We start from the raw sequence: 57,671 nt of genomic DNA, 5'->3' as shown, positions 1-57,671 counted from the left end.
GCCCAGATACGCCTGCGGCGCCAGGCACTGGCACGGCATATGTGCCGGGTAGAACGTGCCCTGGCCAGGGAGCTGGCCACCGGTAGCTGCACACAGGCAGGCAGCCAGGCGTGTTAACTGGTAGACTGCGCGGCGTTATTACCTAAGAGGATTGTTTCATGGCCACAAACCGCTCCCGTCGTCTGCGCAAGAAGCTGTGTGTCGACGAGTTTCAGGAATTGGGCTTCGAGCTGAACCTGGAATTCAAGGAAGATCTGGACGACCAGGCAATCGATGCTTTCCTCGACGCGTTCCTGGAAGAAGCCATGGACGCCAATGGCCTGGACTATGTAGGCGGTGACGATTTCGGCCTGGTGTGCTCGGTCAAACGCGGCTCGGTCAGCGAAGAACAGCGTGCAGCCGTTGAAGCCTGGCTCAAAGGCCGTAGCGAACTGACCAAGATCGAGGTCAGCCCGCTGCTGGACGCCTGGTACCCGGAAAAGCCGATCAACAAGGCCGAGTGATACCGGCCCGGCTCGATCGCTGAAAAGGCCACCCTTAGGGGTGGCTTTTTTATTGGGGGTGCTTTTCCGTCGAACGTGGCGCATCGTCGCTGCGCTTGGGGCATAATGCGTATTCTTTCATTCTGGGGCCATCATTCCTTACAGCCCCAATGCCCTTTTCCCTCGCCGTAGGGTATTTATCGATCATGATCAAAACGCTTCGTCCCCTCGTTCTTGCCGGCCTGCTGTTGCCATTCGCCCTGCCCAGCCAGGCCGCCGCCGTCAACACCACGCTGCCTGCCAAAGTGCAACAGGCCCTCAAGGCCAACAAACTGCAAGATTCTGCACTGTCGCTGGTGATGCTGCCGCTGGACGGCCCCGGCACACCGACCGTGTTCAATGCCGATGTCTCGGTCAACCCGGCCTCGACCATGAAACTGGTCACCACCTACGCCGCCCTCGAACTGCTCGGCCCGACCTTCCAGTGGAAAACCGAGTTCTACACCGACGGCGCCCTGAGCAACGGCGTACTCAACGGTAACCTCTACCTCAAAGGTGGCGGCGACCCGAAACTGAACATGGAAAAGCTGTGGTTGCTGATGCGTGACCTGCGCGCCAATGGCGTGCGCACCATCACCGGCGACCTGGTGCTGGACCGCAGCCACTTCGTGCAGCCGAACCTGCCGCAGTTCAACGATGACGGCGGCGATGAGAACAAGCCTTTCCTGGTCAAGCCCGACTCGCTGCTGGTCAACCTCAAAGCCCTGCGTTTCGTGGCCCGCAACGATGGCGGCAAGGTCACCATCGCGGTCGAACCGCCGATTGCCAGCATCCGTATCGACAACCAGGTCAAGGCGGTAGCCTCCAAACAGTGTTCGGGTGATGTGCGCTACAACCCCGTGCAGCAAGCCGACGGCATCAGCGTAACGGTCAGCGGCCAGCTGGGTGACGGCTGCAACTCGCAGACCTACCTGTCGCTGCTCGACCACCCGACCTACGCCGCCGGTGCCGTGCGCGCGATCTGGAACGAGCTGGGTGGCAGCATCCAGGGCGGCGACCGCTTCGAGAACGTGCCCAAGGGCGCTCGCCTGCTGGCCCGTGCCTTCTCGCCAGACCTGGTGGAAGTGATCCGCGACATCAACAAGTACAGCAACAACACCATGGCCCAGCAGCTGTTCCTGAGCCTTGGCGCGCAGTTCCGCACCGATGCCGACGGTGACGACGCTCGCGCCGCCCAGCGCGTGGTGCGCCAGTGGCTGGCGAAGAAGGGTATTACCGCGCCGCACCTGGTGATGGAAAACGGTTCCGGCCTGTCGCGTGCCGAACGGGTCAGCACGCGGGAGATGGCGGCAATGCTGCAGGCGGCCTGGAAGAGCCCTTATGCTGCCGAGTTCATGAGCTCGATGCCGCTGGTGGGTATGGACGGCACCATGCGCAAGCGCCTGAAGCGCACCGCCATGACCGGCGAAGGGCACATCAAGACCGGTACGCTGAACACCGTACGGGCAATTGCCGGCTTCAGCCGTGACAGCAACGGCCATACCTGGGCAGTGGCGGCGATCCTCAACGATCCGAAACCGTGGGGCGCCTCGCAGGTGCTCGACCAGGTGCTGCTGGATTTGTATCGCCAGCCGAAACTGGCCGGCAGCACAGCGGCCAACTGACAGGTAGCCAGTACCGGCCCTTTCGCGGCTAAAGCCGCTCCCACAGGTTCAGCGCAGGGTTCAAGACCTGCAATTTCCCTGTGGGAGCGGCTTCAGCCGCGAAAGGGCCGGCATTGGCAACTGACAGCTGTCAGGCCAACTCCCCCTCCACCCGGTCCCGCCCAGCCTGCTTGGCTGCATACACCCCGGCATCAGCCCGCAACAGCAAGGCATCGGCCCCTTCCCCCGGTCGCCAACCCGCCACACCAAAACTCGCGGTCACCCTGCCCACGCCCTCCACCGGCACATTGCGCACGCCTTGCCACAGCTCCAGTGCCAGCAGCCGCGCCTGCTCGGCATCGCTGCCCGGGCACAGCACCATGAACTCTTCGCCGCCCAGCCGGCAGAACACATCGGTACGCCGCAAACGCTGGCCGATACGCAGGCACAGGCTGCGCAGCACGCGGTCGCCGACGGCATGGCCGAAATGGTCGTTGATGCGCTTGAAGTGATCGATATCGAGCATGATCACCGCCAGCGCCAGGCCATCGCGCTGGGCTCGTTCCAGTTCGAGCTTGAGCCGCTCCTGGAAGTAACGGCGATTATGGATGCCGGTCAGCGAGTCGGTCACCGACAGCGCACGCAACTCTTCCTCCACGCCCTTCAGGTCGGAGATGTCGGTCAGGTAGCCATGCCACAAGGTGCAGCCCTGCTCGCCCACCTCCGGTGTCGCCTCGCCACGCACCCAGCGCAACCCGGCACGCGGCAGGCAGACGCGGTATTCTTCGCGCCAGGGCGACAGGTGTTCGGCCGAGTAACGCACCGAGCGGCGCACGCGCTCCAGGTCGTCCGGGTGGATGCGCTCGAACACCGCGGTGGCGTCCTCGCGCAGCTGCTGCAGGTCGACTTCGTAGATGTCGTACAGGCCCATGCTGGCATACGGAAAGCAGGAGTGGCCGTTGCCATCCAGGCGGTACTGGTAAATGCCGCCCGGCACCTCGGCACTGAGCTTTTCCAGAAGACGGTCACGCGCTGCCAGCGCCTCATGCACCCGACGCCGTTCAGTAACATCGATGCAGATCGCCAGGTAACCGATCCATAACCCCTGTTCATCGAGCATGGCGGTGACCAGCATGTTGGCCACCAGTTGGCTGCCATCGGCACGCAACAAGGTCCACTCCCCCGGTTCGGCGCCATGCTCCTGCGCTGTTTCGGCGAACATGGCCTGGCCACCTTCAATCGGTCGGCCGTAACGCAGGCTCAAGGCATGGGCACGCAGGTTCAACTCTTCGGGCAGCACCAGGTCCTCCAGGCGCAGCTGGCCGATCGCCTCACTGGCCGGGTAACCGAGCATGCGCTCGGCGCCGGCGTTGAAAGTGCTGACCACGCCCTTGAGGTTGGTGGCGATGATCGCCACCTGGGTTGCGGCATCCAGCACGCTGCGCAGCTGGTTGTGGGTACCGCGCAGTGACTGCTCGCTGACACGCAGCTCGGCAGTGCGCTGCTCCACCAGGGCCAATGCGCGCTGGCGCTGGCTGAACAGACTGTAGAGCAACACGCTGAGCAACAGGCTCAACAAGCTGCCCAGCAGGCTCACTGCCAGCACCGCGGAGGAACGGTTGGCGCGCACGAACGCCTGGCTCGGCCGGATACTCAACTGGAAGTGGTGGTCAGCCAGGTGCAATAGCTGGTTGCTGGCCAGCGGCAGGGGTGCGACCGGGTTCTGCGAGTCGAACATCACCTCGGGGCCATGTAGCCCGGTGGGGTCGACGATACGCACCACAAGGTTATCGTCTGCCGTAACCGGGCGCCCGTCGCTGATCAGCTCACGCATGCTCAGCAAGGCCATCACATAACCCACTGCCGCGCCGCGGGGGTTGGCATCGGAAAACACCGGCGCCACCATCAGCAGGCCACGCGCATCCGAGCTGGTATCGAACATGGGCAGTGGCTCGGACACCGCCATGCTGCCCGGCCCAAGCGCCCGCGCCAAGGCCGCCAGGGGCACTTCCTGGCCGGCGAGGTCCAGCCCATAGGGCAGCCCGGGCAATTCACCCGACTGGGTATAGAGTACCGGGAAGTAATGGTCGCGCTGGGGGGATGGGTGCCACTGGCCTTGTTCATCCTGGTCGCGGATCACATAGCCCGGGCCGGAATGCGCACTGGCCTGGCGCTCGAATTCGGCGCGTTGCGCGGCCTCGACACGCGGCGCCCAGGCGTAGGCCAGGGTCCGTTGCAGCAATGGCCGGGCGTAGCCGTCGAACTCGTGCGGGGTGATTTCGTTGGAAAAGCTGAAAAACCGCCGCAGCCCGTCCAGGCGCTGCTGCTGTTCATCAAACCGCTCGGCGATACGGCTGAAACGCTCGCTTGCCAGCAGCTCGAAGCGCTGGCGCAGCTGCTGCTTGTAAAAGGTTTGCGCGGCTAGCGCCAGGACGGCCGTCAACAGGCCGCCCACGACCAGGGCGACCAAGGCTACCGCCCAGGCGGATAATGCCTCTGTGCACAGGCCAAGCAACCGCGCGCACACGCCACCCTTTGACATACACCCATCTCGTCACGTCAGCGTCCTGCGGATTATCTTGCCCTGTCCCCAGTTATAGCTATTGGCCATTAGCCGCGCAATGTACCTCGTCGCCTCAACGAAGCTGCAGGCGCCAGGCGCGATGGATACGGTTGTTGCGGGCGAAGTCCGGGTCCAGGGTCTGGGCCGTGATTTCCTCCACCGCGTAACGCGCCATCAGGTGCTCGTCCAGCTGGAACTTGCGGAAGTTGTTGGAGAAATACAGCACGCCACCCGGCGCCAGGCGGGCCATGGCCAAATCAAGCAGCTGCACGTGGTCACGCTGCACATCGAACACGCCTTCCATGCGCTTGGAGTTGGAGAAGGTCGGCGGGTCGATGAAGATCAGGTCGTAGCTGTCGCGGTTACCCTCCAGCCAGGCCATCACATCGCCCTGCTCCAGGCGGTTGCGATCCGAGAAGCCATTAAGCGCCAGGTTGCGCCGCGCCCAGTCCAGGTAGGTTTTCGACAGGTCGACGCTGGTGGTGCTGCGCGCGCCACCCTTGGCCGCATGCACGCTGGCCGTGGCGGTGTAGCAGAACAGGTTGAGGAAGCGTTTGCCGGCTGCTTCGCGCTGGATGCGCATGCGCATCGGGCGATGGTCGAGGAACAGGCCGGTGTCGAGGTAATCGGTAAGGTTGACCAGCAGCTTGACGCCGCCTTCGTTCACTTCCTGGAAGCGGCCTTCGGTTGCCTGGCGCTCGTACTGGCGCGTGCCGCTCTGCCGCTCGCGACGCTTGAGCACCACACGCTGCGGCGAAATGCCCAAGGCCTGCGGGATGGCTGCCAGCGCGTCGAGCAGGCGTGCCTGAGCCTTGTCCGGGTCGACCGAACGTGGCGCGGCGTATTCCTGCACGTGCACCCAGTCCTGGTACAGGTCGACCGCCAGTGCATATTCGGGCATGTCGGCATCGTACAGGCGGTAGCAATCGACCTGCTCGCGGCGGGCCCACTTGCCCAGCTGCCGGAGGTTTTTCTGCAGGCGGTTGGCGAACATCTGCGCACCTTCCGACAAACGTGCCGGCTCGCTGGCCGGTACTGCCTGCTGGCGGGTTTGCGCACCTTCAGGCTGCGCCTCGCGGCGCTCGCCGGTAACGAACTGGTCGGGCTGCACCTTGAACAGCAGCAGCTTGCACGGCAAGGCGCCGTTCCAGAACGCGTACTGCTTGTGGCTGCGAATACCCATGCGCTTGCCCAGCTGCGGCGCGCCAGTGAATACCGCCGCTTCCCAGCCCATGCAGGCCTGGCGCAGGCGCTCGCCGAGGTTCTGGTAGAGGTACAGCAGGCTGGCTTCGTCACCCAGGCGCTCGCCATAGGGCGGGTTGCTGATGACCAGGCCTTTCTGGTTCTGGTCCGGGCGCGGCTCGAAGGTGCTGACTTCGCCCTGGTAGATCTTGACCCAGTCGCCCAGGCCGGCACGCTCGACGTTGTTGCGGCCCGGCTGGATCAGCCGCGGGTCGGCCTCGTAGCCACGGATCCACAGCGGTGGCTTGGCCAGGCCGGCCTGTGCCCGCGCCTGCGCCTCGTCATGTACCTTGCGCCACAATGCCGGTACGTGGCCAAGCCAGGCACTGAAGCCCCAGCGTTCACGCTTGAGGTTGGGCGCGATATCGGCGGCGATCATTGCCGCTTCGACCAGGAAGGTACCCACACCGCACATCGGGTCGGCCAGCGCGCCACCTTCGGCGGCAATGCGCGGCCAGCCGGCGCGGATAAGCACCGCCGCCGCCAGGTTTTCCTTCAGCGGCGCGGCGCCTTGCTGCAGACGGTAGCCACGCTGGTGCAGGCTGTGCCCGGAAAGGTCAAGGGAGAGAATGGCTTCGCCACGGTCCAGGCGCAGGTGCACGCGCACATCCGGGTCGATCTTTTCCACCGACGGGCGCAAGCCTTCGCGGTTGCGCAGCTTGTCGACGATCGCGTCCTTGACCTTCAGCGCACCGAAGTGGGTGTTGTCGATGCCCGAGCCATGGCCGCTGAACTCCACTGCCAAGGTGCCGTCGGCTGCCAGGTGATCAGCCCAGTCGACCGCGTGCACGCCGTCGTAGAGGTCGTCGGCGTTCTTCATGGAGAAGCGCTTGAGTACCAGCAGCACCCGGTTGGCCAAGCGTGACCACAGGCACAGGCGGTAGGCGGTTTCCATATCGGCGGCGCCGCGAATGGCCGAGGTGTGCTCGCGCACGTCATCCAGGCCGAGGGCCCGGGCCTCTTCGGCAAGCAGGCCTTCCAGGCCTTTGGGGCAGGTGAGGTAAAGTTCGAAACGGTCCGACATGAGTAATCCAGCGCCTTGGGCTATTTGACTGACGGGGCGACGCATCGCCCCGCGATGTTTGCCCGCACACCTTTCCAGCAGGCGTGCGGGTGGCCTTTCGTGGCACGCGAGCGTGCGGTGAAAGGCCGGGCCGCCTGACCGATCTGTGCTTGGCCCAGTGGCAAAGACAGCTTAGATCATCAGGCAGTACGAAAAATTCTGGCGATACCGGGGCCGATGTGACCCTTCGTCGCATTTCAAATTATTTCTGTCATCCGCAAGCCACGCTGGCGAAATGACGTCAATGATCGGCAAACCCTGATCATAGCGGGCTCAACGCTAAACAAGGTTGAGTCGCATTTATTTACTTATCCCCTCACCCTTGGAAAGGTTACGTGCTTATGACAAATCGATCATTCACACCGTGACTCGCATTCGATAGAACTGGTCTCAGGCCGCTTCGCAACGAGGCGGCACTTTCAGCTCGCCACGCCGGCAGCGAGCGCACACCGGCAGAAAGACTCTGCCCGGCCTCGGAGAGGCCGACGGGACATTACAGTCAACAAGTGAGGGCAACACCCTATGAGAAGACTTAAGCGTGATCCGTTGGAAAGAGCATATTCACGTGGCTACCAATACGGGGTCACCGGCAAATCCCGCGAACTTTGCCCCTTCAATCTTCCTTCTGTTCGCCAAGCCTGGATCAACGGCTGGCGTGAAGGTCGCGGTGATAACTGGGACGGAATGACTGGCACCGCTGGCATCCATAGACTCAACGAAAATCACGCCGTTGGCTGAACGAGGACACTGAATTCGATTCACCATGCACGCCCTATCCGGGCGGCGGGCGAAGGCCCAGGGGCCCCTTGATGGGGCCCTTTTTTTGCCTTGGCAAACCTTCCCAACTGCACTGGCCTCTTCGCGGGTAAACCCGCTCCCACAGGTACTTCACTGCTCTCAAGCTTGTGTAGTCCCTGTGGGAGCGGGTTTACCCGCGAAGAGGCCGTGTCAGGTCACCGCGGCATCGCAGCGATAGCATCCACCGCTTCGCGAATCAGCGCCGGCCCCTTGTAAATGAAGCCCGAATAAATCTGCACCAGGCTCGCGCCGGCAGCGATCTTCTCGGCGGCATGGCGGCCTTCGGTAATGCCGCCAGCGGCAATGATCGGCAGCTTGCCGCCCAATTCGCCCGCCAGCACCTTGACGATGTGGGTGCTCTTTTCCAGCACCGGCGCGCCCGACAGGCCGCCCGCCTCGCCACCGTATGGCAGCCCTTCGACACCTTCACGCCCCAGCGTGGTGTTGGTGGCGATCACCGCATCCATGCCCGACTCCATCAGCGCTGCGGCCACCAGGGCAGTTTCTTCGTCGCTCATGTCCGGGGCAATCTTGATTGCCAGAGGTACGCGCTTGCCATGCGTGCCGGCCAGTTGCTCACGGCGCTCGGCCAGGGCATCGAGCAACTGCTTGAGCGAATCGCCAAATTGCAGGCTGCGCAGGCCCGGGGTGTTTGGTGAACTGACGTTGACCGTGATGTAACTGGCCGCGGTGTACACCTTGTCCAGGCAGATCAGGTAGTCATCGACGGCACGCTCCACCGGGGTGTCGAAATTCTTGCCGATGTTGATGCCCAGCACGCCGTTGTAACGCGCAGCCCGCACCCGGCCGAGCAGGTGATCAACACCCAGGTTGTTGAAGCCCATGCGGTTGATGATGGCCGTTGCCTCCGGCAGGCGGAACAGCCGCGGCTTGGGGTTGCCCGGCTGCGGTCGCGGGGTGACGGTGCCGATTTCGACGAAGCCGAAGCCCAGCTGGGCGAAACCGTCGATGGCCGCACCGTTCTTGTCCAGGCCGGCCGCCAGGCCCACCGGGTTGGCGAAGTTCAAGCCCATGACCGTAACCGGCAAAGCCGCCGGCTGCTTGCACAGCACGCCGTTGAGGCCAAGACGGCCACCGGCGCCGATCAGGTCCAGGGACAGGTCGTGGGAGGTTTCCGGGGAAAGCTTGAACAGCAGCTGGCGGGCCAGGGTATACATGGGCGGGCAAGGCTCGGGGTGAATGAGGGGGCGATTATAGCCAGCGTGGGGCCGGCATGACAGCAAATCGTGGGGCCGGTGAAGCTCTGACAGCCAGTGCAGTACCTGTGGGAGCGGGTTCACCCGCGAACACCGGCGAAGCCGGTGCCATCCACCGAGCTGCCTGCTTCGCGGGTGAACCCACTCCCACAGGGATCGCACAAGCTTTTAGCTTTGCGCAAGACAGTTGCTTTCACGGGGCCGCAATGCGACCCCAGGGCCTTTGGCACATGCGTTGCACCGGAAAAGCCCACAGCCTTATCAGTACGGGCGAGGAACCTTGTGAACACTGTACCCCGAGCAACGCCCCTGGCCTGGGTCAACGGCAGCGACGCGCCGGAAAAGCCCAGCCTGAACATCGGCTACATGGCCCTGACCGACTGCGCCTCGGTGGTAGTCGCCGCCACCCAGGGCTTTGCCCAGCAGCACGGCCTTACCCTCAACCTCAAACGCCAGGGTTCCTGGGCCGGGCTGCGCGACAAGCTGGTCAGCGGCGAACTGGATGCGGCGCACTGCCTGTATGGCCTGGTCTATGCCGTGCACCTGGGCATCGGCGGTGTACCGGCCAGCGAAATGGCCGTGCTCATGGGGCTGAACCAGAACGCCCAAGCCATAAACCTGTCTCCGGCCCTGCAGCGCAAAGGCGTGACCAACCCTGAAGCATTGGCGCGCCTGGCGCACCAGCATGGCGCACGCCTCACCTTTGCCCAGACCTTCCCCACCGGCACCCACGCCATGTGGCTGTATTACTGGCTGGCCAGCCAGGGCATCCACCCATTGCGCGACGTCGACAGCGTGGTGGTGCCACCGGCACAAATGGCCGCGCATATCCAGGCCGGGCGCATCGACGGTTTCTGCGTGGGCGAACCCTGGGCTGCCGATGCAGTGGCCACGGGCCAGGGCTTCACACTGGCCACCAGTCAGTCGATCTGGCCGGACCATCCGGAGAAGGTCCTGGCCTGCGCCCGCGCCTTTGCCGAGCAATACCCCAACAGTGCCCGCGCGCTGATCAAGGCGGTCCTGGCCGCCAGCCGCTTCATCGAGCAAAGCCCGGAAAATCGCCGCAGCACTGCGCAACTGCTCAGCGGCAGCGCCTACCTGGCCACCCCGCTGGCGAGTATCGAACCACGCTTGCTGGGCAGCTACCACGATGGCCTGGGCAACCACTGGCAAGATCCCCATGCACTGCGCCTGCACGACCATGGCCGGGCCAACCTGCCGTACCTGTCCGACGGCATGTGGTTCATGACCCAGTTCCGCCGCTGGGGCCTGCTGCGCGATGATCCCGACTACCTCGGCGTGGCCCGCCAGGTCCAGCAGCTGGCGTTGTATGGCGAGGCGGCACAAAGCCTCGGCGTGGCCTGCCCTGAACCAATGCGCAGCAGCCTGTTGATTGATGGCAGCCGCTGGGACGGCAGCGACCCCTACGGTTATGCCCGCAGTTTCAGCCTGCATGCCATGGGCGACCTGCCCGATGCCCGTGTCGGCGCGTGAGGGGTACCATTCATGTTGCGCATCCTGCTGATCGACGACACCCAGAGCAAACTCGGTCGCCTCAAGGCGGCCTTGAGCGAGGCCGGCTTCGAGGTCATCGAAGCCCCCGGCCTGACCATCGACCTGCCCGCCTGCGTCGAAACGGTGCGCCCGGATGTGGTGCTGATCGATACCGACTCACCGGACCGCGATGTGATGGAACAGGTGGTGCTGGTCAGCCGTGACCAGCCACGCCCCATCGTACTGTTCACCGACGAGCATGACCCCGCCGTGATGCGCCAGGCGATTCAGTCGGGGGTCAGCGCCTACATCGTCGAAGGCATCCATGCGGCGCGGCTGCAGCCGATCCTGGATGTGGCCATGGCCCGCTTCGAAAGTGACCAGGCACTGAAGGCACAATTGTTGGCGCGCGACCAGCAACTGGCTGAGCGCAAGCGCATCGAGCAGGCCAAGGGTTTGCTGATGAAGATGAAGGATTGCAACGAAGAACAGGCCTACACCCTGATGCGCCGCCAGGCCATGAGCCGGCAGCAGAAGCTGATCCAGGTGGCCGAGCAGATCATTGCCATGCATGAAATGCTGGGCTAGCAACCTGCTTCACGCGGTCCCTGTAGGAGCGGCCTTGTGTCGCGATGGGCTGCGCAGCAGCCCCAGGATCTCAGCTTCGCGGCAGAGATTGCCGGGGCTGCTGCGCAGCCCATCGCGACACAAGGCCGCTCCTACAAGGGGACAGCAACTTCTCAGAGTTGGCCCATCTCTTGCTGAACAAATATCACCGGTAGCCAACGGCGGTTGCCCACTTGATCCCGACAAAGACGTCGCTCTCCCCTCCACCCATGTGGAGCGGGTAGCGGCGTCTTTTTCGTTCCGTTGCATTGCCGAGTGAGGTGTTCGATGAGTACCAGCTTCTGGAAATCCGGGCATGTGCCCACGCTGTTCGCCGCGTTCCTGTACTTCGACCTCAGCTTCATGGTCTGGTACCTGCTTGGCCCACTGGCGGTGCAGATTGCCGCCGATCTGCAGCTGAGTGCACAACAACGGGGCCTGATGGTGGCCACACCGATCCTGGCCGGGGCGATATTGCGCTTTGCCATGGGCGTGCTGGTCGACCGCCTGTCGCCCAAGACCGCCGGGCTGATCGGCCAGGTGGTGGTCATCGTCGCCCTCGCCGCTGCCTGGTACCTGGGCGTGCACAGCTATGAACAAGCGCTGCTGCTGGGTGTTTTCCTCGGCTTTGCTGGCGCTTCGTTCGCCGTGTCACTGCCGCTGGCCTCGCAATGGTACCCACCTCAGCATCAAGGCAAAGCCATGGGCATTGCCGGTGCCGGCAACTCCGGCACAGTGTTCGCTGCCCTGTTGGCCCCTGCGCTGGCTGCAGGCTTTGGCTGGAACAATGTGTTCGGCTTCGCGCTGATCCCGCTGTCGCTGGCCCTGTTGGTGTTCGCCCTGCTGGCACGCAATGCCCCGCAGCGCCCCAAGCCAAAAGCCATGGCCGACTACCTCAAGGCCCTGGGCGACCGTGACAGCTGGTGGTTCATGTTCTTCTACAGCGTCACCTTCGGCGGCTTCATCGGCCTGGCCAGCGCCCTGCCCGGCTATTTCAGCGACCAGTATGGCCTGAGCCCGATCACCGCCGGCTACTACACCGCTGCCTGCGTGTTCGCCGGCAGCCTGATGCGCCCACTCGGCGGCGCCCTGGCCGACCGCTTCGGCGGTATCCGCACTTTGCTGGGCATGTACAGCGTGGCGGCCATCTGCATCGCCGCAGTCGGCTTCAACCTGCCTAGCGCAGCCGCTGCACTGGCCCTGTTCGTCAGCGCCATGCTCGGCCTGGGGGCCGGCAATGGCGCAGTGTTCCAGCTGGTGCCGCAACGCTTCCGCCAGGAGATCGGCGTGATGACCGGGCTGATCGGCATGGCCGGCGGCATCGGAGGCTTCCTGCTGGCCGCCGGGCTTGGCACCATCAAGCAGCACACCGGAGACTACCAACTGGGGCTGTGGCTGTTCGCCAGCCTGGGCTTGCTGGCCTGGTTCGGCCTGCACGGCGTGAAACAGCGCTGGCGCACCACCTGGGGCTCGGCTGCGGTTACTGCGGCGCGAGTCTGAGGCACAGCCATGAGCCTGCAACTTAAGTTTGCCCAGGCCAGCGCCACCGGGCCGCGCGAGGAAAACCAGGACGCTCTGCGCCTGGTTACCCCGGCGCCGGAGCTGGCTGCCAGCAAGGGCTACCTGTTCGCCCTCGCCGACGGCGTCAGCCAATGTGCCGATGGTGGCCTGGCAGCCCGTGCCAGCCTGCAGGCGCTGGCTCTGGACTATTACGCCACCCCTGCGACCTGGAGCGTGGCCCAGGCACTCGACCGCCTGCTGCTGGCACAGAACCGCTGGTTGCGCGCCCAAGGCAGCGGCCAGCCACTTTTGACCACCCTCAGCGCGTTGGTGCTGCGTGGCCGGCGCTTTACCTTGGCCCACGTAGGGGACTGTCGCGCGTACCGCTGGCACGCCGGGCGCCTGCAATGCCTGAGCGAAGACCACGTATGGGACCAGCCCGGCATGCAGCATGTGCTGAAGCGCGCGCTGGGCCTGGACCAGCACTTGCTGGTGGATTACCTGGAAGGCGAACTGCAGCCGGGCGAGAGCTTCCTGCTGTTGAGCGATGGCGTATGGGCCAGCCTGGGCGACCAACACATCCAGGCGGTGCTGCGCGAGCAACCCGACCTGCAACTGGCCGTCGACACCCTGGTCGCCAGCGCGCACCTCAACGGCAGCCAGGACAACGCCAGTGCCTTGCTGGTGCAGGTCGAGCAACTGGGCACAGCCAACCTGGGCGACACCTTGGCGCAACTGCAGCAATGGCCTGTGCCCGGCCCGCTGCGTGAAGGCCAGGTAATCGATGGCTGGCAAACCGAAAAGCTGCTTTCGCACAGCCGCCAGTCGCTGCTGTACCGGGTGTGCGATGGCCATGGCCGAGCCTGGCTGCTGAAGACGCTGCCACCCGCGCGCGGGCAGGAGCCTGGCGCAGCGCAAGGGCTGTTGCTGGAAGAATGGTTCCTGCGCCGGGTCGCTGGCCGGCACTTCCCCGAGCTGCACACCGCCAGCCAGCGCCAGCACCTGTACTACGTGATGCGCGAATACCCCGGCCAGAGCCTGGCAGCGCTGCTGGCCGAGCACGGCCCGCTGCCCATGCCGCAGTGGCTGGAGCTGGCCCGGCAACTGCTGCAGGCGGTCGGCGTATTGCACCGGCGTAACCTGCTGCACCGCGACATCAAGCCAGAGAACCTGCACCTGGGCAGCGATGGCCAGCTGCGCCTGCTGGACTTCGGCCTGGCCTACTGCCCGGGCTTGTCCGAAGACCCGCTGCACGAGTTGCCGGGCACGCCGTCATACATTGCCCCGGAAGCATTCGATGGCCAACCGCCCAGCCCACGTCAGGACCTGTATGCCGTGGGCGTGACGCTGTATCACCTGCTGACCGGGCACTACCCCTACGGTGAAGTGGAGGCCTTCCAGCGCCCGCGCTTCGGCCAGCCGGTCAACGCCGCACGCTACCGCCCCGACCTGCCGGAATGGCTGCAGCACAACCTGCAGCAGGCACTGGCAGCCGACCCGGCGCAGCGCTTCGAAACCGCCGAACAATGGCTGCTGCTGCTCGAACGTGGCGACCGCCAGGAACTGCCCAGCCGGCCACGGCCGTTGCTGGAGCGAGAGCCATTGAAGGTATGGCGCACCCTGGCGCTGCTGTCCTTGCTGTTCAACCTGATATTGCTGCTCACCCTGCTCAAGGGCTGAACGCACCTTGCCGATGAGGAAACCCTGATGAATGCGAAAGTCTGGCTGGTTGGCGCTGGCCCTGGCGACCCAGAACTGCTCACCCTCAAGGCTGTACGCGCGTTGCAGCAAGCTGCGGTGGTGATGATCGACGACCTGGTCAACCCGGTGGTGCTGGAGCATTGCCCGCAGGCCCGGGTGATCGCCGTGGGCAAGCGCGGCGGCTGCCGCTCCACGCCACAGGCGTTCATCCAGCGCCTGATGCTGCGCCATGCACGGCAAGGGCGCTGCGTGGTGCGGCTCAAGGGCGGCGACCCATGCATCTTCGGCCGTGGCGGTGAAGAGGCGCTGTGGCTGCAGGGGCATGGCATCGAGGTGGAAGTGGTCAACGGCATCACCGCCGGTCTGGCCGGCGCCACGCAATGCGGGATTTCCCTGACCTCGCGAGGCGTGAGCCGGGGCGTGACGCTGGTCACGGCACATACCCAGGACGACAGCGAACTGAACTGGGCAGCCTTGGCCCAGGGCGGGACGACGCTGGTGGTGTATATGGGTGTTGCCAGGCTGGAGCAGGTGCGCCAAGGGTTGCTGGACGGGGGCATGGCACCGGGGACGCCGGTGGCGATGATCGAAAATGCCTCGTTGCCGCAGCAGCGGGAGTGCAGGAGCGATGTGCGGGGGATGGTTGAGGATGCGCGGGGGTTTGGCTTGCGTAGCCCGGCGATATTGGTGATTGGGGAGGTGGTTGGGGGGCAGGTGGCGCGGGACCTTGTGGCAATTGCTGGATGATAGGGTGCCTGATCTGGCCTCTTCGCGGGTAAACCCGCTCCCACAGGTACTGTACCTCTGCTGAAATCGGTGCAGTACCTGTGGGAGCGGGTTTACCCGCGAAAGGGCCGTCACAAGTGGCACAAATTACGGGCAAAGAAAAACCCGGCCGAGGCCGGGTTTTTCATGAAGCTTCAAACCAATTACTTGGCCTGGGCTTCTACCTGAGCTTCAACGCGACGGTTGACAGCGCGGCCTTCTTCGGTGGCGTTGTCGGCAACCGGACGGGTTTCGCCGTAGCCAACCGAGTCAACACGGCTGGATTCTACGCCGTACTGCTGGGTCAGGACCTGCTTGACAGCGTTGGCACGACGCTCGGACAGCTTCTGGTTGTAAGCGTCTGGGCCGACGGAGTCAGTGTGACCTTCCACGGTGGTGGTGGTCTGTGGGTACTGCTTCATGAAGTCAGCCAGGTTCTTGATGTCGCCGTAGCTGTTTGGCTTGACGACCGACTTGTCGAAGTCGAACTTGACGTCCAGCTCAACGCGAACGACTTCGGCAACAGCCGGGCAGCCATCAGCGTCAACGGTAACGTTGGCCGGGGTGTCAGGGCACTTGTCGACGTTGTCGCAAACGCCGTCGTTGTCGGAGTCGGAGCACACTTCGGCAACTGGAGCCGGAGCGACTTCAGCTTGCTTCGGGCTGCCGCCGAAGTTCAGACCAACACCAACGGTCGGACCCCACTCGGTGTTGCCGTTGTCGATGTTGTACATGGCTTCTACGCCGGCACGGGCAAAGAACATGTCGGTGATGTACCACTTGGCGCCAGCGCCAACGTTGGCGAAGGTGGAGTGGTCGCGGCCGCTACGAGTGGCCTGGCCCAGGCTCTCGTGAGCGAAACCGGCGGAAACGTACGGACGCAGAGCGTCGCCGACGGTACCGAAGTGGTAGGTAGCGTCGAGCTTGGCCTTGGAACCTTTGATGTCTTTGTTGAAGACTTCACCACGAGCGTTGTGGGTCTCGTTGTAGCCGAGGTCCAGGGAAACGTCGTCGGTCAGGAAGTAGCCCAGGCGAACACCAGGATTGGTGCCGTCGTTCTTGAAGTTACGTTCGCTGTCGTAGTACTGCTTGGTAACGTTGCCTTCGATTTCCACAGCGCCTTGGCCTTGAGCCAGAACGCCGAACGAAGTAGCAGCGACGAGCGAGCCAATGGCCAAGCCCAAGGTGTTTTTCAATTTCATCCGTTAAATCCCCATCTGGTGATAGTTAAGCAGTCCCACCACAAACAAGGGGGACAACTCGACGGCAAGTCTAGCAGAACTCGCCGGTTCGTTAGAGATATTTGCATGCCACTAAGTTTCATCGAGGCCGGCAAATTTCTCCCGAAGCTTGTCTAGCGCGCGCTTGTAGCGCATTTTCGTTGCGCTCAGGCCCATGTGCATGATGTCGGCAATTTCCTGAAATTCCAGCTCTGCGACAAATCGCAGCACCAGGATTTCCCGGTCAATCGGGTTCACATGCACCAGCCACTTGTCCAGCCCGCCCTTTTCTTCCGGCTTCGGCGCCTTGTCTTCGGACGCCTCTTCCACAGGGTCCAGACTCAAGGCATCCATCAACCGGCGTTTACGGCGCTCTTTGCGGTACTGGGTAATGCATTCGTTGTAGGTGATGCTGTAGAGCCAGGTCTTGAACTTGGACTTACCCTCGAAGTTCTTCAGCCCGTACAGCACTTTCAACATGACTTCCTGACAGACATCGTCCGCGTCACGGTCGTTCCCCAGATAACGCGCGCAGACGTTGAACAGGGTCCGTTGGTAGCGCCGCATGAGCTCTTCATAGGCGCGGGTAACGTGGTACAGCTCCTCATGCGAACGCGCCACCAACTCTTCGTCGGTGAGCTCGCGGGGGTCATAACGCATGGGCGGCGAATGAACTTTATTCAAAACGGATCTGGCCGACAGTCAGGTCAATGTCGCCGCGCGACCCCGTGGGTCGATTTTCGCGGCGGCATACATTAACAGCTTTGTGCGGTTAGCGGCTATTGACTCGCTGTTCAAGCAGCTCACGATTGGACAGCGATACCAGTTCGCCATCATCGGTCAGCAGCGTCGTCTTGACCGTACCGATCTCCTCGATATGCCCTTCGACCTCGCCAATCCGCACCTGCTGGCCGACCTGATACAGTTCGCGCACGTAGATGCCGGCCAGGATCTGCCCGGCGATTTCGCGGCTGCCCAGGCCCATTGCCAGCGCAACGGCCAGACCAACGGTAATCAGCCCGATCACGATCACATGGTTCAACAGGTCGGTTTTCACCTCCAGCTGGCTGATGGCCACCGAGATGCTGATGATGATCACCAGGCCCTGGGTGATACGCCCCAGGCCTGCCGAGTATTCCAGGCCGATGCCTTCGGCTGCGCCGCGTACCAGGCCGTTTGCCACCTGGGCCAGCAGCACGCCAGCCAGCAGCACCAAGGCTGCGCCGAACACCTTCGGCAGGTACAGGGCAAGCATGTCGAGGGTTGCCGAGACCCGCTCCAGGCCCAGCGACTCGGCGGCCGAGACCAGGAAGATGAGCAGCACGAACCAGTAGACGATCTTGCCAATCAAGGTGGAGATCGGCACCTGGATGCCGACCCGGCCGAGCATCTTGGTCAGGCCGGTGCCGGCCATCAGGCGGTCCAGGCCGAACTTGGCCAGCAGTTTGGACAGCAGCGTGTCGAGCAGCTTGGCCACCACGAAACCGAGCAGCACCACGACCAGCGCGCCGAACAGGTTGGGGATGAAGTTCGCTACCTTGGTCCAAAGGGCAGTCATGGCGGTGACCAGGCTCTGGGTCCAGAGATCGAGTTCCATATTCAATCGGCCTTATCTGCTTTGCTGCCGTTGGCAGCGTTGCGGGAAGAGTGTCGACGCACCGGCGCAACATGCGCCGCGCCATTGTTCACGGCGATCAGCAGCGCCTGGCTCCAGCGGCCAAGCAGGCTGAACAGATCACCCGCGCCAACCTGGCGGTTGGCGGTTTTCAGTACGCGACCCAGGCAGGCGGCGTCGTCCCGGTCGTCCCGGTCATTGCCGGAGGGTGACGCCTTGAGCAGGTCGCGCAGGGATTCTTCAAACGGATCGTGCATAGGCACCTCGCGCAGTGTCAGTCAGAGACGAGATGGCCGGTCGATGGGTCACACATCGCATTGGGACGAGTGTTTCAAAATGAATGGCGCTTGCCTGCACTGGCCCTATCGCCGGCAAGCCAGCTCCCACAGGGGTACCACAAGCCTTGAAACCTGTGGTGCACCTGTGGGAGCTGGCTTGCCGGCGATAGGGCCGGTGCAGGTCAATGAGCATCTATACCCACCGCAACCGCCGGAACAGCCACCACTGCCCCACCGCCAGCCCCAGCACGACGATGCAGGCAAACAGGAAGCCATAGGGGTTTTCCGCCCCCGGGATGCCGCCGACATTGATGCCCAGCAGCCCGGTGATGAAGCTCATGGGCAGGAAGATGCAGGTGATGATGCCAAAGCGGTACATGGTGCGGTTCATGCGCTCGCTGCGCCGGCGATCCTGGCTTTCCAGCACCAGGGCGGCCCGTTCGCGGGTCAGTTCCAGCTCTTCGAGGTAGCGGATCAGGCTGTTGTTCAGCTCGTTCCAGTAATCGGCGTCGGCATCGACGAACCAGCTCCATTTGCTACGCGACAGCTGGGCGTAGATCTCCCGCTGCGGAGCCAGGAAACGCCGCAGGCCGGCGGCACGCCGGCGGATCTGCTGCAGGCAGCCATTCTCCGGGGTGTACCGTTCGTCGGATTCGACCTTTTCTTCTTCCAGGTCGACCAGTTCGGACAGGTCGCTGACCAGGCCCTGGACCTTTTCGGTCAGCAGTTCGCCCATCAGCAGCAACAGCTCGGAAGCCGATTTCGGGCCCCTGCCCTCTTCGAGCTGCTGAAGAATCTCGTCACTGGCGCGCAACGGCCGCAGGCGCAGCGAGATGACCCGCTGCGCCTCGGCGAAGATGCGCACCGAGACCATGTCTTCAGGCTCTGCCCCCGGGTTGAGGTTGACCCCACGCAGGAACAGCAACAACTGTTCATCGGCCAGGGGCAGCAGGCGCGGCCGGGTGTTTTCTTCCAGCAGCAGCTCGCAGGCGAACGCGCTCAGGCCGCTGTCGTGCAGCAGCCAGGTGCGGGTTTGCGGATGGCTGCGGTCCCAGTGCAGCCACAGGCTCTGCTCGGGTTGCAGCTGCAGGTCGTCCAGCTCGGTACGGGCAATCGAGTGCGCGCCGCCTTTGCCATCGAGCACCAGGGCGTGTACCAGCCCCCACTGCGCGTTGTCTTCCTCGAACATCAAAGCTCCATCAGCGCGGGCGGCGCATCACTCCGGCATTTTCAGCGGGCTTGGCGAGACCAGCACGCCATTGTTGTCGGCATACACGTACTCGCCCGGGCGGAAGGTCACCCCGGCGAAGGTCACTGCCACGTTGAGGTCGCCGATGCCGCGCTTGTCGGTCTTCATCGGGTGACTGGCCAGGGCCTGCACGCCGACGTCGGTCTGGATCAGCACGTCGACGTCACGCACGCAGCCGTAGATCACCAGGCCTTCCCAACCGTTCTTGGCAGCCTTCTCGGCGAGCATGTCGCCGAGCAGTGCGCGGCGCAGCGAGCCACCACCATCGACGACCAGGACCTTGCCCTTGCCATCGAGCTCGACCTGCTCCTTGACCAGCGAGTTGTCTTCGAAGCACTTGATGGTGACGATCTGGCCACCGAACGAATCGCGGCCGCCGAAATTGCTGAACATCGGTTCCAGCACCTGCACCAGGTCCGGGTAGGCATCACACAGGTCGGGCGTAACGTAATGCTGCATGGGAAGCTCCTGTCAGTCACAACGAAAGCGGGTATCGGCCAAGGCTACACCGTAGAGCCCATTGCAGTCATCCGGGACCAAGCAGTCAGTTGTGTTTTGCCTGTACCGGCCTCTTCGCGGGTAAACCCGCTCCCACAGAGTCCTCACTGCACTCGAGCCCTGTGGAGTTCCTGTGGGAGCGGGTTTACCCGCGAAGAGGCCAGTACAGGCGCAATCCATTCAACTGGCGGGCACCGGCTCCGCCACCACAGTGGACTCATGCACCGGCACCAGCGGGTCACGCAGCCACCGTTCCACCAGCGGCCACACCTGCACCTGCGCGGCCTTGCTCACCAGCATGTCGACATGCCCGAAAGCCTCGAAGCCTTCCTCGAGCCCCAGCCGCAGAAACTGCTTGCGCTCACCGCCCAATTGCTCGAACAGCTTGCGGCAGGCCCACACCGGGTCCTGGAAGTCCCCCGCACCCGCCACCGCCAGCAGCGGCACATCCACCTCGGCCAGCCCCGCCCACCAGTCGCTCTGCCTGTCGCCAAAGCGCCCGAACAGGCCATGCCAGCGCATGCTCTCTAGGGCCAGGCCGATCGGCTCATCCTCCGGCCCACGCTTGAAGCGCGGACCGGAAATCTGCCCCCAGCGCTTGAGCAGCAGCTTCGCCCCCCAGGCCAGCGGCGGCACCTTCAACGGCCAGTACACGCGGCTGATCTGGGTACCGAACAGCGCCACGCTGGCTACCTGCTCGGCAGGCAGAAAGCCACCGCCCAGCGCTGCCGCCAGGGTCGTACCACCCAGGGAATGGCCGACCCAGTGCGGCGCCTGGCCCGATTGCTCGCGCACGAACGCGGCAATCAGCGGCAGGTCATCGCGGGCATAGGCGGCAACGCTGTTGTGCTTCCAGTCATGGTTGCGCGGCGACAGGCCGTGGCCGCGCATTTCCGGGATCCACACATCGAAGCCGGCGCGGGCAAGATAGGCCCCCAGGCCAACCCCTTTGGGCGAGTACCAGAAGCGGCGGTTGGAAAAGCTGCCATGCAGGAGAATGACCGGCACGCCCTGGGCCTGGCCCTGATCGGCCAGCCCCAGGCGGGTGACGGCCAGCTCGACGCTGGGGTCAGGGCTGTTGCCGGCCTTGATCCGGTACACGTCTTCGCTGAGGTCGCCGCGGCGTTCGGCACTGAGCAAGGCCACGGGGAATAGAGTGCTGCTGCTTTGCATAAGGTTGCTTGGTGCACAAAAAAGGGCGGGATCCATTACTGGAGCTCGCCCTGGAAAAAACCAGGCGGGGATACGCCAGACGTACCCCCGCGTTTTACTGCTTCAGACCGCGCCTTGCCCTTCGGCCAGGTAGAACCAGGTTTCGAGTACCGAGTCCGGGTTCAGCGACACGCTGTCGATGCCCTGTTCCATCAGCCACTTGGCCAGGTCCGGGTGGTCCGACGGGCCCTGGCCGCAGATGCCGATGTACTTGCCAGCCTTGTTGCACGCGGCAATGGCGTTGGCCAGCAGCTTCTTCACCGCAGGATTTCGCTCGTCGAACAGGTGGGCAATGATGCCCGAATCACGGTCCAGGCCCAGGGTCAGCTGGGTCAGGTCGTTGGAGCCGATCGAGAAGCCGTCGAAGTATTCCAGGAACTCTTCGGCGAGGATGGCGTTGGACGGCAGTTCGCACATCATGATCACGCGCAGGCCGTTGTCGCCACGGGCCAGGCCGTTTTCGGCGAGCAGGTCGACGACCTGGCTGGCTTCGCCCAGGGTACGCACGAACGGCACCATGATCTCGACGTTGGTCAGGCCCATTTCGTTGCGCACGCGCTTGAGCGCACGGCATTCGAGCTCGAAGCAGTCACGGAACGATTCGCTGATGTAACGCGAAGCGCCACGGAAGCCCAGCATCGGGTTTTCTTCTTCCGGCTCGTACAGCTTGCCGCCGATCAGATTGGCGTACTCGTTGGACTTGAAGTCCGACAGGCGCACGATGACCTTTTTCGGGTAGAAGGCCGCAGCCAGGGTGCTGATACCCTCGACCAGCTTCTCGACATAGAAGCCTACCGGGTCGTTGTAGCCGGCGATGCGCTTGTCGACGCTGTCTTTCAGGTCGGCAGGCAGGCCTGCATAGTTCAGCAGCGCCTTGGGGTGCACGCCGATCATGCGGTTGATGATGAACTCCAGGCGCGCCAGGCCGACACCGGCGTTGGGCAGCTGGGCGAAATCGAAGGCGCGGTCCGGGTTGCCGACGTTCATCATGATCTTGAACGGCAGGTCGGGCATGGCATCGACCGAGTTCTGCTTGATGTCGAAGCCCAGCTCGCCCTCGAAGATGAAGCCGGTATCGCCTTCGGCGCAGGAAACGGTCACGCCTTGGCCGTCTTTCAGCACCTGGGTGGCGTTGCCGCAACCGACCACGGCCGGAATACCCAGCTCACGGGCGATGATCGCTGCGTGGCAGGTGCGCCCGCCGCGGTTGGTGACGATGGCGCTGGCGCGCTTCATTACCGGTTCCCAGTCCGGGTCGGTCATGTCGGAAACCAGCACATCGCCCGGCTGGACCTTGTCCATTTCCGATACGTCGTTGATCACGCGAACCTTGCCGGCGCCGATGCGCTGGCCGATGGCACGGCCTTCGACCAGCACGGTGCCCTTCTCTTTCAGCAGGTAGCGTTCCATGACGTTGGCGCTGGAGCGGCTTTTTACCGTTTCGGGGCGCGCCTGGACGATGTACAGCTTGCCGTCGTCACCGTCCTTGGCCCATTCGATGTCCATCGGGCGCTGGTAGTGCTGCTCGATGATCATGGCCTGCTTGGCCAGCTCGCTGACCTCGGCATCGGTCAGGCAGAAGCGCGCGCGCTCGGCACGGTCCACTTCGACAGTCTTGACCGAACGGCCGGCCTTGGCTTCTTCGCCGTAGACCATCTTGATCGCCTTGCTGCCCAGGTTGCGGCGCAGGATGGCCGGGCGGCCGGCCTCCAGGGTTTGTTTGTGCACGTAGAATTCGTCAGGGTTGACCGCACCCTGCACCACGGTTTCGCCCAGGCCGTAGGCGCCGGTGATGAACACCACGTCGCGGAAGCCCGACTCGGTGTCAAGGGTGAACATGACGCCGGCAGTGCCGGTTTCGGAACGGACCATGCGCTGCACGCCGGCGGACAGGGCCACCAGCTTGTGATCGAAGCCCTGGTGCACGCGGTAGGCGATGGCGCGGTCGTTGAACAGCGAGGCGAACACTTCCTTGGCCGCGCGGATCACGTTGTCGACGCCACGGATGTTGAGGAAGGTTTCCTGCTGGCCGGCGAACGAGGCGTCCGGCAAGTCTTCGGCAGTGGCCGAGGAACGCACGGCAACCGCCATGTTGTCGTTGCCGGCAGCCATTTCGGCGAAGGCCGTACGGATTTCCGAATCCAGACGGGCCGGGAAGTCGGCTTCCATGACCCACTGGCGAATCTGCGCGCCGGTCTTGGTCAGGGCGTTGATGTCATCCACATCGAGTGCGTCGAGCGCGGCGTGGATACGGTCGTTGAGACCACTCTGTTCGAGAAAATCGCGGTACGCCTGCGCCGTAGTGGCAAAGCCGCCCGGCACCGATACACCAGCACCTGCGAGGTTGCTGATCATCTCGCCCAGGGATGCGTTCTTGCCCCCCACATGCTCCACATCATGGACGCCGAGCTTATCGAGGGAAACTACGTACTCTACCAAGGTGATCTCTCCACTAACTGTGTTGGAAAAGCTCAAGGGCGCCCGCCTGCCTTCGTTGACTTGGCCGGACGCTTGTGGCCTGTACCCGGAAAATAAGTGAGAATGCAGACAGCCGCATTCGGCAAACCGAACTTATCATATCCAGAAAACGTCATCAGCTTAAGGCCCAGATCGCAAATGAAACGAACCGCGTTCTTCATCTCCGACGGCACCGGCATCACTGCCGAAACCCTGGGCCAGAGTCTGCTCGCTCAATTCGAGAGCATTCCGTTCAATAAATTCACCCGCCCCTACATCGATTCGCCGGAAAAGGCGCGGACCATGGTCCAGCAAATCAACGCTGCGGCCGAGCGCGATGGTGTACGCCCGATCATCTTCGACACCATCGTCAACCAGGACATCCGTGAGATCCTGGCGACCTCGAATGGCTTCATGATCGACATCTTTTCTTCGTTTTTGTCCCCGCTTGAGCAGGAATTGACTGCCCATTCGTCGTATTCCGTCGGCAAATCGCACTCGATCGGCGGCAATTCCAACTACATGGAACGCATCGAGGCGGTGAATTTCGCCCTCGACAACGACGATGGCGCGCGGACCCACTACTACGACAAGGCCGACCTGATCCTGGTAGGCGTATCGCGCTGCGGCAAGACCCCAACCTGCCTGTACATGGCCATGCAGTTCGGCATCCGCGCCGCCAACTACCCGCTGACCGAGGACGACATGGAGCGCCTGCAACTGCCGGCGGTGCTGAAAAAACACCACAACAAGCTGTTCGGCCTGACCATCGACCCGGACCGGCTGACCGCCATCCGCCATGAGCGCAAGCCCAACAGCCGCTATTCCAGCTTTGCCCAGTGCGAGTTCGAAGTGCGCGAGGTGGAAAGCCTGTTCCGCCGGGAGAACATTCCCAACATCAATTCCACGCATTTTTCCGTGGAGGAGATTTCGGCGAAGATCCTGGTCGAGAAAGGGGTGGAGCGCAGGTTCAAGTAAGCCTGTACCGGCCTCTTCGCGGGTAAACCCGCTCCCACAGGGACTCACTACACTCAAGTCTTGTGATATCCCTGTGGGAGCGGGTTCACCCGCGAAAGGGCCAGCACAGGAATACAAAAAAGCCCCGGCATCACTGCCGGGGCTTTTCATTTCAGCTCATGGCTCAGGACGGCACCACCGCCGCCTGCCCGCTCATGGCCAGGTCGACCAGCTCGCGGTTGGCCACCGCGTACATCGCATAGTCGGTACCGGTAGCATTGCGCAGGTCATCCAGCATGGCGCGCCAGCGCTCCACCATCACCCGGTGCTGCTCGGCCCACAGCGCCACGCGGGCGTCCATGTCTTCCGGCGCATCGGCCATCTGCAATACCGAGATGGTGATCGCCCGCTGCTGCAGGTCGATGTCGTCGCGGAACGCCTCGCGGGCCAGCGCCTGCCAGTTGTTCTCCACCGGCAGGTTGCTGATTTCCTGCAGGTACCAGGTCAGGTCCAGCGCGCTGCCCACGGCGAAGAACGCCTTGGCCACCTGCGCCGGCTCATGGCCGGTGACATCAGCCGCCTCGATGATCGGCAGCAGGGTGTACAGATGGCTGGTGCCAGCCACCATGCGCGCCAGCAATTCCGGCACACCGGCGTCGACGAAGCCCTGGTAGCGCACCATCCAGCGCTCGCGGGTCGGGCCTTCGAGCAACTCGTCGAGCTTGAGCCCCAGTTGCGCGATCTTCGGCCCGAAGTGCGCGGTGTCACGCCCGGCGTCCTGCTCGTTGCGGCGGCTGCGCAGGAACCAGCGGGTGGCACGGCGGCCCAGGCGCATCAGCTCGTCCATCAGGGTCAGCTGGATCTCCGCCGGCACCTGGTAGTCCAGTGCCTCGATCTGGCGGAACCAGTGCGGCAGGTGGAAGATGTCGCGCACGATCACATAGGCCCCGGCCACGTTGGCCGGGCTCATGCCGGTCGACTCCTTCAGGCGCTGGACGAAGGTGATGCCCATGTTGTTGACCAGGTCGTTGGCGATCTGGGTGCTGACGATCTCGCGCTTCAGGCGGTGACGGCGCATGGATTCGGCGAACTTGCTGACCAGCGACGGTGGGAAGGCGGTTTCCATGTCGCGGGTCAGGTAGTCGTCGTCCGGCACCAGCGACTTGAGCAGCTGTTCCTTGAGGTCGATCTTGCTGTACGAGATCAGCACCGACAGCTCGGCGCGGGTCAGGCCCTGGCCGGCGGCCAGGCGCTCGGCCAACTGTTCCTCGGACGGCAGGAACTCGATGGCGCGGTCCAGCTTGCCACGGGCTTCCAGGTCGGCCATCAGGCGCTTGTACTCGGCAATGCGCTCGCGGGCACGGCGGGCCGCCAGCGACAACGCCTGGGTCTGCTTGTAGTTGTTGCCCAGCACCAGGCCGGCCACTTCGTCGGTCATGCTGCCCAGCAGCTGGTTGCGCTGCTTCTCGGTCATGTCGCCACCCTGCACCACTTCGTTGAGCAGGATCTTGATGTTGACCTCGTGGTCGGAGCAGTCCACGCCGCCGGCGTTGTCGATGAAGTCGGTGTTGGTGGCGCCGCCGTGCAGGCCGAACTCGACCCGGCCAAGCTGGGTCATGCCCAGGTTGCCGCCCTCGCCCACCACCTTGCAGCGCAGTTCGTTGCCATTGACCCGCAGCGCGTCGTTGGCCTTGTCGCCGACATCGGCATGGCTCTCGGTACTGGCCTTGACGTAGGTACCGATGCCACCGTTCCACAGCAGGTCTACCGGTGCCTTGAGCAGCGCATTGAGCAGCTCGGTCGGGGTCAGGCGGTCGGCGTCGATGGCGAAGCGCTCTTTCATCTGCGGGCTGATGGCGATGCTCTTGGCACTGCGCGGGAAGATCCCGCCGCCTTCGGACATGATGCTGGTGTCGTAGTCGCTCCAGGCCGAGCGCGGCAGGTCGAACAGGCGCTTGCGTTCGGCAAAGCTTGCGGCTGGCTCCGGGTTCGGGTCGATGAAGATGTGCAGGTGGTTGAACGCGGCCACCAGTTGCAGCTTGTCGGACATCAGCAGGCCGTTGCCGAACACGTCGCCGGCCATGTCGCCGACGCCAATGACGGTGATCGGGTCTTCCTGCACATTGATGCCGCGCTCGCGGAAGTGGCGCTGTACGCCCACCCAGGCGCCGCGCGCGGTAATGCCCATCTTCTTGTGGTCGTAACCGGCCGAGCCGCCCGAGGCGAAGGCGTCGCCCAGCCAGAAGCCGTAGTCGATGGCAATGCCGTTGGCGATGTCCGAGAAGGTCGCGGTGCCCTTGTCGGCCGCCACCACCAGGTACGGGTCGTCATCGTCATGGCGTACCACGTTGGCCGGCGGCACCACGCCACCGTCCTTGAGGTTGTCGGTGATGTCGAGCAGGCCGGAAATGAAGATGCGGTAGCACACCACGCCCTCGGCGGCGATCTCGTCACGGCTGCCGCCCAGCGGCAGGCGGCGCGGCAGGAAGCCGCCCTTGGCGCCGACCGGCACGATGACCGAGTTCTTCACCTGCTGGGCTTTGACCAGGCCCAGCACCTCGGTGCGGAAGTCTTCCTCGCGATCGGACCAGCGCAGCCCACCGCGGGCCACGTTGCCAAAGCGCAGGTGCACGCCCTCGACCCGTGGCGAGTAGACGAAGATCTCGAACTTTGGCACAGGTTTGGGCAGCTCGGGGATCAACTTGGGGTTGAACTTGAAGCTGAAGTACGACTTGTTGAGGCCGTTGGCGTCCGGCTGGTAGAAGTTGGTGCGCAGGGTGGCCTTGATCAGGTCCAGGTAGCGGCGCAGGATGCGGTCTTCGTTGAGTACCTGTACGTCGTCCAGCGCGGTCAGGATGGCTTGTTCCAGGCGCAGCTGCTTGTCATCCAGGTCCTCCTGGGTGAGCTTGCGCGCCAGGTAGAAGCGGGTCTTGAACAACCGGGTCAGCTCGCGGGCGATGTCGGTGTGGTTGTTCAGGGTGCTGGCGATGTAGCCCAGGTCGAAGCCCAGGCGAATCTGCTTCAGGTAACGGGCGTAGGCGCGCAGCAGCGCCACATCACGCCATGGCAGGCCGGCGGTAAGCACCAGGCGGTTGAAGGCGTCGTTCTCGGCATCGCCGCGGACGATGTGGATGAAGGCGTCCTGCAGGGTGTCGTTGAGCTGCTGGATGTCCAGGCTCAGGCCTTCGCTGTAGGTGAAGGCGAAGTCGTGGATCCAGTAGCCGCGGCCATTGGCATGGCGCAGGCGGTACGGGAACTCGCCGAGCACGCGCAGGCCAAGGTTCTCCAGGATCGGCAGCACGTCGGACAGCGCCAGCGGCGTGTCGGCGTGGTACAGCTTGCAGTGCAGGGTGCGCTCGCCGACCTGGGTCAGCGGCTGGTAGAAGCTCATCGCCAGCGGCTTGCTTTCCGACAGGTTCAGCACGTGCTGCAGGTCGACCACTGCCGAATGCGCGGCAAAGCGCTCGCGGTAGCCAGCCGGGAAACCTTTGGGGAAGTCGGCGAGGATGTTGGTGCCCTGGGCTTCGCCGAAGTTTTCGATTACCAGCGCCGAGTAGTCGTCATGCCACGAACGGCAGGCCTGGATCACTTCGCGTTCCAGCTGCTGCGGGTCGATGTCGATGCGGTTTTTCGGGTCTACCCGCAGAATCAGCTGTACACGGGCCAGCACCGATTCGGAGAAGAAGGTCCAGAATTCGCAGTCGCTGGCCTTCAGGCGCTCCATCAGCACCTGCTGGATCTTCTGCCGCACTTCGGTGGAGTAGATTTCCCGCGGTACATAGGCCAGGCAGTAGCAGAAGCGGCCGTATGGGTCCTTGCGCAGGAACACGCGGATCTTGTTGCGTTCCTGGATCTGCACGATCGACATGACAGTGCTGAACAGCTCGTCGACCGGGGTCTGGAACAGGTCGTCGCGCGGCAGCACTTCCAGCACCTGGGCCAGTTCCTTGCCCAGGTGGGCCTTGGGATCGAAGCCAGAGCGGCGCTCGACTTCGGTGACCTTCTGCCGGATATAAGGGATGGCATGCACGCTTTCACCGTACACCGACGAGGTGTACAGGCCCATGAAGCGATGTTCCTTGATCACCTTGCCATCGGCGTCCAGCTGGCGGATCGACACGTAGTCCGGGTAGGCCGGGCGGTGTACGCGGCTTGGCAGGGCGGCCTTCGCGAAGGACAGCAGCAACGGTTCGTTGAGGTAGGCCACGGCGTAGTCTTCGATGCGCAGCTCGTCGCTCGTCAGGCCCACGCGCAGGCGGCGCGGCAGGCCGAGGAACGACTGCTCGTCGTAGACCATCTGGCCGCCATCGGCGTCGCCCTTGACGGTGAATTCTTCATAGCCCAGGAAGGTGAAGTGGTTGTCCAGCAGCCACTCGAGGAACGCCTTGACCTCGCCCTTTTCGTGGTGCGCCGGGCCAAAGGCGGTCTGCTCCACCTCCGCCACCACTTCACGCAGCTTGGCCTTCATCGGTTCGAAGTCGGCCACCACCACCCGCACCTCGGCCAGCACCTGCTCGATCTCGCGGGCCAGTACCGTCAGTTCGGCAGCGTTGGCGCAACGGTCAATCTCCAGGTACATCAGCGACTCATGGCGTACGCCCTCGCCCTGGGTGCCCTTGGGCAGCAGTTCCAGCAGCTCGCCCTTGGCGCCGCGGCGCACACTGAGCACGGTGGTCTGCAGGGTGTGGATGCTGTAGCCGCGGCGGTTGAGCTCGGTGCGTACCGAGTCGACCAGGAACGGCAGGTCGTGGTGCAGCACTTCGACCACGCTGTGGGTCGATTGCCAGCCATTGCGTTCGTAGTCGGGGTTGTACACCCGTACTTGCGGGTACTCAGGGTCGAAACGCTCGATGATGCGCCAGGCTGACAGGGTGCAGCCGGCCAGGTCGGAAAGCCTGCGCTGGGTGAGTTCGTCCAGAGAGATGATGCCGAAGAACTGCTCGGCGAACAGCGCAACTTGTGGCAGGGACTGTTCGCTGATGTGCTGCGCCAGGGCCGCTTGCAGTTGATGCTGGAAGTCGGCTTTGCTGGCTGCGGTGAAGAACGCCATCTGTGGTACTCCGCTTGGGCTTTGTAATAATTGAAGCGTCGCTGCGTGCGCCGTGTACGGATCAACGATAGCCAACCCGTGGCAAGGCGGACGGTAAAACCAGGCGTTGAACGTGCGCAGGCACGCCCAGGGCTCGCCGAAGCTTAACGACTGATCGGTCATCAAGGCTTGCAGCGCTGCGACAATTTCGGTCAAGGGGGGGTAACTTTACGTTTATGCCTGTCGGCAAGGCTGTCAGAATTCCCTTCCGTTCCCCTTGATCCGAGCCTTGTCCATGCAAATCAATACTGCCCTGCTGTTCGCCACCCCTTGCGATGACGAGGAAGACAACATGGCGACCCTGTGCTGCCACAGCGACAAGGGTCAGATGTTCCTGCTGACCCGCTACCCGGACGAAGACACCGTTGACCTGACACTGGATGACGAGCCGTCGACGCTGGATGGCCTGAAAGTGACCCTGAGCGCCAAGCGCCTGCTGATCGAGGTGGCGGCCGGCGACCGCGACGCACTGAAGGGCGATGAGGTGCTGGAAATCAACCTGACCAGCGAGTTGAGCGACATGGATGAAGTGAAGGAAACCCTGGAGAACATCCTGGCCGGGACTGGTACCTTCGTCTGCGAAATCTGAACACTTGCGCGGCCCCTGTGGGAGCGGGCGTGCCCGCGAAGCAGGCGACGCGGTGGCTGGCACCGGCTACGCCGGTGTTCGCGGCCACGGCCGCTCCCACAGGGACCGCATGAACCCGAAACCTGCGCGATCCCTATGGGACCGGGTTTACCCGCGAAGCAGGCGCCGCGGTGGCTCAGAGGGCATCAGATCAGTGCCGCCTGCATCTCTTGGGCCTGTTGCCGCAACGCCTCACAAAACGGCTCCACCGCCGCCGACGCCGGCCGGTGGTCCGGCCTGATCAGCATCACCTGATACGGCACCGACACCCGCAACCGCCGGATCGGCAACCCGCCCTGCGCCGCCTCCAGGCCGCTCAGCGGGTTGATGATTGCCACCCCCAGGCCCTGCCTGACCATGGCGCAGACCGAGGCAGCACTGGTGGTCTCGATGACCGTGCGGCGGTTCACCCCTGCCGCGCGAAAGTGCTGGTCCAGGCGTTGCCGGTAGGTGTCCAGCCTGGCCAGGTTGATGAAGTCAACCTCGTGGAAATCGCTCAGTTCCAGCTCTGCCCTGGCCTGCAACGGGTGCCCGTCGGGCAGCACGCACACCATGTTGGCACTGAACAGCAATTCGCCGTAGGCGCCACGCGGTATCTGCTCGACCTCGGTCAGGCCCAGGTCATGCTGCTGGGCCACCAGTGATTCCTCCAGCAACGGCGACTCCTGCGCCAGGATACTCACGCTCACGCCCCGGTGCTGCTGGTGAAAGCGCTGGCAAGCCTTGGGCAGCAAGGTCTGGGAAAACAGCGGCAGGCAGGTAATGGCCAGCCGGCCCTGCTCGAAATTGCGGATGGCCTGGGCAAAGCGGTCGATGCGCTCCAGCCCCACGTAAGCCCGCTCAACCTCCTCGATCAACAGCAGCGCCTGGGCCGTCGCCACCAGGCGGCCACCTTCGCGCTCGAACAGGTTCAGCCCGGTAACCTGCTCCAGCCGCGCCAGTTCGCGGCTGACAGTGGGCTGCGAGGTGAACAGCAGGCGCGCAGCCCCGGTGACGCTGCCAGCGGCCATGATGGCGCGGAACACTTCGATATGGCGGACGGACAGTTTCACAGCGATACCTGGTAAGTCGGCAATAGCCATATCAGATATGAATGGCTGACAGAAAAATAGCTATTTTTCTGAATTCCTGCTTTGGCTCATCCTCATGGCCTTCTTTATATGAGTAGCGCCGCCATGACTGCACCCTTCACTCTTCTGGCCGAGGCTGTCCGCCAGCACGGCTCGCCGCTGTGGGCCTACGACGCCGGCACCATCGCCGAGCGTGTCGAACAGCTGAAGGTGTTCGACACCGTGCGCTTCGCCCAGAAGGCCAACCCCAACCTGCATGTGCTGCGCCTGATGCGCGCCCACGGCCTGGTGCTGGACGCAGTGTCGCTGGGCGAAATGGAACGGGCTTTTGCTGCGGGTGCAAGCGTGGATGGCGACCCTGCCGGCGTGGTGCTGACCTGCGACGCGCTGGATCGGCCGACTCTGGAGCGGGTGGTGGCCTCGAAGATCGAAGTCAACGCCGGCTCCATCGACATGCTGCGCCAACTGGGTGAACGCTCGCCTGGCCACCGCGTGTGGATCCGCATCAACCCCGGCTTCGGTCACGGCCACAGCCGCAAGACCAACACTGGCGGCGAGAACAGCAAGCACGGCATCTGGCATGAAGAGCTGGGCGAAGCGCTGGCCTGCGTGAAAACCCATGGCCTGCACCTGGTAGGGGTGCACATGCACATCGGCTCGGGGGTGGATTATCAGCATCTGGAGCAAGTGGCGCGCTCGATGATCGAGCTGATCGGCCGCCTGGGCGTGGACATCGAGGCGTTCTCCATTGGCGGCGGCCTTTCCACCCCGTACCGCAGCAGCGACAAGCCGGTCGACCTGCAACGCTACGCCCGGACCTGGGCCGTGGCCCGCAAGGAAATCGAAGCGATGCTGGGCCACCCCGTGCGCATGGAGATCGAGCCAGGGCGCTTCCTGGTGGCGGAATCGGGCTACCTGGTGGCCGAGGTACGCGCCGTGAAGCAGGTGGGCCGCAATACCTTCGTCATGATCGACGCCGGCTTCAACGACCTGATGCGCCCTGCGATGTACGGCGCCTACCACAGCATGACCTTGCTCGACGCCGACGGCCATCCGGTGCAGCGCCCATGTCAGCCGACCGTGGTGGCCGGGCCGCTGTGCGAGTCGGGTGATGTATTTACCCAGGATGACCAGGAACTGACCCCACATGACCTGCCCCAGGCGCAGGTGGGTGACCTGCTGGTGATCCACGACGCCGGGGCCTATGGCGCGTCGATGTCGTCAAACTACAACAGCCGGCCGTTGCTGCCGGAATTCCTGATCGAGGATGGGGCGCTGCGGATGATTCGCCGCAGGCAGACGGTGCAGGACCTGCTGGGCCTGGAGGCGGGCTTCTAGACACTGTTTTCCAGGCATGTGCGCAACCTCTGTGGGAGCGGCTTCAGCCGCGAAGAATCCAACTCGGTGCATGGCACCGGCTGCGCCGGTGTTCGCGGCTAAAGCCGCTCCCACAGGTATGGCGCCCCCACAGGTACGGCGCCGGGCTTGAGGGCAGTGCTTGCTTGTGGGAGCGGGTTTACCCGCGAAAGGGCCGGCCCGGGCGACACATCAGCTGGTGCCTTGCCCCACCGTCCATTGCCCCGCCTCACATAATCCGGGTACCCTTTTTCTTCCTCCCTGCCCCGACCATATACCGCCAGGCACGACTCCATGATCATTCGCCAAAGCATCGCTGCAGATCACCTGCAACTGCTCGATATCTGGCTGCGCGCCGTACGCGCCACCCATCATTTTCTGCAAGCCTCCGACATCGACGCGCTGCTGCCACAACTGCGCGACGTCTACTTTCAGGCCGTCGAACTCTGGGTTGCGGTTGACAGCGAAGACCGCCCGCTGGGCTTCATCGGTTTCAATGGCGACCACGTGGAAATGCTCTTCGTCGACCCTGAGCGTCACGGCCAGGGCATAGGCCGCGCACTGCTGGATTTCGGCCGCCAATCGCGCAGCACGATGAGCGTCGATGTCAACGAGCAGAACCCGCAGGCAGTGGGCTTCTACCAGCATTACGGCTTCATCCAGACTGGCCGCTCACCGCTGGATGGCGAAGGCCGGCCGTTCCCTTTGTTGCATATGAGCTTGCCCGCCCAGGCCTGATTTCCAGGGCCGCAGTTACAAATTCGCGAGACAGAGCAAAGGTATGAACCCGACGCGTTACAGCACCGTGGCCAAGGACTTGATGGAAGGCATCGCCAGCGGCCGCTACCCGGTGGGCAGCCTGCTGCCAACCGAGTTCGCGCTGTGCGAGCTGTACGATGTGAGCCGGCACACGGTGCGCGCGGCGATCAACCAGTTGCTCGACCAAGGGCTGGTATCACGGCGCAAGCGCGTGGGTACCCGGGTGGAGGCCAGCAGCCCGCGCGGTGGCTACTCGCAGTCACTGGCCAGCGTGGCGGAACTGGCGCACCTGGCGCAAACCCAGCAACGGGAAATCCAGGACGTGCGCCACTTCGTCGCCGACCTGAGCGAGGCGGCGCGGCTGGGGCTGGTTCCGGGCGAGCACTACTTCTGCGTGTCGAGCATCCGTGTCGACCGCGCGCACAACGCGGCGCCGCTGTGCTGGACCGATGTGTACGCGCAGCGCGACTATGCCGAGGTCATCGAGTTGGCCCGCGAACACCCCGACCAGCTGATTGCGGGGCTGATCGAGCAGCACTATGGCCGGGCGATCGCGGTGGTCGACCAGCAGGTGCGGGCAGTGTTGCTGAGCGCGGAAATGGCCCGGGTGCTGAAGGCCGACGCAGGCGCACCGGGGCTGAAGATCATTCGCCATTACCGCGAGGAAAACGGCGACCTGATGGCGGTGTCCGAGACGGTGCACCCGGATGACCGCTTTACCCTCGTTACCCAGATGCGCCGGGACAGGTCACCGTCCTGATCGAGTAATCGGGGCCGCTATGCGGCCCCAATGGCCCGGTTCCCCTTCACATACCCAGCACCCTCTCAGCCTCCGCCAACTGCTGCCCCCGCACCGTGGTCAGCCGATGGTCTCGCGCCAGCAAGGCATAGATCGTCGGCAGCACAAACAGGGTAAACAAGGTCCCCACCAGCATCCCGCACACGATCACCACTCCCAGGCCAAAGCGGCTGTTGGCCCCGGCGCCGCTGGCGAACAGCAGCGGCAGCACGCCGAAGGTCATCGCCGCCGTGGTCATCAGCACCGGCCGCAGGCGTATCTGCGCAGCGCGGACGATGGCGCTGGCACGGTCGAGGTTGTCACGCACCTGGATCTCGTTGGCGAACTCCACCATCAGGATGCCGTGCTTGCTGATCAGGCCGATCAGGGTCACCAGGCCGATCTGCGTGTAGATGTTCAGCGTGGCCCAGCCCAGCGCCAGCGGCAGCAGCGCACCGCAGATCGACAGCGGCACGGTCACCAGGATGATCAGCGGGTCCACCAGGCTTTCGTACTGCGCGGCCAGCACCAGGTAGATCACCACCAGGGCGGCGAGAAATGCCCACATCAGGGCAAAGCCCTCCTGCACGTACTGGCGCGACTCCGACTGCCAGTCATGGCTGAAGCCAGGTGGCAGTTCGGCGGCAAGCTGTTCGAGAAATGCCACGGCATTCCCCATCGACACACCGGGCGCCGGGATCGCCTGCAGGGTACTGGCGTTCTGCTGGTCGAACTGCAGCAAGCGGTTGGGCGCCACTTCGATGTCCAGGTGCACCACCGTGGCCAGCGGTACCAGGCTGCCGTTTTCGGCGCGCACGTACTGGCGGTTCAGCGCCGCTGGCGTCAGGCGCTGGTCCTGGATGCTTTGCGGGATCACGTCGTAGGAGCGCCCGAACAGGGCGAAGCGGTTGAGGTACTGTTCGCCCACCAGCACACCCAGCGACTCGCCGATGGCCTGCATGCTGATGCCCAGGCTGGCCGCCTTGGCGCGGTCGATGCGCACCTTGACCACCGGGTTGTTGTAGTCGAGGTCGCTGTCCACCACGCTGAACAGGCCGCTGTCGCGGGCGCGCTGCTTGATCATCTCCATGGTCTGGTACAGCTTGGGGTAGTCCTGTGCGCTGCGCAACACCATCTGCACCGGCAAGCCACCGCTGGAACCCGGCAGCGAGGCCACCTGGAAGGCGAAGATGCTGCTGCCCTCGATGTCCGCCACGGCCTGCTGCAACTGCGCCTGCACCTGCGCGGCGGAACGCTCGCGGGCCTGCCAGGCGCTGAGGTTGATGCCGCCGAAACTGGCGGCCGGGCCGTCGGTGCCGTTGATGATCCAGGTGTCGGTGGTTTCGGCGAGGGACTTCATCACCTGGTCCAGCTTCAGACCAAAGCGCTCCACATAATCCAGGCTGGCATGCTGCGGCGACTTGATGGCTGTCAGCACCGCCGCCTGGTCCTCGGGCGGGGCCAGTTCGCGCTGCGGCAGCAGGTACAGCCAAGGCAGGCTCAGGCACACCAGAAGCGCCACCCCACCACTGATCCAGCGATGCGCCAGGGTGTAGGCGAGTACTCGCCCATAGGCCCCGGTCAGCATGCCGAACAGGCGGTCGGCCATGTTGGCCATGGCGCCATGCTGCTGGCCGGGTTGCAACAACAGCGAACTCATCACCGGCGACAGGGTGAGCGCGACGATGCCGGACACGATCACCGCCCCGGCCAGGGTCAGGGCAAACTCACGGAACAGCGTGCCGGTCAGCCCGCCCATCAAGCCGATTGGCGCGTATACGGCGGCCAGCGTCAGGGTCATGGCGATCACCGGCCCGGCGATTTCCCGCGCCCCGGCCAGCGCCGCGACAACCGGCGACTTGCCCTCTTCGATATGGCGGTGCACGTTCTCCACCACCACGATGGCATCGTCCACCACCAGGCCGATGGCCAGCACCATCGCCAGCAAGGTCAGCAGGTTCAGGCTGAAGCCGAACAGCAGCATCAAGCCCGCCGCACCGAGCATCGACAGCGGGATGGCCACCACTGCGATCACCACGCTGCGCAGCGAACCCAGGCACAGCCAGATCACCAGCACCACGATCAGCATGGCTTCCACCAGGGTGCGCAGCACTTCGTCGATCGAGGCGTCGATGAAGCGTGCGGTCTCGTAGGCCAGCGCCACCTCCACCCCAGGTGGCAGGGTCTGGCGGATCTGCGGCAGCAGCTGGCGAATGCCTTCGACGATCACCAGCGGGTTGCCGGTCGGGGTGGGGAACAGCCCCAGGTGCACGGCGGGTTTGCCGTTCATGGTGGCGCTGGTCTGGGTGGCTGCCGCGCTCAGCTCGACGGTACCGACATCGCGCAGGCGCACCAGGTCGGTGCCATCGTTGCGAATGATCAGCTCGCGGAAGTCCTCGACCCGGGTCAGGTCGGTATCGACCTGGATATCGGCCAGCACATACTGCCCACGCACCTGCCCCGGCGTCGCCTGGTAGTTGTTGGCACGCACCGCCTGTGCCACATCCGCGGCCGTCACACCGCGCCCGGCCATCTGCTCGCTGTCCAGCCACAGGCGCATGGCCAGGCGCTGCCCGCCGAACGACTGCACCTTGGCCACACCGTCGATGCCGGAGAACTGCGGTTCCACCACCCGCGACAGGTAATCGCTCAGTTCGGGTATCGACAAGGTTTCGCTGGCAAAGCCCACGTAGGCCACCGCGGTGGAGTCACCTGCCGACAGCTCCACCACAGGGTCGTAGGCCTTTTCCGGCAGGCGATAGCGCACCTGGTTGACCTTGGCCATGGTCTCGGCAAGTGCCTGGGTCGAATCGCGGTTGAGCACCATGCGCAAGGTGATCAGGCTGCGCCCCTGCTGCGACGACGAGGACAGGTAGTCGATGCCCTCGACCGACGACACCGCCTGGGTGATCGGCTGGGTCACGAAGCCTTGCATCAGCTCGGCGGAGGCACCGGGGTACTCGGTGCTGATGGTGATGGTGGAGGTTTCCAGCAGCGGGTACTGGCGGATCGGCAGCTTGCCCATGGCAAACAGCCCCAGCAGGATGATCAGGCTGCTGACCACCAGCGCCAGTACCGGGCGGCGGACAAAGAGGTCGGTGAACTTCACGATTGCCGCCCTCCCTGGCTGGCCTGCAGGCTGTCCTGCGCCACGGGCTCGACCGGCATGCCGTCGCTCAGTTTCAGCTGCCCGGAAACCACCACCTGGTCACCGGGCGCCAGGCCTGAGGTGATCTCCACCCGCCCTTGCCAGCGCTCGCCGGTAGTCACCCGTACCCGGCTGACCCGGGTGCCATGCTGCGGGTCCCGGGTAGCGACGAACACCGTCTGCCCGTAGGCGGTGTAGGTGATCGCGGTTTCCGGCACGGCCAGCACGCTTGACGGCTGCGCGGCATCCAGACGCACGCCGGCGTACATGCCCGGCTGCAACTGCCCGCCCGGGTTCGGCAAGGCCGCCTGCACCTGCACCAGGCGCGCCTTGCTGACCACCGGGTCCACCGCTACCACCCGGGCCTGGAAGTCCTGCCCGTGCACCGCATCCACCGTAAGCGCCAGCGGTTGCCCCACGTGCACCTGCGGGGCGGCTTGCTCGCCCAGGGAAAAATTGACATGCAGCTGGCTGATATCGGCCAGGCTGGCGATGGTCTCACCAGCGCTCAGGTACTGGCCCTGATGCACCCGGCGAATGCCGAGCTTGCCGGCAAAAGGTGCACGTATGGCCTTTTGCGCGATCAACGCCTCGACATGCTGCAGCTCACCGCTGGCCACGTCCACGGCGGTGGCGGCATTGTCCAGCAGCTCCTGTGACACGGCGTTCACCGCGCGCAGCTTGCGGCTGCGCTGCAGCACCACTTCGGCATTGCGCAGCTTGGCCCGCAACTGCACACGCTGGGCTTGCTCGGGAGCATCGTTCAGCTGCACCAGCAACTGCCCTGCACTCACCAATTGCCCCGACTCGAAGGCGATGCGGGTGATGCGCCCCGCCGTCTCGGCCGCCACCTGTACCTGGTTGACCGCCTCCAGCTCTCCCGAAGCAAAGTTCTGCCGTGCCAGCTGCACCTGCTCGGCCGTGGCCAGGGCCACCTTGGTCGCCGGCCATGCCGCTGCAGCCGGCGGCGCCGAGCCGCTGCCGACCAATGCATGGGCAGCGCCCAGCACACCTGCAACAGCGCCAGCCCAGGCCATCAACGTCCTTTTGTTCATGCAGTGCTCCGATCATCAGGGAAAGCGGTTGCAGAGAAGATCGGGCAGGACTATAAGAGCTCAACTTAACTTGAGGTCAACAGGGATGGCAGCGGACAACACACGGATGCTGACGGTAGGGGAAGTGGCCAAGCGCAGCGGCGTGGCGGTGTCTGCGCTGCACTTCTACGAGACCAAGGGGCTGATCGCCAGCGTGCGTACTGCGGGTAACCAGCGCCGCTATCCTTCACTGGTTTTGCGCACGCTGGCCATCATCAAGGTGGCGCAGCGCACGGGTATTCCGCTTGAGGAGATCAAGCAGGCCTTCAGCCGCTATGCGCCCAACAGCAAGCTCACCGCAGCGCAATGGGGCGAGATGTCGACCGCCTGGCGCGAAGACCTGAACGCCCGCATTCGCACCCTGGAAGCGTTGCGCGACAGCCTGGACAACTGCATTGGTTGCGGCTGCCTGTCGCTGGAGGATTGCCCGCTGCGCAACCCCGAGGATGTGCTGGGCAAGGAAGGTACCGGGGCGCGGATTCTGGAGAAGAAGGCCCGATAAGGCTGCACTGGCAGGTAGAGGACTGAATCCGCAAGCGGTCCGCGTACCCTGTGGGAGCGGCTTTAGCCGCGAAGAATCCAACGCGGTGCATGGCACCGGCTGCGCCGGTGTTCGCGGCTAAAGCCGCTCCCACAGGGTCCCTGCTAGTTCAATGAGCCGTGTGCAGTTCCATGAGATCGCGCCCCCATGGTTCAGTCGCCTTTACCTAGCACAAACCGGTCAAAATGCTCGATGTGCTCGTCCAGGTTGTCCTCGAGCATCATCCGGTACTGCTCGCAGAAATACTTCAACAGCTCCTCCCGCGCGGCAGCCAGCTCGGCACTGGTCTTGAAGCTGCGGGCGCTCATCCAGGCATTGAAGCGCGAGGCGCCGAAGGTCAGTGAGGCACTGACCTTGCCCAGGTCTTCGATTTTCTCGATCTGCTGGTTCGCCAGGTCGATATGCGCATCGGCGCGGTCATAAAAAGCCTGATCGGTAGCTTGTGTCATTGCGTTTACCTTGTTGCAGCATTCAAGTTGAGTACTAGCGAAAAATTGTACCCCGTGCACGTGAACCTGTATTGAGGCGCACAGTCTTAGCCGAGCCCTCAATTCGGCTTTGCCGCCGTCATTCACCCGAGCCATTCACCCCATGCGCCAAGCAGTCCGTCGCTCCCCCTTCGTCTCGCTCTGCCTCATTCCTTTGTTCCCTCTGTTCGCCAACCCCGCCCATGCCAGTGGGGAAAGGCAGCTTGTGGCAGCCATCAACGATTATCGCGCCCAGCCACAGCGCTGCGAACGGCGCGTGATCCGAGGCTCGACGCCGCTGGTGCTGAAGCCGAAACTGGCGTTGCCGGTCGGCTACAGCGGGGAGTTGCGGCAGGGATTGAAAGCTGCGGGTTATCAGGCGGTGAAGGTGCGGGCCATCCGTCTGGTCGGCGCGCAGGATGCCGAGGAGGCCTTTGACATGCTCCGCAGCGACTATTGCGCAGCCCTGCTCGATAGCCAGTATGCCGATATCGGTGTCAGTCGCTCACGCAACGAATGGCGAGTGCTGCTGGCTCGGCCTCTGCTCGATGCCCGGCTCGGCGATGGGCGATCGGCCAGCAACGCGTTGCTGGCACAGGTGAACGCTGCACGGGCGAAGCCGCGCCTGTGTGGTCGCCAGCGCTTTGCCGCTGCACGCCCGTTGACCTGGAGCACCGCCCTGGGAACGGCGGCGCAGCGCCACAGCCGGGCGATGGCCAACGACAATTTCTTCGCGCACCGCGACCTCGACGGTGATCTACCCGCGGATCGGGCCTGGGATGCCGGCTACCGTGGGCGGCAGATCGGCGAGAACATTGCCGCAGGCCAGGGCTCACCGAGCAAGGCGATGGCAGGCTGGCTGGCCAGCCCCGGGCATTGCGCCAACCTGATGAACCCGATGTTTACCCAGGTGGGCGCGGCCTTTGCCGAGAACTCGCGTAGCGATAACGGCGTTTACTGGACGATGCTGTTCGGCGCGCCTTGAAGGGCACGTGCCAGCCCTGTGATCAGGGCTGGCCTGCCGATCGTTGCCTGCACCACCTCTGACAACCCGCCATACCTCGCCGCCGCGCAGTCCGCATGACTGGCGCTGTCGATGACACATCGCTTGCATATGACACTTTGTGTCATTAATATCGCAGCTGTGTCCTGACGGTGTTCCTCGCCGATCAGCCAACCATCGCCCTTTCCGTGCAGGTACCGCCCATGACGACCACCATGCAGACCCCCAAGGACCAACTGGTCAAACTCGCCCAGCAGCAGATGCTGACGGCGCTGGCCGACAACACCTACACCCCTCGACAGAAACTCGCCCTCACCTGCCGCATCCTGTTCGACGGTGGCCACGACTCCGGCCTGGCCGGGCAGATCACCGCCCGCGCCGAGCAGCCTGGCACCTACTACACGCAACAACTTGGCCTGGGCTTCGACGAGATCGCCGCTTCCAACCTGCTGGTGGTCGACGAAGACCTCACCGTGCTGCAAGGCCGCGGCATGGCCAACCCGGCCAACCGCTTCCATAGCTGGCTGTACCGCGCACGCCCCGACGTCAATTGCATCATCCACACCCACCCACTGCACAGCGCCGCCCTGTCGATGCTGGAAGTGCCACTGGCCATCTCGCACATGGACTTGTGCCCGCTGTTCGACGACTGCGCGTTTCTAAAGGAATGGCCCGGCGTACCGGTGGGCAACGAAGAGGGTGAAATCATCTCCAGGGCGATCGGCGACAAGCGCGCGATCCTGCTTTCCCACCACGGCTTGCTGATCGCCGGTCGCTCGATCGAGGAAGCCTGCGTCCTTGCCATGCTGTTCGAGCGCGCAGCAAAGATGCAGCTGCTGGCCATGGGTGCCGGTGACATCCGCCCCATCCCGGATGCCCTGGGCAAGGAAGCCCACGACTGGATCTCCACCCCCAAACGTCATGGTGCCGCGTTCAGCTACTACGCGCGCCGTGCCTTGCGTGCCCATGGCGACTGCCTGGGCTGACTGAAGCTGTACGCTTTCCCCAACAACGGCAGAGGTGCCTGGTTATGTCTACACCTGTAATTCGCGGCGTTATCGGTTACACCATCACTCCCTTCATGGCAGACGGCACGCTCGACCTGGATGCCCTGGGCCTGTCCATCGACCGCCTGATCGCCGACGGCGTGCACGCCATCGCACCGCTGGGCAGCACCGGCGAAGGCGCCTACCTGTCCGACAGCGAATGGGAAACCGTGGTGCGCTTCAGCCAAGCGCGCATTGCCGGCCGCGTGCCCAGCGTGGTCAGCGTCTCCGACCTGACCACCGCGCGCACCGTGCAACGCGCCCGCCTGGCACAGGCATGCGGTGCCACGGCGGTGATGGTACTGCCCATCTCCTACTGGAAGCTCACCGAAGCCGAAGTGGTTGCCCACTACAAGGCGGTGGGTACGGCCATCGACATTCCGATCATGCTCTACAACAACCCGGGCACCAGCGGCACCGACCTGTCGGTGGAGCTGATCCTGCGCATCCTCGGCGAAGTGCACAATGTGACCATGGTCAAGGAAAGCACCGGCGACATCCAGCGCATGCACCGCCTGTTCAAGGCCACCGATGGCCAGGTGGCCTTCTACAACGGTTGCAACCCGCTCACCCTGGAAGCCCTGGTGGCCGGTGCCACCGGCTGGTGCACCGCCGCGCCCAACCTGATCCCGACGCTGAACCTGGCGCTGTGGGATGCGGTCCAGCAAGGCGACCTGGCTGAAGCCCGCGCGCTGTTCTACCGCCAGTACGAACTGTTGGAGTACATCACCCGGCGCGGCCTGCCCACCACCATCAAGGCCGGTTTGCAGATGCTCGGCCAGGATGTCGGCGCTCCACGCCTGCCCCTGCAGCCGCTGGATGCGCAAGGCAGCGCCTACCTGAAGGGCCTGCTGGACGCCGTTCTCGGCAATTGACGCAGGTCCTGTGGGAGCGGGTTGACCCGCGAACACCGGCGCAGCTGGTGCCATGCAAACCCCCTCCCACAGGCGGCTCAAGCGACTGGATTGGCATGCATCACCCGCCCCCCTGCCCTCGGCCGATTGACGAACAACACATCCAGCACACTGTTACGCAACCCCTTCAACGCATTCCAGTTCGCCGACGCATGCACATACCTGTCGCGCAACAAACACAGCTCATCCTCGGTCAACCCAGGCTCTTCGCATTCACCCAAAGCAAATCCGTGCAACTTGCGGCTGATGCCCAGCAACTCCTCCGGCAACCGATGCTCAGCCTGCCCGCCCAAAGGCGCAAACGGCACACCCGCCCGCACCGCCAACTCGCGCATGATGCTCAGGTAAACCCGGGAAAGCTGCCCCGCTACTTCCCGCTCGCGATACACCGCCGCATAAACCTGCTTCTGCGCCTCGCTCGGCAGGCCACCGGGAATCGGCTCCTCCCAGACCAGCACCTGCGGCCTGGGCGCCCCCAGTTCGCCGAATGCCGACCCCAGCAAGGCACTGACGCTGGCATGCACGCGAGTCTTCTCGGCGCGCATACCCTGCGGCACCCGCTGTGACTGCGGTTTGCACAGCAGCACCTGCTCCTGCGCGGTATCCGGGTAACCACCGCCAATGTTCGAATGCACGCCCGGCAACAGGATGTCATGGCCACTGCGCACCAGCGGGAAGTTGTGCCGCTGCTCGTCACCCGCCACCAGTTGCACCATTTGCCGGGCAATGCCCGCGCCCAGGCCCAGGCGCAAGCCACCATGGCGGTCGTCGGCGGGATCGAAGTCACCCTGCAGCGGCGCGATGATCGCCGCCACTGTGTCGAACAGGCCGATGAAGTTGATCACGATGCCGCAGGGTGCAGCCAAGCGTTCGCCGCCGCCATCGTGCAAGAGGTTGGCCAGATGCCGCACCGCCGCCGCGCCCCGGCTGAAACCGAACAGGTCGAACTCGACCCGCTCGAGCCTTGCCTGTGGGTGCGCCCGAAGCCAGTCCCGCAGCTGCCCGGCAATCCCCGCCAAGGCCTCCTCGACCCGCGCCTCGGTCCCCCTGCTTCCGCACCCGGTGGCCGAGGCATAGGCATGGTCCGCCTCCCCCGCCAGGGTGCCCACGCCCTCGACATAGCGCTTCAGAAACGCCATGGTCCCGTCAGCATTGGCCCCCTGCGCCGGGTATAGCGCATGCAACAGGGCCACATTGCTCAAGGCATTGGCATAACTCGCCCCCTTGCCCGCCGGTGCATCCACCGCCATCACATTGTGATGGTTGTTACCGGTGCCATCGAAGAACACGCCAAAACGCAGGGTGAGCGGCGTGATGCGTGCAGTGCTACAGCTGTTCAGGTCCATCTTGGTGCCTCCTGCTTGTGCAAAAAGCACAAGCAGGCGCCAGCACACCGCTGCGGGCTATCAGCCAATGGCCAGCCACATGCAGGACAATTCCGGACCTGCATGGCCCCTGGCAAGGATAAATTTCCCTGCCGCCATTGGTCGCCACCCCCCCGGATGGATTAAAGTATCACCCCTTGCCAGGGCAGCTGCTTCCAGCCGCCTGCGGCCCCATACCAGGAACCGTCACCGATGGAACACCGTGAAGCGCTGATCGCGCTGCGCACCTTTCTTTCTTCCCAGATCCTCGGCCAGGAGAAACTGGTCGAGCGGCTGTTGATCGTGCTCCTGGCCGACGGCCACATGCTGGTCGAAGGCGCGCCGGGCCTGGCCAAGACCAAGGCCATCAAAGAGCTCGCCGAAGGCATCGAGGCGCAGTTCCATCGCATCCAGTTCACCCCCGACCTGCTCCCGGCCGACATCACCGGTACCGAAATCTACCGCCCGGAAACCGGCAGCTTCGTGTTCCAGCAGGGGCCGATCTTCCACAACCTGGTGCTGGCCGACGAAATCAACCGTGCCCCGGCCAAGGTACAGTCCGCCCTGCTCGAAGCCATGGCCGAACGCCAGGTCAGCGTGGGCCGCAGCACCTACGACCTGTCGCCGCTGTTCCTGGTGATGGCAACGCAGAACCCGATCGAGCAGGAAGGCACCTACCCGCTGCCCGAAGCCCAGCTCGACCGCTTCCTGATGCACGTGAAAATCGGCTTCCCCGACGCTGCGGTAGAGCGGCGCATCCTGCTGCAGGCCCGTGGTGAAGCCCTGGGCGGCGAGACCAAGCCCGAGCGCCGGGTCAGCCAGCAGGCGATCTTCGCTGCCCGCAAGGAAATCCTCGGCCTGTACATGGCCGACGCGGTGGAGGAATACCTGGTGCAGCTGGTGATGGCCACCCGCACCCCGGCCAAGTTCGATAGCGAACTGGCCGACTGGATCGCCTACGGCGCCAGCCCGCGTGGGTCCATTTCGCTGGACCGCTGCGCGCGTGCCCACGCCTGGCTGGCCGGGCGCGATTTCGTCAGCCCCGAAGACATCCAGGCGGTGCTGTTCGACGTGCTGCGTCACCGCATAATCCTCTCCTTCGAGGCCGAGGCGGCAGGGATCGACCAGGACCGCGTGGTCCAGCGCATCCTCGACGTCGTCGCCGTTGCCTGAGCCCATGCCCACCGCGTCGCTGGCCGAACCCGGCATCCGCATCGGCCTTGCCGAGCTGATCGACATGCGCCACCGCGTGCGCGAAATCCAGCTGTTTTCCCGGCCCGGCCAGCGCAGCCCGCTGGTGGGCCTGCATCACTCCAAATTGCGCGGGCGCGGTGTGGACTTCGACCAGGTGCGCGTGTACCAGGCCGGCGACGATGTACGCAACATCGACTGGCGAGTCACCGCGCGGACCCAGGAGCCGCACACCAAGCTGTTCCATGAAGAGCGCGAACGCCCCATCTTCATCCTCGTCGAGCAGAGCCAACGGCTGTTCTTCGGCTCGGGGCTGATGTTCAAGTCGGTGCTGGCCGCCCAGGCCGCAGCGCTGTTCGGCTGGGCCGCACTGGGCCATAACGACCGCATCGGCGGGTTGGTGTTCGGCGACAACGAGCACCACGAAATCAAGCCCCGGCGCAGCAAGCAGAGCCTGCTGCAACTGCTCAACCGCCTGGCCAAGGTCAACCAGGCGCTGCACACCGAGGCCAGCCCCGGTGCCGACAGCCTCGGCCTGGCCCTGCGCCGCGCCCGCGAAGTGCTGCGCCCCGGCAGCCTGGCCATCGTGATCTGCGATGAGCGCTCGCTCACCGCCCAGGTGGAGCAGCACCTGGCCATGCTCTCGCGCCATTGCGACCTGCTGCTGATGCCGGTGTCAGACCCGCTCGACCACGCCCTGCCCGCCGCCGGCCTGCTGCGCTTCGCCCAGCGTAGCGCACAGCTGGAGCTCGACACCCTGGACGCCAACCTGCGCCAGGCCTACCGCCAGCAGGCCGAAGCGCGTATCGAGCGCTGGGAACTGATGGCGCAAAAGCTGCGTGTGCTGTTGATGCCCCTGAGTACCCAAAGCGAAATGATCGAGCAACTGCGCGAATACCTGAATGCCCAGCGGCCGCGGAGCGCGTCATGAAGAGCAGCGGCCAATGAACCCGCTTGACCAACTGCAGCCGCTGATCGCCCCCGCGCCGATCGGCCTGTGGCCACCGGCACCTGGCTGGTGGCTGCTGCTGGCCGTGCTGCCGCTGCTGGCCTGGGGCCTGTGGCGGGTGCGCCGCTGGCGCCCGGGCAAACGCCGCATCGTGCGTGCCGAACAACCCTTGGACCCGGTACGCGTGGAAGCGCTGGCCGAACTGGCGCGCCTGCCGCGCCCCTATGACGGCGCCCCGGCCGGGGCATGGCTGCAACAGATCAACGCCCTGCTCAAGCGCCTGTGCCGCAGCCACTACCCGGGCGCCAACAGCCATACCCTCAACGGCCGCCAGTGGCTGGCGTTTCTCGACAACCGCTGCCCGGCCGCCGGCCTGACCCGCTGGATGGTACTGGTCGAAGGCGCCTACAAACCCGAGTGCAAGCTCGACGACAAGGCCATCGCCGGGCTCAGCCAGGCCGTCGAAACCTGGATTCGCAAGCATGTTTGAACTGGCCTGGCCGTGGGTGTTCGTCCTGTTGCCGCTGCCGTGGCTGGCGCGCCTGGTGCTACCGGCCGCCGACAGCGGCGAACCGGTGCTCAAGGTGGGCTTCCTCGACGAGCTGGAAAGCCTGGCCGGGCGCCGCGCGCGGCTCAACCTGCCGACCTGGCGCCAACAGGCGCCCTTTGTCGTCATCTGGCTGTTGCTGCTGTGCGCCGCCGCCCGCCCGCAATGGCTGGGCGAGCCGGTGCCGGTAGCTGCCAGCGGCCGCGACCTGCTGGTGGCGGTGGATGTGTCCGGGTCGATGGACTTCCCCGACATGCAATGGCAGAACGAAGAGATCAGCCGCCTCGACCTGGTCAAGGCGCTGCTCGGCGACTTCCTGCAGGACCGCGAGGGCGACCGCGTGGGCCTGATCCTGTTCGGCAGCCAGGCCTACCTGCAGGCCCCGCTCACCTTCGACCGGCGCACCGTGCGCACCTTCCTCGACGAGGCGCAGATCGGCATCGCCGGCAAGAACACCGCCATCGGCGACGCCATTGGCCTGGCGGTCAAGCGCCTGCGCCAACGCCCGGCACAAAGCCGGGTGCTGGTGCTGATCACCGACGGCGCCAATAACGGCGGGCAGATCCACCCGCTGACTGCCGCCCGCCTGGCCGCCCAGGAAGGCGTGCGTATCTATACCATCGGCATCGGCGCCAACCCCGAAGCCAGCGGCACCCCTGGCCTGCTCGGCCTGAACCCGAGCCTGGACCTGGACGAAGCGTCTCTCAAGGAAGTTGCCGACATCACCCACGGCAGCTACTTCCGCGCCCATGACGGCGCCGAACTGGACGCCATTGGCGACACCCTCGACCAACTCGAACCGGTGGCCCAGCAACCGACCCAGGCACGCACCGCCAAGGCGCTGTATGCCTGGCCCTTGGCCCTGGCCCTGCTGCTGAGCGTGCTACTGGTGCTGGCCGTGCAATGGCCCGACAACCTGCTGCACCGCCTGCTGCGCAAGCCGCGCTTCCTGCAACCGCACCCGGAATGGCGCCAGCGCCTGAAGCGCCTGCGCCTGAGGAGGCGGCGATGATCCAACTGTGGCCCGAATGGTTGCGCCCGCTGTGGCTGCTGGCCGTGCCCCTGCTCGGTTGGCTGCTGTACAAACTGTGGCACCGGCGCAAGCGCGCCGGGCGCTGGCAGATGATTCTGCCACCGGCGTTCCATGGCGTGCTGCTCGGCGGTGGCAGCGGCAGCACCAGCAAGCTGCCGTGGGTAGCGCTGGGCCTGGCCTGGACGCTGGTGATCCTGGCCTTGCTCGGGCCCAGCTGGCAGCGCGTCGAGGAAAGCCGCCAGCGCCCGGCCGACCCACTGGTGATCCTGCTGGAACTGACCCCGCAGATGCTCGCCGAAGACAGCCCGCCCAACCGCCTGGAGCAGGCACGGCGCAAAATCCTCGACCTGCTGGAGCACCGCCGCGACAGCCAGACCGCGCTGGTGGTCTACGCTGGCTCCGCGCACACCCTGGTGCCACTGTCCGATGACCTGGCCACCAGCCGCAACCTGCTCGAGGCGATCGACCCGTCGATCATGCCCAAACCCGGCCAGCGCGCCGACCTGGCCGTGCAAAAAGGCCTGGCCCTGCTGGCCCAGAGCGGCCTGGGCCAGGGCCGCCTGCTGCTGGTCGGCTCGTCGCTCAGCGCCCCGGAGCGCCAAGGCATCGCCCAGGCCCTCGGCCGCCAGGGCCCGAGCCTGCTGATGCTGGGCATCGGCAGCCGCGAAGGCGCACCGGTACGCCAGGCCAATGGCGAATACCTCAAGGACGACCAGGGCGGCATCCTGTTGCCACGCCTGGACAGCGCCAGCCTCAAGGGCTTCATCAGCGGCACCGGCGGGCGCTACCGGCATGCCCGCATCGACGACCTCGACCTGCGTGGCCTGGGCCTGTTCGACAACCCGCGCGCCGGGCGCAATGACGGCCAGACCCTGCAACTGGACAGCTGGGCCGACCAGGGTTACTGGCTGCTGCTGCCGCTGTTGCTGCTGGCCGCCTGTGCCGGCCGGCGCGGCTGGTTGTTCTGCCTGCCGCTGCTGCTGGCCCTGCCCCAACCCAGCCAGGCCTTCGAGTTCAACGACCTGTGGTTGCGCCCCGACCAGCAGGGCCAGCGCTTGCTGGAGCAAAACCGCCCGGCCAGCGCCGCGCGGCAGTTCCAGGATCCGCAATGGCGCGGCATGGCCCTGTACCAGGCGGGCGACTATGCCGGTGCCGCCGAAGCCTTTTCCCAAGGCGACACCGCCGCCGCCCACTACAATCGAGGCAATGCCCTGGCCCGCAGCGGTGAACTGGAAGCGGCCCTGGACGCTTACGAACAAGCCCTTGAACGCCAGCCCGACCTGCAAGTGGCGCTGGACAACCAGGCACTGGTGCAGCAACTGCTGCAACAGCGCGAAGCCAAGGCCGAGGAACAACCGGCCAGCAGCGATGCCCAAGGCACGCCCGGCAGCGAAACCGAAGGCAACAGCAGCTCGGCCAGCAGCCCGGCCCAGGGCACGCCCGGCAACGACGAACAAGCCAGCGCCGAACAGCCCGGCGAAGGCAGCAGCAACAGCCAGGTAGCGCCCGGCAACCAGGCGGGCGCGGATGACAGCGTCATCCAGCCGCCGCAGCGCCCGGTATCGACCAGCCTCGATGCCGAACAGCGCCAGGCCCTGGAACAATGGCTGCGGGAGATCCCCGACAACCCGGCGGAGCTGCTGCGGCGCAAATTCTGGTATGAACAGCAATTGCATCAGGAAACCCCACGATGAGTCGCTTCGGCGTCTTTCTCCTCAGTCTGCTGTGGGCCGTGCAGGCCCAGGCCGAACCGTTGCTGCGAGCCAGCGTCGACCGTACCCGCCTGGAAGCCGGCGAAAGCCTGGAGCTGACCCTGGAAAGCCAGGACGTCACCCAGTTCGGCAAGCCCGACCTGCGCGCGCTGGAGGGTGACTTCGAAGTGCGCGGCACGCGCCAGCTGAACAGCCTGCACAGCCTCGACGGCGAAACCCGCGCCAGCACCCGCTGGATCATCACCCTGCTGCCGCGGCGCAGCGGCAGCCTGCGCATCCCCGAACTGCAACTGGGCCAGTCGCACAGCCAGGCCATCGAACTGCAAGTGCTGCAGGCCGATGCCAGCCGCCAGGACAGTGCCTCGCAGGTGTTCATCGAAGCCACGCTCGACAGCAGCGAGGTCTACGTCCAGGCCCAGGCCGTGCTCACCCTGCGCATCTACCATTCGGTGGCACTGTACGACGACAGCAGCCTCAGCCCGCTTCAACTGGAGAAGGCCAAAGTCGAACCGCTGGGTGAATCGCGCACCTATGAAAAGGAAATCAACGGCGTCCGCCACGGCGTGATCGAAACCCGCTATGCCGTGTATGCCCAGCAAAGCGGCACCCTCGAAATCCCGCCACTGACCTTCACCGCCACCGCCGCCGCCAGCCCGGACCAAGCCCCACAAGCCAACGGCACGGCCCGGGCCGGCCACCAGGTGCAGGTCAGCTCGCTGCCATTGCGCCTGGCCGTACGGCCGATTCCGGCGGCCTGGCCTGCTGGCGTGCCATGGCTACCGGCCCGCAGCCTGACTCTGGAAGAGCACTGGAACCCCGACCCTGGCAACCAGCAGGTGCAGATTGGCGACTCGCTGACCCGCAACATCACCTTGCGTGCCGAAGGCTTGTCCAGCACCCAACTGCCGCCGCTGCCAGCCACCGAAATCACCGGCCTGCGCCGCTATCCCGACCAGCCGTTGCTGCGCAACGAAATCAGCGACCGCGGCATGACCGCCAACCGCGAAGAGCGCGAAGCCCTGGTGCCGACCCACAGCGGTACGCTGGCCCTGCCGGCGCTGGAAGTGGCCTGGTGGAACACCCGCGAAGACCACCTGGAGCACAGCAGCTTGCCGGCGCGCACGCTGAACGTGCAGGACAACCCGGCACTGAGCGCCGACACCCCGGTTGGTGACAACAGCAGTGCCAGCAGCTTGCTGTGGCCCTGGCAGCTGGCCACCCTGGTGTTCGCCCTCACCACGTTGCTGGGCTTTGCCCTGTGGTGGCGCGCCCGCTCGCAGCCAGCGGTGCTGCGCGCCGCGCAGGCCGGGCCGAGCCCGCGTACCTTGCTGGATGATCTCAAGCGCGCGTGCCAGGCCAACGACCCGCAGGCCACCCGCCAGGCGCTGGACGCCTGGGCCCGCCAGCAGCCGGAGACCCTGGCCGAGATGGCGGCGCGGTTCGTGCCGTTGTCGGATGCACTGGATGGGTTGAACGGGGCGCTGTATAGCGAGAGCGGGCAGTACTGGCAGGGTGAAGATTTGTGGCGGGCGATTGGTACGATTCCGCCGGCTGAGCAGGTGTTGTTGCCAGCCGGGGAGAACGGCAGCTTGCCGCCGCTCTATCCCAAGTGATGTGCTGCCTGTGCAGGCCTCTTCGCGGGTAAACCCGCTCCCACAATGACCGCGTACGCCGAGAACCTTGCGCAGTACCTGTGGGAGCGGGTTCACCCGCGAACACCGGCGCAGCCGGTGCCAGGCACCCCGGCATACCGGTGATATTACCTGGTATTGAGGGAAAGTCGACCGGCCTCAGCGCCGGCAAGCCAGCTCCCAAAGGTACTGCACAAAGCTCAAGGACAGTGCAGAACCTGTGGGAGCTGGCTTGCCGGCGATTGGGCCGCACAGCGGCCCCATGCTTGGGTTACCATACCGCCCTTTCTCCGCTTGCTCGACTCGACACCAACAGGTCATCCATGCGTCTGTTTCATACCTCCGACTGGCACCTGGGCCAAAGCCTGCACGGCCAGGAACGCGACTTCGAACACGCCTGCTTCCTCGACTGGCTGCTCGGCCAGCTGCGCCTGCGCCAGCCGGATGCGCTGCTGATCGCCGGCGATATCTTCGACACGGTCAACCCGCCGGTCAAAGCCCAGGAACGTCTCTACGACTTCATCGTCCAGGCCCACGAACAACAGCCGAAGCTGGACATTGTGATGATCGCCGGCAACCACGACTCCGGCTCGCGCATCGAGCTGCCCGCGGCGCTGATGCGGCGTCTGCGCACCCATGCCCTGGGCCGTGTGCACTGGCTGGACGAGGGCCAGCTGGATGCCGAGCGCCTGCTGATTCCGCTGACCAACGGCCGGGGCAAGGTCGCCGCCTGGTGCCTGGCCCTGCCCTTCCTGCGCCCGGCCGAGGTGACTGGCCCGCAATTGGGCGACGATTACCTGCAAGGCATCACCCAGGTGCACCAGCAGCTGATCGCCGCCGCGCAAAAGAAGCGCAAGAAGGACCAGGCGCTGATCGCCATCAGCCACGCGCACATGGCCGGTGGCGCAGTGTCGGAGGACTCCGAGCGCAGCCTGATCATCGGCAACGCCGAGGCGCTACCGGCCAAGCTGTTCGACAAGGCCATCAGCTACGTCGCCCTGGGCCATCTGCACAAGCCGCAGAAGGTCAACCGCGAAGAACGCATCCGCTACAGCGGCTCGCCGATCCCGCTGTCGTTCGCCGAAATCAACTACCCGCACCAGGTACTGGAAGTGGAGCTGGACGGCACCGGCCTGGTCAGCGTCGAACCGCGCCCGGTGCCGCGCGCCGTGGCCCTGCAGCGGGTCGGCCCGGCACCACTGGGCGAACTGCTGGAGCAGTTGGCCGACCTGCCAGTGATCGACCTGCTCGAAGACCCCAACCGCCAGCCCTGGCTGGAGGTGCGGGTGATACTGGACGAGCCGCAACCCGACCTGCGCCAGCAGATCGAAACCGCACTGCAAGGCAAGGCCGTGCGCTTGATCCGCATCAGCGCCGAATACGCCGGCCGCAACAACACCGAAGACGATGACCTGGCCTTTGTCGAACTGGCCCAGATGACCCCGCAAGACCTGTTCAGCCGCGCCTGGGAGCAGGCCTATGGCAACCCCGCCGACGAACAGGCGCTGGCCGACTTCGCCCTGCTGCTGCAGGACGTGCAGCAGGAAGAGGAACAGCCATGAAGATTCTTGCCATCCGCCTGAAGAACCTGGCCTCCCTGGCCGGCCCGGTCGACATCGATTTCACCGCCGAACCGCTGGCCAGCGCCGGCCTGTTCGCCATCACCGGGCCTACGGGGGCGGGCAAAAGTACCCTGCTCGACGCCCTGTGCCTGGCGTTGTTTGGCACCGTGCCACGGCTGAACGACATTGGCCGCGAGGCCAAGGTGCCGGATGCCGACGGTGAAATCCCTACCTCCGACCCACGCAATCTGCTGCGCCGCGGTACCGGCAGCGGCTTTGCCGAAGTCGATTTCGTCGGCATCGATGGCCGCCGCTACCGCGCCCGCTGGGAAGCCAACCGCGCCCGCGACAAGGCCAACGGCAAGCTGCAGCACAGCCGCCAGAGTTTCTACGACCTGGACAGCGAGCAGGTACTGGGCAGCGGCAAGAACGAATACAAGCAACTGGTCGAAGCCCGCCTGGGCCTGAACTTCGAACAGTTCACCCGCGCGGTGATGCTGGCCCAGAGCGAATTTGGCGCCTTCCTCAAGGCCGACGACAAAGAGCGCAGCGAGCTGCTGGAAAAGCTCACCAACACCGCCATCTACACCCGCCTGGGCCAGCGCGCCTTCAGCAAGGCGCGCGAAGCCGGCGAGGCCCACAATGCCCTGAAGGACCGTGCCAGCCATCTGCTGCCGATGGCCGCCGAAGCCCGCGCCGAGCTCGACCAGCGCCTGGAGCAGGCGCAACTGCAATTCAAGGCCGACCAGGCCGGCGAGCGCCAGCTGGAACAGCAACGCAACTGGCTGAACGAGCAGCGCCAGCTGCAGGCCCAGCACGCCGAGGCCGGCGTCGCACTGCAGGCTGCCGAACAAGACTGGCAGCAACTGGCTGACCAGCGCCTGGACCTCGTGCGCCTGGAGCGCCTGGCCCCGCAGCGCCACCAGTTCCACCGCCAGCAGACACTGGCCGCACAACTGGCGCCGGTGGCAGCGAAGATCAGCGAGCAACAGCAGCAGCAAGCCGAACTGCAAGTGCGCACCGGCGAGCTCGAACAGGCGCTGGACGCTGCGCGCCAGGCGCTTGCCGATAGCCAGGTGCAACACAGCGAGAACGCCCCTCGCCTGCGCCAGGCCTTTGCCGCCCAGGACAACCTGGCCCGCCTGGAGCAGGAGCTGGCAACACAGCGCAGCGCCAGTGAGCAGGCCGAGCTGCAGGTAGCCGAAGGCCAGCAGCACTTGCAGCAACTGGAAGACAACCAGCAGCGCAGCCTGCAGCAACTGGCGCAGATCGACGCCGCGCTCGCCGACAGCCAGCACCTTGCGGGCCTGGCCAATGCCTGGCACGCCTACCTGCCACAACTGAAGCAAGTGATGCTGATCGGTGGCCGCCTGGCCAAGGGCCGTGAGGAGCTGCCCGGCCTGCAGGCCCAGGCCAGCCAGGCCAATGCACACTTGCAGGCCGAGCGCGATGCATTCGAGCTGCTGTTCCGCGAAGCCAAGGCCGAACCCCAGGCCTTGGCAGAACAGATCGACCTGCTGGGTGGCATGTTGCAGGACAACCGCAAGCAGCAACGCGCCGTGGAAGAACTGTCACGCCTGCATGGCCGTGAACTGGAACTGCGCCAGCAGCTGGAGGCCGTGCGCGTGCGTCAGCAGCAGGCCATGCAGCAGCGCCAGCAGCTGATTGGCGAAGGCACCGCCGCCAAGGCCGAGCTGGAAGCCGCCGAGCAAGCGCTCAACCTCACCCGCCAGTTGCTGGAGCGCCAGCGCCTGGCACGTAACACCAGCGTCGAAGAATTGCGCGGCCAATTGCGCGACGGTGAGCCATGCCCGGTATGCGGCAGCGCCGAGCACCCGTTCCACCAGCCTGAAGCGCTGCTGCAAAGCCTGGGTCGCCATGACCAGGCCGAGGAAGACGCCGCGCAGAAGCAGGTCGAAACCCTCAACGGCAAGCTGGTGGAACTGCGCACCCAGCTGGGAGTGGTCAACGCCCAGCTCAAGGATTACCAGCAGCAACAACAGCAACTGGGCGAACAGTTGCAACCGCTGGTGGCCCAGGTGCAGGCGCACAGCTTGTGGCCAGCCTTGGCGCCGCAGGATGACAAGGCCCGCAGTGCCTGGCTCGACAGCCAGCTGCAGCGCCTGGAAGAAGAAATCAGCAAGGACGAGAAACGCCAGAGCGCCCTGCTCGCCCTGCAAAAGGATGCAGCCCGTCTCAACCAGCAACTGCAGGCCGCCCAACAGGCCCAGCAGCAGGCCCAGCGCCACCTGGAGCAACAGCACCAGGCCCTGGCCAGCGACGAGCAGCAGTTGCAGCAAGGCCTTGACGACCTGGCCGACGTGTTGCCCGAAGAGGCCCTCAAAGCCTTGAACGACGACCCGGCCAATGCCTTCCTCGCCCTGGACCAGCAGATCGCCCAACGCCTGCAGCAACTGGAACAGCGCAAGGACGAGCAGGAAGAACAGCAAGCCCGCCAGGCCCAGCTGGACAAGCTGCGCGACCAGCAGCAGGCGCGCGTGCAGACCCAACAGCAGCTGCAGCAGAAACTTGCCGCCCTCGACGAGCAGCGCCAGCAGGCCCAGGCTTCGCTCGGCGGACTGCTTGGCGAGCACGCCAGCGCCGAGGCCTGGCAACAGCACATGGACGCCGCGCTGGAGCAGGCCCGCGCCCTCGACGCCGACACTGCCCAGCGCCTGCAAGACCTGCGCACCCAGGGCGTGCAACTGGCCAGCGAACTCAAGGCCAACACCCAGCAGCAGCAAGCGCTGGCCGCCGAGTGTCAGCAGCTGCAGGGCCAGATCGCCCAGTGGCGCGGTGAGCACCCGGAACTGGACGACGCCGGCCTGGATCGCCTGCTGGCCATGGAGGACACGCAGGTCAACGAACTGCGCCAGCGTCTGCAAGGCGCCGAAAAGGCCATCGAACAAGGCCGCGTGCTGTTGCAGGAACGTGAACAACGCCTGCAGCAACATGCCGCGCAAATGACCGTGGACACCTCGGCCGATGCCTTGGAACAGGCCCTTGCCGAATTGCGCGAGCGCCTGGCCGGGCATGAGCAGCAATGCGCCGAACTGCGTGCACAGCAGGCCGATGACCAGCGTCGCCAACAGGCGCACCAGGCGCTGGCAGCGGAAATCGAACAGGCCCACCAGCAGTGGCAACGCTGGGCTCGCCTGAATGCCCTGATCGGTTCGGCCTCGGGTGATGTGTTCCGCAAGATCGCCCAGGGCTACAACCTCGACCTGCTGTTGCACCACGCCAACACCCAACTGCGCCAGCTGGCCCGCCGCTACCGCCTCAAGCGCGGCGGCAGCGCCCTCGGCCTGCTGGTGCTGGACACCGAGATGGGTGACGAACTGCGTTCGGTGCACTCGCTGTCTGGCGGGGAAACCTTCCTGGTGTCGCTGGCCCTGGCCTTGGGCCTGGCCTCGATGGCCTCCAGCACGCTGCGCATCGAATCGCTGTTCATCGACGAAGGCTTCGGCAGCCTCGACCCCGAGTCGCTGCAGCTGGCCATGGATGCCCTCGACGGCTTGCAGGCCCAGGGCCGCAAGGTCGCGGTGATTTCCCACGTGCAGGAAATGCACGAACGCATCCCGGTGCAGATCCAGGTGCGCCGCCAAGGCAATGGCCTGAGTGATGTGGAGGTGTGCGGGTGATCCTCTACTCGTTCCGCCGCTGCCCTTGGGCCATGCGCGCGCGCCTGGCCCTGCGCTATGCGGGGTGCGAGGTGGAGATTCGCGAGGTGGCGATGAAAAACAAGCCGGCAGAACTGCTGGCCTTGTCACCCAAGGGCACGGTGCCGGTACTGGATACCGGTGCCGGGGTGCTTGAAGAAAGCCTGGACATCATGCGCTGGGCGCTGGCGCAAAACGACCCGCAGGACTGGCAGCTAAAGGCCGCCCCTGTGGCAGCGCAGCATGCTGAAACACTGATTGCGCGCAACGACAGCACGTTCAAGGCGCAGGTCAACCTGTACAAGTATGCCGAACGCTACCCCGAGCATACCCGCGAGCATTACCGCCAGCAGGCCGAAGCGTGGCTGGCGGAGCTCGAAGGCCTGCTGGCAGGCAGGCCCTACTTGCTGGCCACACACCCGAGCATTGCCGATGCCGCGTTGCTGCCCCTGATGCGCCAGTTTGCCGGGGTCGAACCGCAGTGGTTCGCCGAGGCGGCTTATCCGCGGGTGCGGAGCTGGCTGGAGGGGTGGTTGGCTTCGGAGCTGTTCAGGGCAGTCATGGCCAGGTAGCTTCGCGCGATCCCTTGTAGGAGCGGCCTTGTGTCGCGATAGGGGCGCGCAGCGGCCCCAGGTTTTTGCGTCACAGCAGAAATTGCCGGGGCCGCTCTGCGGCCCTATCGCGACACAAGGCCGCTCCTACAGGGGACCGAGTCAGGTTCAATGGTGGTGCTTACCACTCAATGCCGCATGAAAATTGGCGCTCTGGCGCAGGTACTGCTCGGTGTAGCTGTGGGTCGCAGACGCCTTGCCGCTGCTGTCGGCATGGGCATGCGTCGGCAATACGACCGAAGCGGAAATGGCGGATGCAGCAATGACCGGGAAGAGATTGAAGTTCATCTGGGCTGACCTCGACGGCGGTGGTTTGACGTTGGCCCTTCTGGGCCTTGGGTCAAACTTACGCCGCCGAAGCCGCAGGCAAAAATTCATTGCGGCAGTATCGATTATCACGCCGATCGATATCACTCGATGAACTTCAGGTCCGACGGTGCATCCTGCTTCAGCGTCTGCACCGTCTCCAACAGCTTGCCGCTGCGCGGATCGCGGCGTATCACCACGATCTGGTTGCTCTTCTGGTTGGCCACCAGCAGGAAGTTGTCACTCGGGTCGAGGGCGAACTCGCGGGGATGATCCCCCTCCACCGAACGGCGCTGCAGGAGTGCCAGTTGGCCGTCCTGCTTGCCCACGCTGAATGCCACGATCTCGTTGGCCGTACCACGGTTGCTCACATACAGGAAGCGACCGTCTGCCGACAGGTGCAAGCCACCTGCCGCTTTCGCCGCGGCTTCCTTGCTCTCGGTCAGGGGCAGGCGCTGGCGTTCGACCAGGTTGCCCTCCTGCACATCGAACATCACCACTTCGGCACTCATCTCCAGGGTCAGGTAGGCATGCCGGCCCCTGGCGTCGAACAACAGATGGCGCGGCCCGCTGCCCGGCGGCAGGCCCACCGACGCGGGTATTGCCGGTGTCAGTGGGTGGTCTGCGCTGGCACCATCGTAACGGTAGATGAA

At 64.8% G+C, this 57,671-nt stretch carries 46 protein-coding genes (2 of these 46 running past the window's edge); 27 read left to right on the top strand and 19 right to left on the bottom strand.

Annotation, left to right across the window (positions count from 1 at the left end):
- The 3 genes from RIN61_RS19655 to dacB form a co-directional block, all read left to right on the top strand.
- Positions 1-117 carry the 3' portion of an ATP-binding protein gene (locus tag RIN61_RS19655; protein WP_313853512.1) on the top strand. 3,516 nt of this gene lie to the left of the window's left edge, so only the last 117 of its 3,633 coding nucleotides appear in the window; its start codon lies off the left edge, out of view; the stop codon is at positions 115-117.
- 41 nt (positions 118-158) lie between these two features.
- On the top strand, positions 159-503 hold the full coding sequence (locus tag RIN61_RS19650; protein WP_003248695.1) for a YggL family protein: 345 nt from the start codon (positions 159-161) through the stop codon (positions 501-503).
- A 185-nt stretch (positions 504-688) separates the two neighbouring features.
- Positions 689-2,146 (top strand): D-alanyl-D-alanine carboxypeptidase/D-alanyl-D-alanine endopeptidase, encoded by a 1,458-nt coding sequence (dacB, locus tag RIN61_RS19645; RefSeq protein ID WP_313853510.1) that lies wholly within the window; start codon positions 689-691, stop codon positions 2,144-2,146.
- Between the two features lie 130 nt (positions 2,147-2,276).
- On the opposite strand, the gene RIN61_RS19640 is transcribed toward dacB, so the two are convergent.
- Together RIN61_RS19640 and rlmKL are read right to left on the bottom strand one after the other, a co-directional pair.
- The gene (locus RIN61_RS19640) at positions 2,277-4,667 is read right to left on the bottom strand and encodes a sensor domain-containing diguanylate cyclase (protein WP_215521148.1); all 2,391 of its coding nucleotides are present in this window, start codon (positions 4,665-4,667) and stop codon (positions 2,277-2,279) included.
- A 94-nt stretch (positions 4,668-4,761) separates the two neighbouring features.
- The gene (gene rlmKL, locus RIN61_RS19635; RefSeq protein WP_215521147.1) at positions 4,762-6,954 is read right to left on the bottom strand and encodes a bifunctional 23S rRNA (guanine(2069)-N(7))-methyltransferase RlmK/23S rRNA (guanine(2445)-N(2))-methyltransferase RlmL; all 2,193 of its coding nucleotides are present in this window, start codon (positions 6,952-6,954) and stop codon (positions 4,762-4,764) included.
- A 561-nt stretch (positions 6,955-7,515) separates the two neighbouring features.
- Here rlmKL and rmf point away from each other — a divergent pair.
- Positions 7,516-7,731 carry a ribosome modulation factor gene (gene rmf / locus RIN61_RS19630; protein WP_003248687.1) on the top strand — a complete coding sequence of 72 codons (216 nt, stop codon included), beginning with the start codon at positions 7,516-7,518 and terminating at the stop codon, positions 7,729-7,731.
- Between the two features lie 215 nt (positions 7,732-7,946).
- Here the strand turns inward: rmf and RIN61_RS19625 are convergent, their stop codons facing one another.
- The gene (locus RIN61_RS19625) at positions 7,947-8,969 is read right to left on the bottom strand and encodes a quinone-dependent dihydroorotate dehydrogenase (protein ID WP_215521146.1); all 1,023 of its coding nucleotides are present in this window, start codon (positions 8,967-8,969) and stop codon (positions 7,947-7,949) included.
- A gap of 321 nt (positions 8,970-9,290) precedes the next feature.
- Between RIN61_RS19625 and RIN61_RS19620 the strand changes: the two genes are divergently transcribed.
- From RIN61_RS19620 to cobA, 5 genes are all read left to right on the top strand, one after another.
- Positions 9,291-10,502, top strand: coding sequence for a CmpA/NrtA family ABC transporter substrate-binding protein (locus RIN61_RS19620; protein ID WP_112252102.1), 1,212 nt, complete (start codon positions 9,291-9,293; stop codon positions 10,500-10,502).
- Positions 10,503-10,514: 12 nt separating this feature from the next.
- Positions 10,515-11,090 carry an ANTAR domain-containing response regulator gene (locus RIN61_RS19615; protein ID WP_112252101.1) on the top strand — a complete coding sequence of 192 codons (576 nt, stop codon included), beginning with the start codon at positions 10,515-10,517 and terminating at the stop codon, positions 11,088-11,090.
- A gap of 306 nt (positions 11,091-11,396) precedes the next feature.
- Complete coding sequence (locus RIN61_RS19610) at positions 11,397-12,608, top strand: nitrate/nitrite transporter (protein ID WP_207878722.1); 1,212 nt, start codon at positions 11,397-11,399, stop codon at positions 12,606-12,608.
- Between the two features lie 9 nt (positions 12,609-12,617).
- Complete coding sequence (locus tag RIN61_RS19605) at positions 12,618-14,288, top strand: bifunctional protein-serine/threonine kinase/phosphatase (protein ID WP_313853503.1); 1,671 nt, start codon at positions 12,618-12,620, stop codon at positions 14,286-14,288.
- 27 nt (positions 14,289-14,315) lie between these two features.
- Positions 14,316-15,056, top strand: coding sequence for a uroporphyrinogen-III C-methyltransferase (gene cobA, locus RIN61_RS19600; RefSeq protein WP_112252098.1), 741 nt, complete (start codon positions 14,316-14,318; stop codon positions 15,054-15,056).
- 182 nt (positions 15,057-15,238) lie between these two features.
- Here the strand turns inward: cobA and RIN61_RS19595 are convergent, their stop codons facing one another.
- The 8 genes from RIN61_RS19595 to ppsA all read right to left on the bottom strand — a co-directional run bounded on the left by RIN61_RS19595 (position 15,239) and on the right by ppsA (position 23,585).
- Positions 15,239-16,276 carry an OmpA family protein gene (locus RIN61_RS19595; protein WP_004376136.1) on the bottom strand — a complete coding sequence of 346 codons (1,038 nt, stop codon included), beginning with the start codon at positions 16,274-16,276 and terminating at the stop codon, positions 15,239-15,241.
- A 111-nt stretch (positions 16,277-16,387) separates the two neighbouring features.
- Entirely contained in the window at positions 16,388-16,954 is a 567-nt protein-coding gene (gene sigX, locus RIN61_RS19590; protein ID WP_003248665.1) for an RNA polymerase sigma factor SigX, read from the bottom strand.
- A gap of 112 nt (positions 16,955-17,066) precedes the next feature.
- Complete coding sequence (locus RIN61_RS19585; RefSeq protein WP_004376138.1) at positions 17,067-17,891, bottom strand: mechanosensitive ion channel family protein; 825 nt, start codon at positions 17,889-17,891, stop codon at positions 17,067-17,069.
- A 2-nt stretch (positions 17,892-17,893) separates the two neighbouring features.
- Positions 17,894-18,166, bottom strand: a complete 273-nt coding sequence (locus tag RIN61_RS19580) for a hypothetical protein (protein ID WP_004376140.1) — start codon at positions 18,164-18,166, stop codon at positions 17,894-17,896.
- A gap of 214 nt (positions 18,167-18,380) precedes the next feature.
- The gene (locus RIN61_RS19575) at positions 18,381-19,376 is read right to left on the bottom strand and encodes a zinc transporter ZntB (RefSeq protein ID WP_313853499.1); all 996 of its coding nucleotides are present in this window, start codon (positions 19,374-19,376) and stop codon (positions 18,381-18,383) included.
- 27 nt (positions 19,377-19,403) lie between these two features.
- Positions 19,404-19,895 (bottom strand): ribonuclease E activity regulator RraA, encoded by a 492-nt coding sequence (gene rraA / locus RIN61_RS19570; protein WP_021785500.1) that lies wholly within the window; start codon positions 19,893-19,895, stop codon positions 19,404-19,406.
- A gap of 219 nt (positions 19,896-20,114) precedes the next feature.
- Entirely contained in the window at positions 20,115-21,107 is a 993-nt protein-coding gene (locus tag RIN61_RS19565; protein ID WP_286101341.1) for an alpha/beta fold hydrolase, read from the bottom strand.
- Positions 21,108-21,209: 102 nt separating this feature from the next.
- On the bottom strand, positions 21,210-23,585 hold the full coding sequence (ppsA, locus tag RIN61_RS19560; protein ID WP_112252095.1) for a phosphoenolpyruvate synthase: 2,376 nt from the start codon (positions 23,583-23,585) through the stop codon (positions 21,210-21,212).
- A 177-nt stretch (positions 23,586-23,762) separates the two neighbouring features.
- Between ppsA and ppsR the strand changes: the two genes are divergently transcribed.
- Positions 23,763-24,581 carry a posphoenolpyruvate synthetase regulatory kinase/phosphorylase PpsR gene (gene ppsR / locus RIN61_RS19555; protein WP_009684026.1) on the top strand — a complete coding sequence of 273 codons (819 nt, stop codon included), beginning with the start codon at positions 23,763-23,765 and terminating at the stop codon, positions 24,579-24,581.
- A gap of 163 nt (positions 24,582-24,744) precedes the next feature.
- Here ppsR and RIN61_RS19550 read toward each other — a convergent pair whose 3' ends face one another.
- A complete protein-coding gene (locus RIN61_RS19550) occupies positions 24,745-29,610 on the bottom strand; it encodes an NAD-glutamate dehydrogenase (protein WP_313853495.1) in 4,866 nt (1,621 codons plus the stop codon).
- Positions 29,611-29,884: 274 nt separating this feature from the next.
- Here RIN61_RS19550 and RIN61_RS19545 point away from each other — a divergent pair, with 274 nt between their 5' ends.
- Positions 29,885-30,238, top strand: coding sequence for a hypothetical protein (locus RIN61_RS19545; protein WP_112252093.1), 354 nt, complete (start codon positions 29,885-29,887; stop codon positions 30,236-30,238).
- Between the two features lie 185 nt (positions 30,239-30,423).
- Here the strand turns inward: RIN61_RS19545 and RIN61_RS19540 are convergent, their stop codons facing one another.
- Positions 30,424-31,329 (bottom strand): LysR family transcriptional regulator, encoded by a 906-nt coding sequence (locus RIN61_RS19540; protein WP_313853492.1) that lies wholly within the window; start codon positions 31,327-31,329, stop codon positions 30,424-30,426.
- A gap of 123 nt (positions 31,330-31,452) precedes the next feature.
- Here RIN61_RS19540 and lysA point away from each other — a divergent pair, with 123 nt between their 5' ends.
- The 3 genes from lysA to RIN61_RS19525 all read left to right on the top strand — a co-directional run bounded on the left by lysA (position 31,453) and on the right by RIN61_RS19525 (position 34,222).
- The gene (gene lysA / locus RIN61_RS19535) at positions 31,453-32,685 is read left to right on the top strand and encodes a diaminopimelate decarboxylase (RefSeq protein WP_313853490.1); all 1,233 of its coding nucleotides are present in this window, start codon (positions 31,453-31,455) and stop codon (positions 32,683-32,685) included.
- 312 nt (positions 32,686-32,997) lie between these two features.
- Positions 32,998-33,441, top strand: coding sequence for an acetyltransferase (locus RIN61_RS19530; protein ID WP_112252090.1), 444 nt, complete (start codon positions 32,998-33,000; stop codon positions 33,439-33,441).
- Between the two features lie 43 nt (positions 33,442-33,484).
- Positions 33,485-34,222 (top strand): GntR family transcriptional regulator, encoded by a 738-nt coding sequence (locus tag RIN61_RS19525; RefSeq protein WP_112252089.1) that lies wholly within the window; start codon positions 33,485-33,487, stop codon positions 34,220-34,222.
- A 46-nt stretch (positions 34,223-34,268) separates the two neighbouring features.
- Here RIN61_RS19525 and RIN61_RS19520 read toward each other — a convergent pair whose 3' ends face one another.
- Complete coding sequence (locus RIN61_RS19520; RefSeq protein WP_313853487.1) at positions 34,269-37,349, bottom strand: MexW/MexI family multidrug efflux RND transporter permease subunit; 3,081 nt, start codon at positions 37,347-37,349, stop codon at positions 34,269-34,271.
- Positions 37,346-38,443 (bottom strand): efflux RND transporter periplasmic adaptor subunit, encoded by a 1,098-nt coding sequence (locus RIN61_RS19515; RefSeq protein WP_313853486.1) that lies wholly within the window; start codon positions 38,441-38,443, stop codon positions 37,346-37,348. Before RIN61_RS19515 ends, RIN61_RS19520 begins: the two co-directional genes overlap by 4 nt.
- 85 nt (positions 38,444-38,528) lie before the next feature.
- Here RIN61_RS19515 and soxR point away from each other — a divergent pair, with 85 nt between their 5' ends.
- Positions 38,529-38,984: a redox-sensitive transcriptional activator SoxR gene (soxR, locus tag RIN61_RS19510; RefSeq protein WP_016500816.1), complete on the top strand. Its 456-nt coding sequence runs from the start codon at positions 38,529-38,531 to the stop codon at positions 38,982-38,984.
- A 191-nt stretch (positions 38,985-39,175) separates the two neighbouring features.
- Here soxR and RIN61_RS19505 read toward each other — a convergent pair whose 3' ends face one another.
- A complete protein-coding gene (locus RIN61_RS19505; RefSeq protein ID WP_112252086.1) occupies positions 39,176-39,472 on the bottom strand; it encodes a DUF3144 domain-containing protein in 297 nt (98 codons plus the stop codon).
- A 142-nt stretch (positions 39,473-39,614) separates the two neighbouring features.
- Between RIN61_RS19505 and RIN61_RS19500 the strand changes: the two genes are divergently transcribed.
- The 3 genes from RIN61_RS19500 (at position 39,615) to RIN61_RS19490 (ending at position 42,414) form a co-directional block, all read left to right on the top strand.
- On the top strand, positions 39,615-40,475 hold the full coding sequence (locus RIN61_RS19500) for a CAP domain-containing protein (RefSeq protein ID WP_112252085.1): 861 nt from the start codon (positions 39,615-39,617) through the stop codon (positions 40,473-40,475).
- A gap of 221 nt (positions 40,476-40,696) precedes the next feature.
- Positions 40,697-41,479 (top strand): aldolase, encoded by a 783-nt coding sequence (locus RIN61_RS19495; protein ID WP_047932985.1) that lies wholly within the window; start codon positions 40,697-40,699, stop codon positions 41,477-41,479.
- Positions 41,480-41,523: 44 nt separating this feature from the next.
- Positions 41,524-42,414: a dihydrodipicolinate synthase family protein gene (locus tag RIN61_RS19490; RefSeq protein ID WP_112252084.1), complete on the top strand. Its 891-nt coding sequence runs from the start codon at positions 41,524-41,526 to the stop codon at positions 42,412-42,414.
- Between the two features lie 77 nt (positions 42,415-42,491).
- Here RIN61_RS19490 and RIN61_RS19485 read toward each other — a convergent pair whose 3' ends face one another.
- On the bottom strand, positions 42,492-43,799 hold the full coding sequence (locus RIN61_RS19485) for a T6SS phospholipase effector Tle1-like catalytic domain-containing protein (RefSeq protein ID WP_313853479.1): 1,308 nt from the start codon (positions 43,797-43,799) through the stop codon (positions 42,492-42,494).
- A gap of 231 nt (positions 43,800-44,030) precedes the next feature.
- Between RIN61_RS19485 and RIN61_RS19480 the strand changes: the two genes are divergently transcribed.
- The 9 genes from RIN61_RS19480 to RIN61_RS19440 all read left to right on the top strand — a co-directional run bounded on the left by RIN61_RS19480 (position 44,031) and on the right by RIN61_RS19440 (position 56,673).
- Positions 44,031-44,990: an AAA family ATPase gene (locus RIN61_RS19480; RefSeq protein WP_112252082.1), complete on the top strand. Its 960-nt coding sequence runs from the start codon at positions 44,031-44,033 to the stop codon at positions 44,988-44,990.
- Between the two features lie 4 nt (positions 44,991-44,994).
- Positions 44,995-45,939, top strand: a complete 945-nt coding sequence (locus tag RIN61_RS19475; protein WP_025338269.1) for a DUF58 domain-containing protein — start codon at positions 44,995-44,997, stop codon at positions 45,937-45,939.
- Between the two features lie 13 nt (positions 45,940-45,952).
- Positions 45,953-46,447 (top strand): DUF4381 domain-containing protein, encoded by a 495-nt coding sequence (locus tag RIN61_RS19470; RefSeq protein ID WP_085625249.1) that lies wholly within the window; start codon positions 45,953-45,955, stop codon positions 46,445-46,447.
- Positions 46,440-47,516 carry a vWA domain-containing protein gene (locus RIN61_RS19465; RefSeq protein WP_112252081.1) on the top strand — a complete coding sequence of 359 codons (1,077 nt, stop codon included), beginning with the start codon at positions 46,440-46,442 and terminating at the stop codon, positions 47,514-47,516. Before RIN61_RS19470 ends, RIN61_RS19465 begins: the two co-directional genes overlap by 8 nt.
- A complete protein-coding gene (locus tag RIN61_RS19460; RefSeq protein ID WP_252378820.1) occupies positions 47,513-49,231 on the top strand; it encodes a vWA domain-containing protein in 1,719 nt (572 codons plus the stop codon). The genes RIN61_RS19465 and RIN61_RS19460 overlap by 4 nt, the downstream gene beginning before the upstream one ends.
- On the top strand, positions 49,228-50,862 hold the full coding sequence (locus RIN61_RS19455) for a BatD family protein (RefSeq protein WP_112252079.1): 1,635 nt from the start codon (positions 49,228-49,230) through the stop codon (positions 50,860-50,862). The genes RIN61_RS19460 and RIN61_RS19455 overlap by 4 nt, the downstream gene beginning before the upstream one ends.
- 341 nt (positions 50,863-51,203) lie before the next feature.
- The gene (locus tag RIN61_RS19450) at positions 51,204-52,442 is read left to right on the top strand and encodes an exonuclease SbcCD subunit D C-terminal domain-containing protein (RefSeq protein WP_112252078.1); all 1,239 of its coding nucleotides are present in this window, start codon (positions 51,204-51,206) and stop codon (positions 52,440-52,442) included.
- Positions 52,439-56,083, top strand: a complete 3,645-nt coding sequence (locus RIN61_RS19445) for an SbcC/MukB-like Walker B domain-containing protein (RefSeq protein WP_112252077.1) — start codon at positions 52,439-52,441, stop codon at positions 56,081-56,083. The genes RIN61_RS19450 and RIN61_RS19445 overlap by 4 nt, the downstream gene beginning before the upstream one ends.
- Complete coding sequence (locus RIN61_RS19440) at positions 56,080-56,673, top strand: glutathione S-transferase (RefSeq protein WP_313853470.1); 594 nt, start codon at positions 56,080-56,082, stop codon at positions 56,671-56,673. The genes RIN61_RS19445 and RIN61_RS19440 overlap by 4 nt, the downstream gene beginning before the upstream one ends.
- A 147-nt stretch (positions 56,674-56,820) precedes the next feature.
- On the opposite strand, the gene RIN61_RS19435 is transcribed toward RIN61_RS19440, so the two are convergent.
- Entirely contained in the window at positions 56,821-57,000 is a 180-nt protein-coding gene (locus RIN61_RS19435; RefSeq protein ID WP_063913828.1) for a hypothetical protein, read from the bottom strand.
- A gap of 122 nt (positions 57,001-57,122) precedes the next feature.
- Positions 57,123-57,671: the final stretch of a lactonase family protein gene (locus RIN61_RS19430; protein ID WP_252192186.1), read on the bottom strand. 582 nt of this gene lie beyond the right edge of the window; 549 of the gene's 1,131 nt are visible here — the last part of the coding sequence; its start codon lies beyond the right edge, outside the window; its stop codon occupies positions 57,123-57,125.

The sequence above is a fragment of the Pseudomonas inefficax genome, assembly GCF_032164165.1.
In the GTDB taxonomy this organism is placed as follows: Bacteria; Pseudomonadota; Gammaproteobacteria; order Pseudomonadales; family Pseudomonadaceae; genus Aquipseudomonas; species Aquipseudomonas inefficax.
This window is presented reverse-complemented; position numbering and strand designations above follow the sequence as displayed.

Excerpts from the sequence above, each read along its gene's own strand:
- RIN61_RS19650 (WP_003248695.1), top strand. The coding sequence starts at position 159 with ATGGCCACAAACCGCTCCCGTCGTCTGCGCAAGAAGCTGTGTGTCGAC.
- RIN61_RS19575 (WP_313853499.1), bottom strand. The coding sequence starts at position 19,376 with ATGTTCGAGGAAGACAACGCGCAGTGGGGGCTGGTACACGCCCTGGTG.
- RIN61_RS19525 (WP_112252089.1), top strand. The coding sequence starts at position 33,485 with ATGAACCCGACGCGTTACAGCACCGTGGCCAAGGACTTGATGGAAGGC.
- RIN61_RS19485 (WP_313853479.1), bottom strand. The coding sequence starts at position 43,799 with ATGGACCTGAACAGCTGTAGCACTGCACGCATCACGCCGCTCACCCTG.
- RIN61_RS19500 (WP_112252085.1), top strand. The coding sequence starts at position 39,615 with ATGCGCCAAGCAGTCCGTCGCTCCCCCTTCGTCTCGCTCTGCCTCATT.
- RIN61_RS19550 (WP_313853495.1), bottom strand. The coding sequence starts at position 29,610 with ATGGCGTTCTTCACCGCAGCCAGCAAAGCCGACTTCCAGCATCAACTG.
- RIN61_RS19445 (WP_112252077.1), top strand. The coding sequence starts at position 52,439 with ATGAAGATTCTTGCCATCCGCCTGAAGAACCTGGCCTCCCTGGCCGGC.
- RIN61_RS19605 (WP_313853503.1), top strand. The coding sequence starts at position 12,618 with ATGAGCCTGCAACTTAAGTTTGCCCAGGCCAGCGCCACCGGGCCGCGC.
- sigX (WP_003248665.1), bottom strand. The coding sequence starts at position 16,954 with ATGCGTTATGACCCCCGCGAGCTCACCGACGAAGAGTTGGTGGCGCGT.
- RIN61_RS19585 (WP_004376138.1), bottom strand. The coding sequence starts at position 17,891 with ATGGAACTCGATCTCTGGACCCAGAGCCTGGTCACCGCCATGACTGCC.
- lysA (WP_313853490.1), top strand. The coding sequence starts at position 31,453 with ATGACTGCACCCTTCACTCTTCTGGCCGAGGCTGTCCGCCAGCACGGC.
- RIN61_RS19455 (WP_112252079.1), top strand. The coding sequence starts at position 49,228 with ATGAGTCGCTTCGGCGTCTTTCTCCTCAGTCTGCTGTGGGCCGTGCAG.
- RIN61_RS19450 (WP_112252078.1), top strand. The coding sequence starts at position 51,204 with ATGCGTCTGTTTCATACCTCCGACTGGCACCTGGGCCAAAGCCTGCAC.
- RIN61_RS19470 (WP_085625249.1), top strand. The coding sequence starts at position 45,953 with ATGAACCCGCTTGACCAACTGCAGCCGCTGATCGCCCCCGCGCCGATC.
- RIN61_RS19475 (WP_025338269.1), top strand. The coding sequence starts at position 44,995 with ATGCCCACCGCGTCGCTGGCCGAACCCGGCATCCGCATCGGCCTTGCC.
- rmf (WP_003248687.1), top strand. The coding sequence starts at position 7,516 with ATGAGAAGACTTAAGCGTGATCCGTTGGAAAGAGCATATTCACGTGGC.
- RIN61_RS19640 (WP_215521148.1), bottom strand. The coding sequence starts at position 4,667 with ATGTCAAAGGGTGGCGTGTGCGCGCGGTTGCTTGGCCTGTGCACAGAG.
- rlmKL (WP_215521147.1), bottom strand. The coding sequence starts at position 6,954 with ATGTCGGACCGTTTCGAACTTTACCTCACCTGCCCCAAAGGCCTGGAA.
- RIN61_RS19435 (WP_063913828.1), bottom strand. The coding sequence starts at position 57,000 with ATGAACTTCAATCTCTTCCCGGTCATTGCTGCATCCGCCATTTCCGCT.
- RIN61_RS19545 (WP_112252093.1), top strand. The coding sequence starts at position 29,885 with ATGCAAATCAATACTGCCCTGCTGTTCGCCACCCCTTGCGATGACGAG.
- RIN61_RS19615 (WP_112252101.1), top strand. The coding sequence starts at position 10,515 with ATGTTGCGCATCCTGCTGATCGACGACACCCAGAGCAAACTCGGTCGC.
- RIN61_RS19490 (WP_112252084.1), top strand. The coding sequence starts at position 41,524 with ATGTCTACACCTGTAATTCGCGGCGTTATCGGTTACACCATCACTCCC.
- RIN61_RS19505 (WP_112252086.1), bottom strand. The coding sequence starts at position 39,472 with ATGACACAAGCTACCGATCAGGCTTTTTATGACCGCGCCGATGCGCAT.
- rraA (WP_021785500.1), bottom strand. The coding sequence starts at position 19,895 with ATGCAGCATTACGTTACGCCCGACCTGTGTGATGCCTACCCGGACCTG.
- RIN61_RS19580 (WP_004376140.1), bottom strand. The coding sequence starts at position 18,166 with ATGCACGATCCGTTTGAAGAATCCCTGCGCGACCTGCTCAAGGCGTCA.
- cobA (WP_112252098.1), top strand. The coding sequence starts at position 14,316 with ATGAATGCGAAAGTCTGGCTGGTTGGCGCTGGCCCTGGCGACCCAGAA.
- soxR (WP_016500816.1), top strand. The coding sequence starts at position 38,529 with ATGGCAGCGGACAACACACGGATGCTGACGGTAGGGGAAGTGGCCAAG.
- RIN61_RS19530 (WP_112252090.1), top strand. The coding sequence starts at position 32,998 with ATGATCATTCGCCAAAGCATCGCTGCAGATCACCTGCAACTGCTCGAT.
- RIN61_RS19625 (WP_215521146.1), bottom strand. The coding sequence starts at position 8,969 with ATGTATACCCTGGCCCGCCAGCTGCTGTTCAAGCTTTCCCCGGAAACC.
- RIN61_RS19460 (WP_252378820.1), top strand. The coding sequence starts at position 47,513 with ATGATCCAACTGTGGCCCGAATGGTTGCGCCCGCTGTGGCTGCTGGCC.
- RIN61_RS19515 (WP_313853486.1), bottom strand. The coding sequence starts at position 38,443 with ATGAACAAAAGGACGTTGATGGCCTGGGCTGGCGCTGTTGCAGGTGTG.
- RIN61_RS19480 (WP_112252082.1), top strand. The coding sequence starts at position 44,031 with ATGGAACACCGTGAAGCGCTGATCGCGCTGCGCACCTTTCTTTCTTCC.
- RIN61_RS19465 (WP_112252081.1), top strand. The coding sequence starts at position 46,440 with ATGTTTGAACTGGCCTGGCCGTGGGTGTTCGTCCTGTTGCCGCTGCCG.
- ppsR (WP_009684026.1), top strand. The coding sequence starts at position 23,763 with ATGAAACGAACCGCGTTCTTCATCTCCGACGGCACCGGCATCACTGCC.
- RIN61_RS19595 (WP_004376136.1), bottom strand. The coding sequence starts at position 16,276 with ATGAAATTGAAAAACACCTTGGGCTTGGCCATTGGCTCGCTCGTCGCT.
- dacB (WP_313853510.1), top strand. The coding sequence starts at position 689 with ATGATCAAAACGCTTCGTCCCCTCGTTCTTGCCGGCCTGCTGTTGCCA.
- RIN61_RS19565 (WP_286101341.1), bottom strand. The coding sequence starts at position 21,107 with ATGCAAAGCAGCAGCACTCTATTCCCCGTGGCCTTGCTCAGTGCCGAA.
- RIN61_RS19610 (WP_207878722.1), top strand. The coding sequence starts at position 11,397 with ATGAGTACCAGCTTCTGGAAATCCGGGCATGTGCCCACGCTGTTCGCC.
- RIN61_RS19495 (WP_047932985.1), top strand. The coding sequence starts at position 40,697 with ATGACGACCACCATGCAGACCCCCAAGGACCAACTGGTCAAACTCGCC.